General features: G+C 39.2%; 50 protein-coding genes (1 of these 50 running past the window's edge). 42 read left to right on the forward strand and 8 right to left on the reverse strand.

Annotation, left to right across the window (positions count from 1 at the left end):
• Positions 1–557 precede the first annotated feature (557 nt).
• Positions 558–1676 carry an anhydro-N-acetylmuramic acid kinase gene (locus WSC_RS0100620; RefSeq protein WP_016953975.1) on the reverse strand — a complete coding sequence of 373 codons (1119 nt, stop codon included), beginning with the start codon at positions 1674–1676 and terminating at the stop codon, positions 558–560.
• Positions 1677–1686: 10 nt separating this feature from the next.
• Positions 1687–3087 carry a peptidoglycan DD-metalloendopeptidase family protein gene (locus tag WSC_RS0100625; RefSeq protein ID WP_016953976.1) on the reverse strand — a complete coding sequence of 467 codons (1401 nt, stop codon included), beginning with the start codon at positions 3085–3087 and terminating at the stop codon, positions 1687–1689.
• A 174-nt stretch (positions 3088–3261) separates the two neighbouring features.
• Between WSC_RS0100625 and tyrS the strand changes: the two genes are divergently transcribed.
• From tyrS to WSC_RS0100645, 4 genes are all read left to right on the forward strand, one after another.
• Positions 3262–4458 (forward strand): tyrosine--tRNA ligase, encoded by a 1197-nt coding sequence (gene tyrS, locus WSC_RS0100630; RefSeq protein ID WP_016953977.1) that lies wholly within the window; start codon positions 3262–3264, stop codon positions 4456–4458.
• 661 nt (positions 4459–5119) lie between these two features.
• A complete protein-coding gene (locus tag WSC_RS21500) occupies positions 5120–5890 on the forward strand; it encodes a divergent polysaccharide deacetylase family protein (protein WP_016953978.1) in 771 nt (256 codons plus the stop codon).
• A gap of 60 nt (positions 5891–5950) precedes the next feature.
• The gene (locus WSC_RS0100640) at positions 5951–8761 is read left to right on the forward strand and encodes an insulinase family protein (RefSeq protein WP_016953979.1); all 2811 of its coding nucleotides are present in this window, start codon (positions 5951–5953) and stop codon (positions 8759–8761) included.
• 169 nt (positions 8762–8930) lie between these two features.
• Positions 8931–10427, forward strand: coding sequence for an MFS transporter (locus WSC_RS0100645; RefSeq protein WP_016953980.1), 1497 nt, complete (start codon positions 8931–8933; stop codon positions 10425–10427).
• A gap of 41 nt (positions 10428–10468) precedes the next feature.
• Here WSC_RS0100645 and WSC_RS0100650 read toward each other — a convergent pair whose 3' ends face one another.
• Both WSC_RS0100650 and WSC_RS0100655 read right to left on the reverse strand, forming a co-directional pair.
• Positions 10469–11416 carry a diguanylate cyclase gene (locus WSC_RS0100650; RefSeq protein ID WP_016953981.1) on the reverse strand — a complete coding sequence of 316 codons (948 nt, stop codon included), beginning with the start codon at positions 11414–11416 and terminating at the stop codon, positions 10469–10471.
• A gap of 3 nt (positions 11417–11419) precedes the next feature.
• A complete protein-coding gene (locus tag WSC_RS0100655) occupies positions 11420–11743 on the reverse strand; it encodes an Hpt domain-containing protein (RefSeq protein WP_016953982.1) in 324 nt (107 codons plus the stop codon).
• A 98-nt stretch (positions 11744–11841) separates the two neighbouring features.
• Between WSC_RS0100655 and WSC_RS0100660 the strand changes: the two genes are divergently transcribed.
• A complete protein-coding gene (locus WSC_RS0100660) occupies positions 11842–12045 on the forward strand; it encodes a DUF1289 domain-containing protein (protein WP_016953983.1) in 204 nt (67 codons plus the stop codon).
• A 539-nt stretch (positions 12046–12584) separates the two neighbouring features.
• Here the strand turns inward: WSC_RS0100660 and WSC_RS0100665 are convergent.
• Positions 12585–13976 (reverse strand): PhoH family protein, encoded by a 1392-nt coding sequence (locus tag WSC_RS0100665; RefSeq protein WP_016953984.1) that lies wholly within the window; start codon positions 13974–13976, stop codon positions 12585–12587.
• 832 nt (positions 13977–14808) lie between these two features.
• On the opposite strand from WSC_RS0100665, the gene nadC reads away from it, so the two are divergent.
• From nadC to WSC_RS0100705, 7 genes are all read left to right on the forward strand, one after another.
• Positions 14809–15678 (forward strand): carboxylating nicotinate-nucleotide diphosphorylase, encoded by an 870-nt coding sequence (gene nadC / locus WSC_RS0100675; RefSeq protein ID WP_016953986.1) that lies wholly within the window; start codon positions 14809–14811, stop codon positions 15676–15678.
• A gap of 105 nt (positions 15679–15783) precedes the next feature.
• Positions 15784–17217, forward strand: coding sequence for a tRNA (N6-isopentenyl adenosine(37)-C2)-methylthiotransferase MiaB (gene miaB / locus WSC_RS0100680; protein ID WP_016953987.1), 1434 nt, complete (start codon positions 15784–15786; stop codon positions 17215–17217).
• A 27-nt stretch (positions 17218–17244) separates the two neighbouring features.
• A complete protein-coding gene (locus WSC_RS0100685; protein ID WP_016953988.1) occupies positions 17245–18267 on the forward strand; it encodes a PhoH family protein in 1023 nt (340 codons plus the stop codon).
• Positions 18257–18748: an rRNA maturation RNase YbeY gene (ybeY, locus tag WSC_RS0100690; RefSeq protein WP_016953989.1), complete on the forward strand. Its 492-nt coding sequence runs from the start codon at positions 18257–18259 to the stop codon at positions 18746–18748. Before WSC_RS0100685 ends, ybeY begins: the two co-directional genes overlap by 11 nt.
• Positions 18749–18769: 21 nt before the next feature.
• Entirely contained in the window at positions 18770–19648 is an 879-nt protein-coding gene (corC, locus tag WSC_RS0100695; protein WP_016953990.1) for a CNNM family magnesium/cobalt transport protein CorC, read from the forward strand.
• Positions 19648–21240, forward strand: coding sequence for an apolipoprotein N-acyltransferase (gene lnt / locus WSC_RS0100700; protein WP_016953991.1), 1593 nt, complete (start codon positions 19648–19650; stop codon positions 21238–21240). The genes corC and lnt overlap by 1 nt, the downstream gene beginning before the upstream one ends.
• 3 nt (positions 21241–21243) lie before the next feature.
• Positions 21244–22218: a Gfo/Idh/MocA family protein gene (locus WSC_RS0100705; protein WP_016953992.1), complete on the forward strand. Its 975-nt coding sequence runs from the start codon at positions 21244–21246 to the stop codon at positions 22216–22218.
• Positions 22219–22230: 12 nt separating this feature from the next.
• Here WSC_RS0100705 and WSC_RS0100710 read toward each other — a convergent pair whose 3' ends face one another.
• On the reverse strand, positions 22231–22830 hold the full coding sequence (locus WSC_RS0100710) for a Uma2 family endonuclease (RefSeq protein ID WP_016953993.1): 600 nt from the start codon (positions 22828–22830) through the stop codon (positions 22231–22233).
• 357 nt (positions 22831–23187) lie between these two features.
• Here WSC_RS0100710 and WSC_RS23790 point away from each other — a divergent pair, with 357 nt between their 5' ends.
• From WSC_RS23790 to WSC_RS0100835, 25 genes are all read left to right on the forward strand, one after another.
• A complete protein-coding gene (locus tag WSC_RS23790) occupies positions 23188–26286 on the forward strand; it encodes an SLBB domain-containing protein (protein ID WP_016953994.1) in 3099 nt (1032 codons plus the stop codon).
• A 61-nt stretch (positions 26287–26347) separates the two neighbouring features.
• A complete protein-coding gene (locus WSC_RS21510) occupies positions 26348–27328 on the forward strand; it encodes a Wzz/FepE/Etk N-terminal domain-containing protein (RefSeq protein ID WP_016953995.1) in 981 nt (326 codons plus the stop codon).
• Positions 27329–27352: 24 nt separating this feature from the next.
• Complete coding sequence (locus WSC_RS23795) at positions 27353–28075, forward strand: acylneuraminate cytidylyltransferase family protein (protein WP_016953996.1); 723 nt, start codon at positions 27353–27355, stop codon at positions 28073–28075.
• Positions 28068–29045: a phosphoglycerate dehydrogenase gene (locus tag WSC_RS0100730; protein WP_016953997.1), complete on the forward strand. Its 978-nt coding sequence runs from the start codon at positions 28068–28070 to the stop codon at positions 29043–29045. Before WSC_RS23795 ends, WSC_RS0100730 begins: the two co-directional genes overlap by 8 nt.
• 3 nt (positions 29046–29048) lie before the next feature.
• A complete protein-coding gene (locus WSC_RS0100735) occupies positions 29049–29708 on the forward strand; it encodes an HAD family hydrolase (protein ID WP_016953998.1) in 660 nt (219 codons plus the stop codon).
• Between the two features lie 76 nt (positions 29709–29784).
• Complete coding sequence (locus WSC_RS0100740) at positions 29785–30696, forward strand: alpha-2,8-polysialyltransferase family protein (RefSeq protein ID WP_237716257.1); 912 nt, start codon at positions 29785–29787, stop codon at positions 30694–30696.
• A gap of 59 nt (positions 30697–30755) precedes the next feature.
• Positions 30756–31970, forward strand: coding sequence for a lipopolysaccharide biosynthesis protein (locus tag WSC_RS0100745; protein ID WP_157447144.1), 1215 nt, complete (start codon positions 30756–30758; stop codon positions 31968–31970).
• Positions 31948–32274, forward strand: a complete 327-nt coding sequence (locus tag WSC_RS0100750; protein ID WP_157447145.1) for a hypothetical protein — start codon at positions 31948–31950, stop codon at positions 32272–32274. The genes WSC_RS0100745 and WSC_RS0100750 overlap by 23 nt, the downstream gene beginning before the upstream one ends.
• Positions 32267–33691, forward strand: a complete 1425-nt coding sequence (locus WSC_RS0100755; protein WP_016954002.1) for a GMC oxidoreductase — start codon at positions 32267–32269, stop codon at positions 33689–33691. Before WSC_RS0100750 ends, WSC_RS0100755 begins: the two co-directional genes overlap by 8 nt.
• Before the next feature lie 73 nt (positions 33692–33764).
• The gene (locus tag WSC_RS25555) at positions 33765–34037 is read left to right on the forward strand and encodes a c-type cytochrome (RefSeq protein WP_420170083.1); all 273 of its coding nucleotides are present in this window, start codon (positions 33765–33767) and stop codon (positions 34035–34037) included.
• Complete coding sequence (locus WSC_RS21525; protein ID WP_016954004.1) at positions 34027–34563, forward strand: acyltransferase; 537 nt, start codon at positions 34027–34029, stop codon at positions 34561–34563. Before WSC_RS25555 ends, WSC_RS21525 begins: the two co-directional genes overlap by 11 nt.
• Positions 34560–35558 (forward strand): glycosyltransferase family protein, encoded by a 999-nt coding sequence (locus WSC_RS0100770; RefSeq protein WP_016954005.1) that lies wholly within the window; start codon positions 34560–34562, stop codon positions 35556–35558. The genes WSC_RS21525 and WSC_RS0100770 overlap by 4 nt, the downstream gene beginning before the upstream one ends.
• Before the next feature lie 7 nt (positions 35559–35565).
• Entirely contained in the window at positions 35566–36870 is a 1305-nt protein-coding gene (locus tag WSC_RS0100775; protein WP_016954006.1) for a hypothetical protein, read from the forward strand.
• Positions 36861–37970 carry a glycosyltransferase gene (locus WSC_RS0100780; protein ID WP_016954007.1) on the forward strand — a complete coding sequence of 370 codons (1110 nt, stop codon included), beginning with the start codon at positions 36861–36863 and terminating at the stop codon, positions 37968–37970. The genes WSC_RS0100775 and WSC_RS0100780 overlap by 10 nt, the downstream gene beginning before the upstream one ends.
• Positions 37967–39142 carry a glycosyltransferase gene (locus WSC_RS0100785; protein WP_016954008.1) on the forward strand — a complete coding sequence of 392 codons (1176 nt, stop codon included), beginning with the start codon at positions 37967–37969 and terminating at the stop codon, positions 39140–39142. Before WSC_RS0100780 ends, WSC_RS0100785 begins: the two co-directional genes overlap by 4 nt.
• Complete coding sequence (locus tag WSC_RS0100790; RefSeq protein WP_016954009.1) at positions 39136–40044, forward strand: glycosyltransferase family 2 protein; 909 nt, start codon at positions 39136–39138, stop codon at positions 40042–40044. Before WSC_RS0100785 ends, WSC_RS0100790 begins: the two co-directional genes overlap by 7 nt.
• The gene (locus tag WSC_RS0100795) at positions 40037–40579 is read left to right on the forward strand and encodes a WcaF family extracellular polysaccharide biosynthesis acetyltransferase (protein ID WP_016954010.1); all 543 of its coding nucleotides are present in this window, start codon (positions 40037–40039) and stop codon (positions 40577–40579) included. The genes WSC_RS0100790 and WSC_RS0100795 overlap by 8 nt, the downstream gene beginning before the upstream one ends.
• Positions 40580–40597: 18 nt before the next feature.
• The gene (gene gmd, locus WSC_RS0100800; RefSeq protein ID WP_016954011.1) at positions 40598–41716 is read left to right on the forward strand and encodes a GDP-mannose 4,6-dehydratase; all 1119 of its coding nucleotides are present in this window, start codon (positions 40598–40600) and stop codon (positions 41714–41716) included.
• Between the two features lie 98 nt (positions 41717–41814).
• Positions 41815–42567, forward strand: a complete 753-nt coding sequence (locus WSC_RS0100805; protein ID WP_016954012.1) for a glycosyltransferase family 2 protein — start codon at positions 41815–41817, stop codon at positions 42565–42567.
• A 24-nt stretch (positions 42568–42591) separates the two neighbouring features.
• Entirely contained in the window at positions 42592–43551 is a 960-nt protein-coding gene (fcl, locus tag WSC_RS0100810) for a GDP-L-fucose synthase (RefSeq protein ID WP_016954013.1), read from the forward strand.
• Between the two features lie 18 nt (positions 43552–43569).
• On the forward strand, positions 43570–44556 hold the full coding sequence (locus tag WSC_RS0100815) for an acyltransferase family protein (RefSeq protein ID WP_016954014.1): 987 nt from the start codon (positions 43570–43572) through the stop codon (positions 44554–44556).
• A gap of 6 nt (positions 44557–44562) precedes the next feature.
• Positions 44563–46005 (forward strand): mannose-1-phosphate guanylyltransferase/mannose-6-phosphate isomerase, encoded by a 1443-nt coding sequence (locus tag WSC_RS0100820; RefSeq protein ID WP_016954015.1) that lies wholly within the window; start codon positions 44563–44565, stop codon positions 46003–46005.
• 189 nt (positions 46006–46194) lie between these two features.
• On the forward strand, positions 46195–47292 hold the full coding sequence (gene wecA, locus WSC_RS0100825) for a UDP-N-acetylglucosamine--undecaprenyl-phosphate N-acetylglucosaminephosphotransferase (RefSeq protein ID WP_016954016.1): 1098 nt from the start codon (positions 46195–46197) through the stop codon (positions 47290–47292).
• Between the two features lie 63 nt (positions 47293–47355).
• Positions 47356–49500 carry a YjbH domain-containing protein gene (locus WSC_RS0100830; protein WP_016954017.1) on the forward strand — a complete coding sequence of 715 codons (2145 nt, stop codon included), beginning with the start codon at positions 47356–47358 and terminating at the stop codon, positions 49498–49500.
• Positions 49501–49537: 37 nt separating this feature from the next.
• Complete coding sequence (locus tag WSC_RS0100835) at positions 49538–50944, forward strand: phosphomannomutase (RefSeq protein WP_016954018.1); 1407 nt, start codon at positions 49538–49540, stop codon at positions 50942–50944.
• A 16-nt stretch (positions 50945–50960) separates the two neighbouring features.
• Here WSC_RS0100835 and WSC_RS0100840 read toward each other — a convergent pair whose 3' ends face one another.
• Positions 50961–51554 carry a Uma2 family endonuclease gene (locus WSC_RS0100840; protein ID WP_026016591.1) on the reverse strand — a complete coding sequence of 198 codons (594 nt, stop codon included), beginning with the start codon at positions 51552–51554 and terminating at the stop codon, positions 50961–50963.
• 132 nt (positions 51555–51686) lie between these two features.
• Between WSC_RS0100840 and WSC_RS0100845 the strand changes: the two genes are divergently transcribed.
• Together WSC_RS0100845 and ptsP are read left to right on the forward strand one after the other, a co-directional pair.
• Complete coding sequence (locus WSC_RS0100845) at positions 51687–52559, forward strand: transglutaminase family protein (RefSeq protein WP_016954020.1); 873 nt, start codon at positions 51687–51689, stop codon at positions 52557–52559.
• A gap of 48 nt (positions 52560–52607) precedes the next feature.
• A complete protein-coding gene (ptsP, locus tag WSC_RS0100850) occupies positions 52608–54272 on the forward strand; it encodes a phosphoenolpyruvate--protein phosphotransferase (RefSeq protein WP_016954021.1) in 1665 nt (554 codons plus the stop codon).
• Between the two features lie 20 nt (positions 54273–54292).
• Here ptsP and WSC_RS0100855 read toward each other — a convergent pair whose 3' ends face one another.
• Positions 54293–55150 (reverse strand): GGDEF domain-containing protein, encoded by an 858-nt coding sequence (locus WSC_RS0100855; protein WP_157447146.1) that lies wholly within the window; start codon positions 55148–55150, stop codon positions 54293–54295.
• A gap of 309 nt (positions 55151–55459) precedes the next feature.
• Here WSC_RS0100855 and WSC_RS0100865 point away from each other — a divergent pair, with 309 nt between their 5' ends.
• The 3 genes in view from WSC_RS0100865 to WSC_RS0100875 are tightly spaced (at most 49 nt apart) and all read left to right on the forward strand, a layout consistent with a single transcriptional unit that may run on beyond the window.
• On the forward strand, positions 55460–56878 hold the full coding sequence (locus WSC_RS0100865) for an MBL fold metallo-hydrolase RNA specificity domain-containing protein (protein WP_016954024.1): 1419 nt from the start codon (positions 55460–55462) through the stop codon (positions 56876–56878).
• Positions 56879–56927: 49 nt separating this feature from the next.
• Complete coding sequence (locus WSC_RS0100870) at positions 56928–57377, forward strand: hypothetical protein (protein WP_016954025.1); 450 nt, start codon at positions 56928–56930, stop codon at positions 57375–57377.
• A 4-nt stretch (positions 57378–57381) separates the two neighbouring features.
• On the forward strand, positions 57382–57671 hold the 5' portion of the coding sequence (locus WSC_RS0100875) for a type II toxin-antitoxin system YafO family toxin (protein ID WP_016954026.1). It continues 82 nt past the right edge of the window; the window shows 290 of its 372 coding nt (coding positions 1–290); its start codon is at positions 57382–57384; its stop codon lies beyond the right edge, outside the window.

The raw sequence follows: 57671 nt of genomic DNA on the forward strand, positions 1-57671 counted from the left end.
TTCCATTATCCATGGCCCGCTCTCAAACGGTATCCCTACCGATTGGAAGTTTTGCAAAAAACACTCTCAACCATCTTTCCTTGGCAATTTTTTCGCTGAGATGTTGCTGTTATGCGCAGTAGAGCTAAATCAATATAAATAGCTTTTAGCCCAGCCTTTCAGGAGCCTCACAGACAGCCCACTTTTTTGAAAGGTGCCTACATTCCTGCAGTGATACGACTTGAATTGAACTGTCTGTGATGGCTCTGATACTCGCAATTTATATTGATTTAGCTCTAAAACGCTTTAATTACCTAAGAAAAGATAGTTAACCTGAGATTTGGTTAGTTAGGGTGAAAGAAGCGATAAAGGTGCTAAGAAGGTGGATAGGGTGTTGCGAACAAAACTTCACAAAATAGGGATATTTTGTGAGAGCGCTTCAGGGATGAACTCGCAGCGTTTTTGGTCGGAATATCCTATTTACCTTCGGTGTTTGCCACCACATCCCTAGCGCTGCAACTAAGGCTTTTTGAACACTCGTACTTTTGTTTGGTTATAGAGCTTAGCTAAGTAATGTATTAAGCTGGATACAAACACCCAAGCACTTTAGGTTTTTTTGCACCGGTTAAAGTTGGAATATTCGCCGCTAAACGCTCAACAAAACAAAATGCTAACCAAGCAAAACACTGTGACTCAACCCAATCAGGATCAACCCCTTTGGCAGCTGAGCTCGCTACAGTAAAATCTTTACCAGCATAAAAACTCAAACGCTGCATCAATAAACTATTGTGCGCACCGCCACCGCATATCCAAATATCCGCTTGGTCAAAATAATTTTTGACCGCCTTGATAATAGTCACAGCAGTTAAATCAACCAAAGTGGCTTGCACATCTTGTGCAGAAATATCTGTGGCAAATTGCGCTAATTTTGCTTGTAGCCAAGCTAAATGAAAATACTCACGGCCAGTGCTTTTAGGGGCTGGGCGGCTAAAATAATCATCATTTAATAATAAAGTCAGTAAGTGATTATTTACCACGCCTGAATTGGCCCATAAACCATCTTTATCGAAATTGACTTTCTGATGTTTAAAAATCCAATCATTCAATAAAGCGTTGCCAGGGCCAGTATCAAAACCAGCAAGCACATCGCCACTTTGAGCAATCGCGGTAATATTCGCAATGCCACCAATATTAACTATCGCTTGATTGTTTTGGCCGCTGGAAAAAATACGCTGGTGAAATGCTGGCACTAAAGGTGCACCTTGGCCGCCAGCGGCAATATCTGCACTGCGAAAATCGCCAATAACATCAATACCAGTTAATTCAGCTAGTAATGCATGGTTACCAATTTGCACGCTAAAAGCAGGAGCAAAATCAACACAATGACGAATAGTTTGTCCATGATTGCCAATAGCGGCAATTTGTTCTGCTTTAATATTTTGTTGATCGAGTAATTCGTTTACTGCTTGAGCATATAAGTGGCTCAGTTGCTGGCTAACAACACCAACTTTTTCTACTTCATTGTCGCCACTTTGATACAAACGACGAATAGAATTAGCGAAGTTATCAGGGAAGGGTAAGTAATAATGACAGATAGAATTGATTAGATGTTGGCCATTGTTTTGGCTAATGTCTACTAAGCTGGCATCAACACCATCAGCGCTGGTGCCAGACATTAAGCCAATAAACAAAGGCATAAATCATCCATTAATTTGCGGCTAACAAAACATTTTTATTGGTTTGCAATAACGACATCATGTTAGTTGCTATTGCCATAAACTCTTGTTTCTCGCTCGATTCAATTGGTAGAGCTTTAGGTAACTGAACTGTTTTAGGGTTTCTATGCACCCCATTTACCAAAAATTCATAATGTAAATGAGCGCCCGTTACTCGGCCTGTTGCACCTACAGTACCAATTTTTTGGTTTTGTTTAACTTTAGCACCAGTGCGAACATATCTTTTATGTAAATGTAGGTATTTAGTCACGTACTCTTTGCCGTGCTGAATAAATACATAATTACCATTTAAGCTGTTGTAGCCAGATTTAATTACTTTACCGTCACCAGCAGCCACCACTGGGGTACCGGTACGAGCTGCGTAGTCAATACCACGATGAGGTGCTACTCGGCCAGTTACAGGATGTAAGCGGCGTGGATTAAAGCTAGAGCTAATATATTTAAAGTTAACGGGTGCGCGCAAAAATGCTTTGCGCATACTGTTACCTTCAGGTGTGTAATAGTTGCCGTCATTATGACGAATGGCGGTAAAAGCATCACCTTGGTTAACAAACTCGGCGGCTAAAATATTGCCATAACCCGCGTGTTCACCTTCAACTAACAACTCTTCGTAGACAACGGTAAAACTGTCGCCTTCACGAATATCTAAGGCAAAATCGACATCCCAGCCAAAAATGTTGGCAAGGTTCATAATTTGAGTGTCGTTTAAACCGGCTTGAACCCCAGCATTCCAAAAGTTACTTTTGATTACTGCTGCGGCAAAAGCGTGTTTTGTATCTACCGCTCGCGTGACTTGTTGGGCGTAGTAGCCATTTTCCGATGTGGTGATCTCAATAAATTCGAACTTAGACAAAGGATACATTAAGCGATCAAACTGGTTGTCTAAAAAGCCTAATTCGATGGTTTGGCCTGGGCGCATTTTATTGATAAGTGTATTAGCCGCTGGACCACTTTGGCTGACTTGTAACAAGGTTTTAGCTGATATTTTATTGCGCTCGAAAATTTTCGCTAAATTATCGTTTTTTTCAATTTTGACACTGCGCCATTCAATTTGAGCGTTGTTTTCGATATCTTGCTCGGTTAAATCGACGGCTTGGGTACTTTCAATTGTGTTTTCTAATGCATCACTAACTTCGTTTGCATCAGTTGCAGAACCTTTGTTGTTTTCAACTGTGGAGGGGACAACTTCAAGTGTGGATAAATCATATCTAACACCAGGTTTTAAACTGGTAGTGCTGGAGTCGTTTTGTTTGGAGGCGCTGGCGTCTTCTAGTGGCAACCATAACGCTATCACCATAACTAAAGTAATAAAGCCGATATAAACTTTATGTAATGTCGGAAAGTCGCTCCAAAAACGTGTCAAGCCACGCATTACTTCTTAACCTCTGTCACCTAAACAAGCGAAGAATATAATGAATTTGCTCTATTTACCAGCATACAAGCTTTAAATTCATTGAATTGACGGATAAAATGTCGGACTTTTATGCTGGATTGTCAACTTATCGGCACAGCACTGTTAACAGAATTCTAAGATAGTAGGTAAATCATGGCTGACATTCAGGCAGCACTAGCAGAAATTAAGCGCGGTGCAGAAGAGATTTTGGTAGAAGAAGAGCTAATTGAAAAGCTTAAATCAGGTAAACCATTAAAAATTAAAGCGGGTTTTGATCCAACAGCACCTGATTTGCATTTAGGTCACACTGTACTTATTAACAAAATGCGTGCTTTCCAACAATTAGGCCATGAGGTTATTTTCTTAATTGGTGATTTCACTGGTTTAATTGGTGATCCTACTGGCAAAAACGTTACACGTAAGCCGTTAACCAAAGAGCAAGTACTTGCTAACGCTGAAACTTATAAAGAGCAAGTGTTTAAGATTTTAGATCCGGCAAAAACGCGTGTTGAGTTTAACTCTAAATGGATGAATGAGTTAGGTGCTGCAGGTATGATTAAACTTGCTGCGCGTCAAACCGTTGCGCGTATGTTAGAGCGTGACGATTTTAAAAAGCGTTACACTGGCGGCCAGCCAATTGCGATTCATGAATTTTTATATCCATTGGTACAAGGTTGGGACTCAGTTGCATTAGAGTCTGATGTTGAGTTAGGTGGAACTGACCAAAAATTCAATTTGTTGATGGGTCGTGAGTTACAAAAAGAAGAAGGCCAAAAACCACAAACTGTATTGATGATGCCTTTATTAGAAGGTTTAGACGGTGTGCAAAAAATGTCTAAATCATTGAATAACTATATTGGTATTACCGATGCACCAAACGATATGTTTGGTAAAGTTATGTCTATTTCTGATGATTTGATGTGGCGTTATTTCGATTTATTAAGCTTCCGTCCAATTGAAGAAATTGCCCAGTTGAAAGTTGATGTTGAAAACGGCAAAAACCCGCGTGACGTTAAAATTGAATTAGCGAAAGAGTTAATTGCTCGTTTCCACGATGACGCTGCGGCGCAAGGTGCAGAGCAAGATTTTATTCAGCGTTTCCAAAAAAATGCCATTCCGGATGATATCGACGAAGTAACTGTAACTGCTGGTGAAGCTCAAGGTATTGCGAATTTGCTTAAAGAAGCTGGTTTAGTTGCAAGTACTAGTGAAGCTATGCGTATGATTAAGCAAGGCGCTGTGAAGATTGATGGCGAGAAAGTTGCTGATAATAAGTTGCAAATTGAGGTTGGTAGCGAAGCTGTTTACCAAGTTGGTAAACGTAAATTTGCTAAAATTTCATTAGCTTAGTTATTATTGCTGCAAGTATAGTGGTATGGGAGGTCAAGCTGGTTACGAGATGTTTCTCAAAACCGCTGAAATTCTGTGCCATAAATGCGAAGCTTAATGGAATATTGTTCGCAAAAACGCTTCGAGCCCATCCCTGGGTCGCTCGCAAAAGATATCCTTATCTTTTGAAGTTTTGCTCACAACATTTCCATCAACCTTCTCGGCAATTTTATTGCTGGTTGTTTCGTGTAATATATCTATGCTTGATGGAATGGAGTTTGTCAAAGCGCTGCAAGTATCGTGGCATGGAAGGTCAAGCTGGTTGCGAGATGTTTCTCAAAACCGCTGCAAGGCCATCCATGGCCCGCTCTCAAACGGTATCCCTACCGATTGGAAGTTTTGAGAAACACACTCCCAACCATCTTTCCTGACTTGCTTCAATGCAACTACATAGCTGAGGACTGTGATTAGATTTACCTAAGCAGAACGTCGTTTTCAGGGATGAAAAGGAGAGCGTACATCGAAGTATTTACAGCGATTCTGCGTGGTAAATGTAATTGCAGGCCGATTATATTGCAGGAACGAAAAGCGATTATAGAAAATATTAATTTACGGCATTTAAGTTGCCATTCGTGGCCGAAATATCTAAACTGCGTCGGTCATTTTTTAGAAGAACTGCGCTGTGAATTTATATAAAAAAATAAAAAATAAAAGCTTACAACTAGCCAGCTTATTGGCACTACAATGGGTTGTATCAACCTCATATGCGCATGCAGAAATAGCGATTATCATTGACGATGTCGGCTATCGTGCAACAGACCGCGCGCTGTTAACACTACCACCCGAAATTACCTTATCAATGTTGCCCCACACACCGCATGGCAAAGAGCTTGCTGATTTAGCCAGTGCACGTGGCCACGAAATTATGTTGCACATTCCAATGGAATCACTCAGCGGACAAACGCTAGAGCCGGGAACAATTTATAGCAGCATGTCAGAGCAACAAATAACCCAAACACTTGAAACAGCGATAGCTCAGTACCCACAAGTTATTGGCGTGAACAATCATATGGGTAGCAAACTAACTCAAATGGAAAAGCCGCTGGCGGCGATTATGCGAGTGCTGAAAAAACATAATTTATATTTTGTTGATAGCCGCACCAGCAGTGCATCGCAGGCGTTAATTGTGGCACAGCAAAATGGCGTGACAGCATATCGTCGGCATGTATTTTTAGACAACGAAATAGACGAAGTGGCTATTCAACGCCAGTTAAATAAAGTTCTGCATTTAGCCACCAAAAAACAAACTGTTATTGCAATTGGTCATCCGCATCCACAAACAATAGCGGTTTTGCAAAGGTTTTTTGCTCAGTACACGGCCAATGCAATTGCTTTGCAACGAGTGTCTGATTTAGCGCCCGCGCAAACCCAGATAGCACAATTAAATTACTAAACTAAACAATAAAATTAGAGTCATAACACTCATTAAAAATATAAGCACGAGGACTTTTGCGTGACACTGCACAACAAACTAATCATCACAATTACCTGTTTATGCAGCTTAATTGTCGGCTGTAACAGCACTAACAAAGTAGCTGAGATAAAACCTGTTATAAATAACAAACCAGTAGAAATAGTTAAAAGCCCAAGAGACGACAGGGAATATCAATATTTAGTCCTGAATAACCAACTAAAAGTATTGTTAATATCCGATCCTCAAACTGAACAATCTGTCGCATCACTTGCTGTAGGAGTAGGTAGTTATCACAATCCTAAAAGTCAGCCGGGTTTAGCGCATTTTGTTGAACATATGCTGTTTTTAGGCTCTGAAAAATATCCAGAGCCGTCTGGTTATTTTAACTTTATCGAAACTAAAGGTGGGTCGAGCAACGCATACACAGCCAAAGATCATACTAACTATTATTTCTCTATTCCGAATGAACATTATCAAGGTGCGTTAGATAGATTTGCAGATTATTTTATCAGTCCACTGTTTGACCCAGTTTATGTCGATAAAGAACGTACAGCGGTAGATAACGAATGGACTCGACGCAAATCGCACGATGGCGTGATTATTCAACGTGTGCGTGGTCATACCGGTAACCCCGAACATCCGCTAAGCCAAATTAGCGTTGGTAATTTACAAACACTGACCGACAAAGCGGATAGCAAACTGTTAGATGAAGCAGTCGGGTTTTATAAAAAACATTATTCAGCTAATCAGATGAATTTAGTGTTGGCAGGCCCACAAAACTTAGCTGAACTTGCTCGACTAGCAAATGAGTATTTTGCTGCAATAAAAAATACTCAGGTGAAAACCGATAAAATATCCGTACCCGGTATTACTGCAGATACGTTAAACCAACATATTTATTATCAGCCGCAGCAAACGCATAAATTGCTTTTTATTGAGTTTGCGTTAAAAGACAATAGTGCTGACTGGCAGTATCAAGCGAATCGGTATTTAAGTTATATCTTAAGCTCAGAAGAGCCGGGCACTTTAGGTGAATATTTACGTAAACAAAACTTAGCCATTTCAAGCTCAGTGCAATTCGCGCCAGACTACTATGGCAAAGATGGTTTTGTGCAAATTCATGTGTCGTTAACCGATGAAGGAATCAATAAAACAGATCAAATTATTGCGGCCACTTTGTCCTACATTAATCTGATTAAACAGCAAGGTGTTAGCGAGCAATATTACCAAGAGCTTGCGGCCATGGCGGTGGATGAATTTAACAATGGCGCTAAAGGTAATTTAATGCACTCAGCCACTAATCTGAGCGCAGCGTTATTTGATACTCCTGCTGAAAACCTATTAAACCGCGCTGCCGTATTCGCTGATTTTAATGCAGATAAAATTAACCAAGTACTGGCGCAAATGTCAGTTAAAAATATGCGTGTATGGCATGTTTACCCGCAAGTTGAAGTAAACCAACCAATTGACCACTACAACGGCCAATACGCAGTAAAAGCTATTACTGCTGATGAACAAAACAAATGGCAAAATGCGAGCCAAAACATTGCCATGCAATTGCCAAAAACTAACGAGTTATTTGATACACAAAAAGACTTAGGCATAACAGTAGAATTAACCAAACCGACCCAAGTTTATCATCAAGATGGTATTGAAGCTTGGTTAAGCCACAGCCCAAATTATCAACATAACCAAGGTTGGTTAGAACTCATTATTAATACAGATGTGGGTGACTGGGATGGTCAATATAAAGTGGCATCTCGGGTATTTCTCAACATGTTTGAGCAAGACTTAATTGCGCTGCGTGACAAAGCCGCCCGCGCCGGCATTAATATTTATATTGAGCCTTATTGGGGTGGCAGCATGCGCTTTAAAATTCAAGGAAAAAGCGCTAAACATTTATTGTTGGCGCAGCAGTTGTTGCAAGCTTTAGTTGACTTTAAGCCAACAAAACAAGAGTTTGAACAAGCGCTAACTAAATACCAAGAAGAGCTCGCTAATAAAGCCTTAGATACACCAGCAGAGCAGGCACAAAGATTATTAACTCAGCTAATGTACACAGCGCTAACGGACGACCAATTATTGCAAGCAAGCAAATATGTAAACTTAGCTGTGGTCAATAAATTTAAGCAGCAATTGTTAAATCGCAACAAAGTGCTAATTTTTGCTTATGGTGCTTACCGTCAGCATGAACTACTCAGTGCAATTAATACTTACGCGAGCATTTTACCTGCAGAGCGTAAACGTATAGATAGATATAAAAAGCCACTTATGGACATTCATGCCGGTGAGCAACTTAACTTTGCGCATAAAGTTAAACATACAGATCATGCTGTGTTGGATGCATTTATTGCCCCACGTGAGAGCTTAAAAGATAGTTTATCGCTAAAAGTATTAAACAACTTTTATCACAGTGAATTTTTTGCGCAGTTACGCACCGAAGAGCAATTAGGTTATCAAGTATCGAGCATGGCATTTGATTACCAGCTAAAACCTATTTTCGCTATGTTGGTACAGAGCAATAACACTGATTATAAAGCGTTGAAAAAGCGCATGGACACATTTAGAAAAGACTTTGCTGTGAAAGTTAGCCAACTGACGCAAGCTGAATTTGAACAAGCGCGTGATGGTTTGTTGAGTTATTACCAACAAGCACCGAATAATCTATATGATGAAGCGGGCAGCTATATTTACGACTTTTTTGACAATCAAACTCAGTTTGACAGTAAAGAGCGTAGCATCGAATTGTTGCAGCAACTGACCTTGCAAGATATTCAACAGCAATATCAAAATATGATAGTTGGCAAAAAACATATGGAATTGTTAATTCAATTACGTGGTAGCCAGTAACTTTTTCTCTTCATCAAAATAGCGGGTTAATTAAACCCGCTAACCCCCTTATTTTCAATTACTTCACTGCATACGTATGCATATAAAAACCTGATTACAAAAAAAAGTCGGGTGATAGAATGTTAAAAATTCGTATTAATTTTTTAACATTATGAGTAGTGGAATAACTATGAAACAGCCTAAGTTATCTTTTTGGCAAATATGGAATGTCAGTTTTGGCTTTTTTGGTGTGCAAATCGGTTTTGCACTGCAAAATGCCAACATGAGTCGCGTTTTCTCTGATTTAGGAGCAAACCTTTATTCATTGTCGTTTATGTGGTTGTTAGCACCGCTTATGGGCGTGATTATTCAACCTATTGTGGGTGCCAGTTCTGACAGAACTTGGACACGTTTAGGCCGCCGTAGCCCATTTATTTTAGGTGGTGCACTAACGGCTGGTATCGCAATGATATTAATGCCACAAGCGCCAGTGTTCGTAAGTTTTATTATGCCTATGCTCTTTGGTTTGATAATGCTTGCGGTAATGGATGCGGCTTTTAACGTTGCATTCCAACCATTTAGAGCTTTAGTGTCTGACATGGTGCCGGGCGAGCAGCGTAACCAAGGTTATTCAATTCAATCTTTATTGATTAACATGGGCGCAATTATTGGCTCAATTTTACCTTTTGTTTTAACTAATGTTTTATTGCTGAGTAACGAAGCTGAATTAGGTGAAGTTGCAGAAACAGTCGCTTGGTCTTTTTATCTTGGTGCTTTTATCATGATAGCGTCAGTTGTTTGGACTGTAGTGAAAACTAAAGAATATGCACCAGCTGAATATCGCGAATACAAAGGTTTAGCTGAAGAGCCAGCAGAGCTTGAGAAAAAAAGTCTAACAGAAAAAGCGCAAGGTATGTGGCAACTGATGACTTCTATGCCAACAACCATGAAACAGCTGGCTTTTGTACAATTTTTCTCTTGGTTCCCAATGTTTCTAATGTGGGTTTATATTTTGGCGGCAATTACCCAAACATCTTGGGGAATTGATGCTAAATGGTTTAATGCTGACTACATTCAATCTGTAGAGTCTGTACCAGCAGATATCAGTGCCGCTAAAGGTGCGGCCGGAGACTGGCTGGGTATTTTATATGCGATGATGTATATAGCCGCTGCGCTATTTTCAACTGTAATGGGCAAACTTGCCAATACACTTGGTCGCAAATTTACTTACGCAGTTGGTTTATTAGCAGGTGCTGTAGGTTTCTTGTCTATGGGGTTATTTACGCAAGCAGAAGTTGTTGAAGTTAATTTATTGATAGCACAAGTGGAAATATCGGCAGGTGCACTAGGTTTGTTAGTACCTATGATAGGTGTAGGCATTGCTTGGGCCGTTATTATTGCTATGCCATATTCTATATTAGCCGGTGCGTTACCAGCGGATAAAACTGGGGTATATATGGGTATATTCAACTTTACCGTTGCTGGCCCTCAAATTGTTTGTGGTATTATTGCTGGTCCTATTTTGTTATATCTATTTGATAACAATGCAATTGGTATGATGTGGTTAGCAGGTGCGTCATTAGTCTTGGGCGCCATTTCAGTCTGTTTTGTTAATGACAGTAAAGAAATCGCCAAATCTGAAATCAACAAAGCGCAGGGTAGCGCTACGGAAAACTCGCCCGCTTAAATCTGCATTAATGAGTGTGACAATTGAGTAAGTTGCCACACTCAGTTTCTCGGCATCTCCTCGGCAACGAGCCTGTTTCTGCCAGCCTGTTTCGCTTTGTATAGCTGTTGATCTGCATATTCTTGTAGCACTGTATAGGCATCTGAAATGGTTGGAATGGTGGATGAAACACCTAAACTTACCGTAACAAAGTCTGATACTTTGCTAAACTCGTGTGGGATAGCCAGTTGTAAAATGGCGTTGCGGATTTTTTCGGCAACACTAGCTGCAGCTCGCAATTCAGTATTCGGCAAGATAATCGCAAATTCCTCACCGCCATAGCGTGCTACATGATCACCACTGCGCATCACTTGGTCTGACAAGCATTTAGCGACAGCTTTCAATGTTTCGTCACCTAAGCTGTGGCCATAATTGTCGTTATATTGCTTGAAATAATCTATATCCAACATGATTAATGAAATTGGACTATTTGACCTAGCAGCTCGTCGCCATTCTTGAATAAAGGTCTCATCGTAATTGCGCCGGTTAGGAATTTCAGTTAAGCCATCAAGCAAAGCGAGCTTTTCTAACAAATCCGATTTTTTCTTGAGCGCTATTTGGTTGCGAATTCGCGCGTGCACAACCGACATATTGAAGGGTTTCGGAATATAATCCATTGCGCCAAGCTCTAAACCTTTTGCTTCGTCCTCTGCCGAATCTTTACCGGTAATAAATATCACGGGAATATTTTTGAAACGATCCGTCTGACGAATTTTTAATAATACTTGATAACCATCTATATTAGGCATTTGAATATCAAGTAGTACTAGGTCTATGAGCTGGTGATACTTATTGAGTACCTCTAAGGCTTGGGAACCATCTGAGGCAGTGTATACCTCATACAGTTGTGAAAGCGCTGATTGTAACATAACTGAGTTAATTTCTTGGTCATCTACAACCAGTATACAAGGGCGGTTTTTATTTGTTGTTATACTGTCGTCTGCGCGCATAATTTACCAAGAAGATGTTTCTTCTATTACTTTTTGCAGAGCGTCGTTAAACTCTTTAACTAAAGCTTCTGTTGCTAAATTATCAGCTCTTAACTCCGTTTCAAGAACCTTGGCATTATCGTAAAGTTCGACCATGCTTAAATTACCCGCTGCGCCCTTAATGGAATGGACTAATACTGCTGCGTCTTTTAATTTTCCAGAGGAAACGAGCGTTGTTACTTCTTCAGCTGAGTTTTTATATTGGTCGGTAAATTTATTCACCAACATCACAAACAGTTGTTCATTTCCTGCTAATCTTTCTAGCGCATCTGCTTTGTCGATTACCATGTATGTTTCCTTTAGAATAAACCTATAGTGTAAGTATAGGTATATTTTTTCTAACTTAAAGTTAATCTATTAATTTTAATCAGGTTGTTGCTAAATTTATGAGTCAGTTCGATTTTTCTAACATTAATACTGTTAAAAACCCGTGTATTGGTTATTGCCAATTGAATGAAGATGATGTGTGTAAAGGTTGTGGCCGAACTAAAGATGAGCGCACTGATTGGATTTTTTTATCTGAAGATGAAAAGCGTAAAATAGCAGATGATGCAAAAGTTCGGCTAGCGGCAATTAAAGAAGCAGAATAGGGCTTATTCGCTGGAAAAGCGGGGCATAGAAGGTCAAGGTGCTCGCAATATTTTTTGTAAAATCGCTTCGAGGCCATCCATGGCCCGCTCTCAAACGGTATCCCTACCGATTGGACGTTTTGCAAAAAACATTTACGATCACCTTTCCTAAACATATTTGTTGCTATTAGCTGCATCAAAGCAATGCCAATGCTTAATAAAATCGGGCACAAAAGCGACTTATTGGTTGAGGGCTGTGATTAAATTTACCAAAGCAGAACGTCCTTTTCGGGGGCGAAGCAGAAAAAGAAATTTTGCTCTAAGTTAATGCCCTAGCACTTTCCTAAATATGGTATTGCCTGTTATTTAGTCTATGACCTGCTTTTTCACGTAGCGATAAATGAGCTAAATAAAAGTGTACGCGAATGCTGGTTTTCTAAAACTTCACAAGATATGGATATCTTGTGCGAGCGGCCCATGGATGGGTTTAAAGCGTTTTTAGAAAACCATGCTTCGCGTGCGCTTGTTTGCACTGAGCGCAACGCAATCTATTCCAAGCGCTACAAATTTTTCTCAGCAAACGAGGCTAACCTAGAACGCATAACACCTGCAATATGCACAGTCGCGCTGCCTTCAAAGTCTTTAAATCGCTCAACTATATAAGTTAAGCCGGAGGTTAGTGGTGACAAATAGTTACTGTCAATTTGTGCCAAGTTACCACAGCAAATTAACTTAGTGCCTTCACCCGCTCGAGTAATAATGGTTTTTAACTGAGACGATGTCATATTTTGGCACTCATCCAAAATAACAATCGACTTTTGAATGCTGCGGCCACGCATAAAGTTAACTGATTTAAACTGAATGTTGGCCTTCTCAATAATATAACGTGTGCTACTTTCACGGCATTCGTCATGTCGATGTAAAAAGTCCAAAGAATCGCTAATCGCTCCCAACCAAGGTGCCATTTTTTCTTCTTCGGTGCCGGGTAAAAAACCAATAGACTCGGCGATTTCTGGGGTATTACGTGTAACGATTATTTTTTCGTAAATACCTTTTTCAACCACCATTTCCAAGGCTGCGGCCAAAGCTAATAAAGTTTTACCACTGCCAGCTGGGCCAGTTAATAAACATAAATCAATGTTGGTATCCAACAAAGCGTCCATCGCCATAGCTTGATGGAAATTTTTTGGCGAAATGCCCCAAGCATGTCGACCCATCATGCGGTCATAGCCTAAATCTTTCAGTTTTACCGTTTCTGCATTGTGTTCAATAACTTTGCCAGCAAAGGTTTTTGCTTGATCAAATAAGTATTGATTGATAAACAAAGTTGGTGGCAGGGCTGAGCGCTCTACCGTGTGTACCGTTTCACGGCCTTCGGTTTCACTATCGCAACTTTTTACTTTTGACCAAAATTCACCTTCAATTTCAGCATAACCTGTACTTAAGTATTTAAGATCCGAAATTAATTGGTCGGTGCGGTAATCTTCAACTCGCTCCATACCCGCACCTTTGGCTTTCAGGCGCATGTTGATATCTTTTGTAACTAAGATAACGGGTTGTGGGAATTTATCTTTCTGCAAATGCAAAGCAGCGTTGATAATTGTATTGTCATTTTCAGGGCCGGGCAGGGTAACTCGTTCGTTGGTGAGCAAGTGGTCTGGGTAAATGGCCAAGCGTCCGGTTGAACCATGTTCACTTTGATATCGTTTCATCGGCACACCTTCGGCTATTTCCTCTGGTGTGGCGTCTTTCAAAGCTTCTTCCAACGCGCGAATTGCTATACGAGCGTCGCGACTAACATCTTTTTTCCGATCTTTAATTGCGTCGAGTTCTTCGAGCACAATCATTGGGATATAGACGTCATGTTCTTGAAAATTGAGAAAGGCGAAAGGTTCGTGTAGCAGTATGTTGGTGTCGAGTACGTATATCTTGGTCATTTGGTCGTTGCTCATCAGACCCCCTTGATGCTTTTTATGAACCGTATTCAGCTTTTTCAGACTTAGCTGAAATATGGCAGGTTGGTTTTATGTCGCGTCATTGCGTTGTTAATTTTACTATCGGTTTAAATTTGCATAAGAGCAAGTATTTTTTGCAAAAAGTTGCTGGCGGAGAATTCGTGTGGGTTTGTTAGTCTTGGAGTTGAGGCGCTGCTAGATTGAGGGCATAAAAAAATCGAGTTAGTTGCGAGATGTTTCTCAAAACAGCCGGAAGTTTCGTGCCATATATCGAAGCTTGATGGAATATTGTTCGCAAAAACGCTTCGAGCCCATCCTTGGGTCGCTCGCAAAAGATATCCCTATCTTTTGAAGTTTTGCTCACAACATTTCCATCAACCTTCTCGGCAATTTTATTGCTGGTAGAATTGAGCCCTCTATCTGTTTTGTCACATCATTGCAAATGGTTGCAGCAAAACAATTGTTAAGGAAAGGTGGTTGGGAGTGTTTTTTGCAAAACGTCCAATCGGTAGGGATACCGTTTGAGAGCGGGCCATGGATGGCCTTGCAGCGATTTTGCAAAAAATTTCGCAACCAGCTTGACCTTCTATGGCACCATTGTAAAGGCGCTAAAAAGGAACACTCATTAAACTGCCGAGCACTGAATATAGAAAACCATGCTTCGAGTGGGCTTGCAGGCACGGTATTTATGGCTTAATGATTTTGAGCATATTGCACTAGCCTTGCAGTGACTTTCAAACACTACCATGTTCGTTATATGGTGGCTTGATTGCACATTACACACCACAACAGATATAATCCCCGCATTTCCAGCAAACAAAGAACATCCATGACTTCACAGTTACCGCAAAACTTGCAAAAAAACATAGAACAAATGGTTGCATTAGCACTATTTGAAGATCTAAATGGTACAGATGCCAGTAACGATATTACCGCGCAATTAATCCCAGCTGAGCAACAAGCAAAAGCTCAGGTTATAAGCCGTGAAGATGCAATATTTTGTGGAAAAGCATGGGTGCTTGAAACTTTTAAACAACTCAATCAACCAGTTGAAATAGAGTTTTTAGTAGAAGATGGCGACAAAGTTAGCAAAAATCAGCCACTTTTCATTCTAACCGGTTCAGCTCGTGCCATTTTAACTGGCGAGAGAACGGCACTAAACTTTGTGCAAACCTTGTCGTCAACAGCAACGATTACCCACGAATATGTGAGTAAAATTGCACATACCCAAACAAACTTGCTGGATACACGCAAAACCATTCCTGGTTTAAGGCTTGCGCAAAAATACGCAACAACTTGCGGTGGTGGTAAAAACCATAGAGTTGGTTTGTATGATGCATTTTTAATAAAAGAGAATCATATAGCGGCAGCTGGTTCAATTGAAAATGCAGTTAAACAAGCAAAAATAATAGCACCGGGCAAACCAGTTGAAGTGGAAGTTGAAAACAACAACGAGCTGCTACAAGCGTTAAATGCAGGCGCGGATATTATTATGTTGGATAACTACGCACCTGCAGATATTCCAGCGGCAGTAGAAATAAACAAAAATCACCAAACACCGGCGAAAATTGAGGTTTCTGGCGATATTACGTTAGAAACTATCGCAAGTTACGCGCAGCCAGGGGTCGATTTTATCTCAAGTGGTGCACTGTCAAAACACATCAAAGCACTCGATTTATCCTTACGAATCATAGGATAGGCATTAATCGAGCAATTTTCAGGCTTAAACTATGGTTTAAGCCAAGCAAACTGGGTACAATACGCGGTCATTTTTCCCGTTGGTTAAATTTTGGGCGATATTTAAATGGGCAAAAAGCTATTTATTAAAACTTGGGGTTGTCAGATGAACGAATACGATTCGCAAAAAATGGCGGATCTATTAGACTCAACCCACGGATACACACTTGCTGAAGAAGCAGAAGACGCAGATGTTATCCTCCTAAACACATGTTCAATCCGTGAAAAAGCACAAGAAAAAGTGTTCCACCAATTAGGTCGTTGGAAAGAACTAAAAGACAAAAATCCTGAGTTAGTTATAGGTGTTGGTGGCTGTGTTGCTTCGCAAGAAGGTAAAGCAATTCGTCAGCGTGCACCATATGTAGACATGGTATTTGGTCCACAAACTTTACACCGCTTGCCAGAAATGATTAACCAAATCAAAGCGGGTGATAAATCAGTTGTCGACGTAAGCTTTCCAGAAATTGAGAAGTTCGACCGTTTGCCAGAGCCGCGTGCTGAAGGGCCAACTGCTTTTGTATCTATAATGGAAGGTTGTTCTAAATACTGCACATTCTGCGTAGTGCCTTACACTCGTGGTGATGAAGTATCACGACCAGTGGATGACGTATTATACGAAATTGCACAATTAGCTGAACAAGGTGTACGTGAAGTAAACCTATTAGGTCAAAACGTAAATGCATTCCGAGGTGAAAACTTCGATGGCAGTATTTGCCACTTTTCAGAGTTATTGCGTTTAGTTGCATCTATCGATGGTATCGACCGAATTCGTTATACCACATCACATCCAGTAGAATTTACCGACGACATTATAGAAGTTTATAAAGACTTACCAGAATTGGTAGATCACTTGCACTTGCCAGTGCAGTCAGGCTCTGATCACATCTTAAACTTAATGAAACGTGGTCATACTGCAATTGAATATAAGTCAAAAATTCGCAAGCTTAAGAAAATTCGCCCTAACTTAAGCATGTCGTCAGACTTTATTATCGGTTTCCCAGGTGAAAGCAAAGAAGACTTCAAAGCGACAATGGACTTAATTGCCAGCATAGGCTTTGATATGAGCTTTAGCTTTATCTACAGTGCACGCCCAGGTACACCAGCCGCTGATTTACCTGATGATGTAACCGAAGAAGAAAAGAAAGAACGTCTATACTTATTACAGCAACGTATTAATCAGCAATCATTACAAATTGCGCGTGGCATGTTAAATACCGAACAAAGAATTTTAGTAGAAGGCCCATCGAAAAAGAATCCAATGGAGCTTTGTGGCCGTACTGAAAATAACCGAGTAGTAAACTTTGAAGGTCCACACACTTGTATCGGTAAATTTGTTGATGTGAAAATTGTTGACGTATGGTCAAACTCATTACGCGGCGAATTTATTCGCTCAGAAGAAGAAATGGGTTTACGTGTAGCAACTGCACCAGCTGAAATTTTAGCGAAAAAACAAGTTGCAGTAGACGAAACAGGTGTGGGTGTATTTAACCCAAGCTTGTAATTGAACAAACAAATAAAAGGATAACTCTTGAGTAGCCAGTTAGAATCGATCGAAGTATTTTTAGAACCAGCCGACAGCTTTCGTTTAGCAAGTTTGTGTGGCCCGTTTGACGATAACATCAAACAAATTGAACGTCGTTTAGGAGTAGAAATTACCTATCGCGACAACCAATTTAAAATAACTGGTAAAAAAGATGTGGTAGTGCCTGTCGCAGGTTTATTACGTGACTTATACGTAGAAACACAAATTGTAAAAGGCAAAGCCAGTGAACTTGACTCAGAACAAGTTCACCTAGCTATTCAGTCACTTAAAGTACTTGAGCAATCAAGTGACGACGACGAAATTGGCAAAGAAAGTTTTATCAAAACTAAGCGTGGGGTAATCAAACCGCGTAACCCAAACCAAAGTAAATACGTACACAATGTACTGACTAACGATATTTGTTTTGGTATTGGCCCAGCTGGTACAGGTAAAACCTACTTAGCCGTTGCCTGTGCGGTAGATGCGCTAGAGCGCCAAGAAGTGCGCCGCATATTATTAACCCGCCCAGCGGTTGAAGCCGGTGAAAAACTCGGTTTTTTACCAGGTGATTTAAGCCAAAAAGTCGATCCATATTTAAGGCCACTTTACGACGCCTTGTTTGAAATGCTTGGTTTTGAAAAAGTGGAGCGCCTAATTGAACGCAGCGTTATCGAAATAGCTCCACTTGCTTATATGCGTGGCCGTACCTTAAATGATGCTTTTATTATTTTGGACGAAAGCCAAAACACCACAGTAGAACAAATGAAAATGTTCTTAACCCGTATTGGTTTTAACTCAAAAGCTGTGATCACAGGCGACATCACCCAAGTTGATTTACCGCGTGGGCAAAAGTCTGGTTTGCGTCATGCAATAGAAGTTTTAGAAGGGGTTGAAGACATCAGCTTTAACTTTTTCCGATCACACGATGTAGTGCGTCATCCAGTTGTGCAGCGAGTGGTAGATGCATATGAGCGTTGGGATGAAATAAAACAGCGTGAACAAAAAGCGAAAAAAGACAATGACGCTTGATGTCTCACACATTATGTTAGATCTTGATTTACAAATTGCTTGCGAAGGTGAGACACCGACTGAAAGCGAATTTGTAAAATGGGCCCAGGCGGCATTAATTGAGCGTGGAGATGCGCTTACTGAAATGTCTATTCGTTTAGTCAACGAAGACGAAAGCCAAGATCTAAACAATACCTACAGACACAAAAACAAACCAACCAATGTATTGTCGTTTCCATTCGAAAATCCACCGGGAATTGAATTACCGTTAATTGGTGATTTAGTGATTTGTGCTCAAGTAGTTAGGCGCGAAGCCGAAGAACAAAATAAACCACTAACAGCCCATTGGGCGCATATGGTGGTACATGGCTGCTTGCATTTATTAGGTTACGACCATATAGAAGACGAAGAAGCCGAAACAATGGAAAATTTAGAAAGACGAATTTTGTCGCAATTAGGGTTTGACGACCCATACAAAAGTGACGAAACTATTGATCCCTAACAGAATGAGAAAAAAGCTAACATGAGCGAAGACAATCCTCACTCTAGCAACGGTTCTTCTGGTAAGTCTTGGTTAGATAAACTAGGACAAATGTTTGCAGGAGAACCGCGAAGCCGTGAAGAATTACAGGAAGTTTTTGAAGAAGCCGCCGAGCGCGCTTTAATAGATAACGACACCAAGGAAATGATTGAAGGTGTAATGGACATTGCAGAAATGCGTGTTCGTGATGTGATGATCCCAAGATCGCACATGGTTACCATAGAAAGATCACAACCAGTCGAAGAATTCCTGCCTATCATGATTGAATCTGCGCATAGCCGTTTTCCGGTTATATGCGAAGACAAAGATCATGTTGAAGGCATATTACTCGCCAAAGACTTACTCGCTTACGTTTACCACAATGGCTTTGAAAACTTCAGCTTTAACGAATTATTGCGTCCAGCTGTGGTTATTCCAGAAAGTAAACGCTTAGACATATTGTTAAAAGACTTTCGTAAAGAAAGATACCATATGGCAATGGTTGTAGATGAATTTGGCAGCGTGTCGGGATTAGTCACCATAGAAGATATTTTAGAGCTTATTGTTGGTGAAATTGAAGACGAACACGACATTCAAGAGCCAGAAGACATTCGTAAAGTCACAAGTTACGTATACGCGGTAAATGCCTTAACTGAAATTGAAGAATTTAACGACTTTTTCAAAACTCAGTGGCAAGCGGAAGACGTAGATACAATAGGTGGTTTGGTTATTCAAGCGTTTGGCCACTTACCGACTAAAGGTGAAGCGATAGAAGTAAACGGCTATAACTTTAAAGTTGTCAGCTGTGACGGACGTCGAATTAACCAACTACAAATGACCATTCCACGTGACAACGAGGCAAATAAGGAAGTAACCGCTTAATGCAATTAAATGCTAAATGGCAAAGTTTACTGCTATTTGTAGCTGGAGGCTTCGGCACTTTAGCATTTGCGCCTTTTTCACAAGCTTGGCTGATTTTTTTATTGTTACCTGGCTTGTTTTGTTTATGTTTTAACGCATCAACTAAACTTGCAGCAGCGTATGCATTTAGTTTTTCACTCGGCTGGTTTGGATTTGGTTTAAGCTGGATTTATGTCAGCTTAGACGAGCATGGTGGTGTGCCTGTTGTTGGCTCAATTGCAATGATTTTATTGCTTGCAGCCTACCTATCTATTTTTTTTACTGCCGCAATTAGCTCAACTCGTTACCTAATGCGCTACAATGCTTGGGCCATTTTATTGTTACCCGCTTTGTGGTGTGTGTGTGAATGGTTACGCAGTTTTATTCTGACAGGCTTCCCTTGGTTGTCGGTTGGATATAGCCAAATTGATACTATGTGGGGGCAACTAGCACCGATAATTGGTGAAACAGGTATTAGTTTAGTTGTGGTTACCCTGAGTTTGTTGCCCGCTGTATTAAGAACTCTTAAAAAGGTCAGCCGCACACAAACAATTGCTGTTGCACTATTACTGACAACCATTACAGCTACAAGTCAGCACTTTCTAAAAATTGCTAATTCTTCGGTATTACAAACTTCGGTTAGTCAAACAATGACCACTAAAACGGTAAACTTAACTTTAGTTCAAGGTAATATCGCGCAAGAAAACCGTTGGCAACCAGAGTATTTATGGCCGACTATGCTTAAATATCAAGACATTAGCCGACCCTATTATTCGCAAAGCGATATCGTTATATGGCCTGAAGCTGCCGTACCAGCCATAGAGCCAAACGCGCAAGAGTTTCTCGTTAATTTAGACAAAGCGGCAAATTACAATAATACAGCTATAGTTACAGGTATTATTGACTACAGGCCATATTCAGGCGCCTTTTTTAACAGTTTAATTGTATTGGGACAAAAGCAAGCCGAAGCTGGTAATGCTAGTTATTTTCATGGCCACGATAACAGATACAATAAACACCATTTACTGCCAATAGGCGAATTCGTCCCTTTTGAAGATTGGCTGCGCCAACTTGCGCCAATATTTGATTTACCATTTTCATCTTTTACCCGAGGTGATTATATTCAGCATGATTTAGTCGCCAATGGTTTTCACATCACGCCAGCAATTTGTTATGAAATTCTCTTTCCGACTCAAGTTAGAGACAACCTAACAGAGCAAACCGATTTTATTTTAACCGTGAGTAACGATGCATGGTTTGGTAAATCGCACGGGCCACATCAGCATTTAGAAATTGCGCGAATGCGTGCGCTTGAACTGGGTATTCCGGTAGTACGTGCAACCAATACCGGCATTACCGCTATAATTAATGCCAAAGGTAAAATAATTGCACAAGCCCCACAATTTGAGCAACACGTGCTCACGCACAAATTGCCGATAATTCAATACCCAACTATTTATAAACAATTTGGCGACTGGCTCGTTTACTTGTGTTATCTACTGAGTATTATTGCTGTTTTGGGGTATTTATTGCGCAAAAAAAGTTGCCAGCAACAGGCTACAGAGCAAGGGTAAAATATGACAAACTTTAATTGGGGCATAATCGGCCCAGGACAAATAGCTAATCGATTTGCGGGTGCACTAGCAGCAGATTTTGTCGGAAACCTATATGCAGTTGGCTGCCGCAGCAAGCAACGTGGTGAAGCGTTCTCTCAAAAATACGGTGGGCAAAAGGTTTATACCAACTATCAAGACTTAATAAACGACAAGCAAGTAGATGCAGTATATATAGCCACCCCACATAATTTTCACTTCGAGCTAGTAAAAAGCTGCCTTAAAGCCAAAAAGCCCGTGTTGTGTGAAAAACCGCTCACAGTTACAGCAGCACAAACAGCTGAACTAATTGAGTTAGCCAAGGCCAACAACACCTTTTTAATGGAGGCCATGTGGTCGTTATATTTACCTGTTTACCAACAAGCGAACAAATGGATAGCTGAAGGCAAAATTGGCGACATTGAACTTATCCGCTCAACTTTTGGTTTTAATATACCCAAAGACGACCCAGAAGATAGAAACCTAAACCCAAACCTAGCTGGCGGCGCACTACTAGATCGCGGCGTATATTGTGTGGCAACCGCCCAATGGTTTATGCAAGAAAAAGCACAAAACATACAAGCAATGGGGACAATAGGTGAAACTGGTGTCGATTTAACCAGCATGGCAAACTTAGCCTACTCGAACAACAAATTTGCCCAATTTAACACCAATCTAGTGTGTAAAACCGAAAACAACCTACATATCTACGGCAGCAAAGGCCGCATAGAAATTAGCAGCATGTTTTGGGAAAGCGAAGAAATAACCCTATACACAAATGAAGACAACAGCAAACAAACGCTAAAACTACCATTTTCGGTAAACGGTTTTGAATACGAAATAGCAGAAGCGGAAAAGTGCATTAAAGCGGGTAAAATACAAAGCGACGTGGTAACCCATGAGTTTACCTTAAATTCAATGCAAACCATGGACGAAATATTAAGGCAGTTGCGCTCATAGCAGGGATAGTTATCATTCAAGTTCTTCCTGCTTTTGCTGCAAATACTCAATTACGTCTAAATTGTCAACGCGATGATAAATCTCCTCAACTGATAAAGTTAAGTTAATAGATTCAAAGTGAATTTCATCACCTAAAAAATAATTGGTATGTCGCCAATCGTCACTTTTACGAAATACAGCAACATCTACATAATCTTGTTCAATAATCACGTACTCTTGCAGAGTAGGGATATTGATATATTCCATTCGTTTAATTTGTTCGTCCGTTTTACGTGTAGACTTAGATATAACTTCAACTAGAATAGTAGGTGTTTCAGTTGCATAACTATCATTTATGTAATTGTTGTCACACACAACCAAAACATCAGGGTAACGATAATTCCCTAAAGGCGTTTTCACCTTCATATCAGACATATGCGCTTCACACTTTGAATTGTAAAGGTGGTTGCCAAAATTTCTTAAAACATTGCCACAAATCCTATTGTGATTAGCACTCGCCCCAGCCATTGCATAAACTTGGCCATCTACAAATTCGTGTTTAATGTCACTAACCAATTCACCTTGCAAATATTCATCTACAGTTAAAGTACTTGGTTTGCTAACAACAGACATAAATTACCCCTTAAATTCTTCAGACTTTGCTCAACAAAGGCTGTCATGTGCTCATTTTGCACGCGATAATAAATTTCCTCAACCGCTACTATTAAAATTTAGCTAATACCAGTAAGCAAAATTTGCGATACTTGTACATACATAAGTTAAAACCATCACAATATACCGCTTACCGCGAAAAATTAATTCGCAACCATTCATAGTTTTGTTATATTAGCGCGCTATAAACAACGCCTACAAAAGAACATACAATTATAAGTGTAAAAAAGCACACATAGGCGTTAAACGAGTTTACAGTTATTAAAAAACAATTTAGCAAAATGTTAAATTGAAGTTTCGGATAGGGAAAAAGAAAACATGAAGCAGTTCATGCTTGCCAAAATTTTCGCTTTAGCAGCTGGTATTACCTTGGTACAAACCACCTACGCAGCAGCGCCATCACAAGAACAAATCGCACAATTCAAACAACTGCCAAAAGCACAACAACAAGCTTTAGCCGCGCAATATGGTATAAACCTAAACGAAATAAACCAAAGCGTAAATAGCGAAAAAGTAACGAATCCAAATGTAGTTGACGCCCGTTCAGTAGACGACGCAGTAGTAACTGAAATAGACAAAGGCGTATCTAGCAGCACAGGTTTAGCATCTGAGGGCGATGCTAAACAGCAAGGCAAAAAAGCTCGCGTATTAAAACCATTTGGTTACGAATTATTTGCCGGCAGCCCATCCACCTTCGCTCCTGCAACCGATGTACCTGTGCCATCAGAATACGTAATAGGCCCAGGCGATACAGTAAAAGTACAATTGTTTGGTAAAGAATTTAAAAACTACGAACTAGCAGTAGACAGAAACGGCAGCATAACCATGCCAGAAACTGGCCCAATGCAAGTAGTAGGCATGAGCTTTACCGAATTTAAAAACTTTATAAACCAACAAATAGAACAAAAAGTAATAGGTGCAAAAGCCAATGTAACTATGGGCGCATTACGCTCAATACGTGTATTTGTATTAGGTGAAGCATACAAACCAGGTGCTTACACAGTAAGCAGTTTATCTAGCATTACCCATGCGTTATTTGTGTCGGGCGGGGTAACTGAAGTAGGCTCATTACGTAATGTACAACTTAAACGTAAAGGCAAAGTAGTTACCACATTCGATTTATACGACTTATTACTAAAAGGTGACACAGCCAACGACACCAACTTATTACCGGGCGACGTAGTATTTGTGCCACCAGTAGGTGCAACAGTTGGGATAGATGGTGAAGTAAAACGCCCAGCAATATACGAATTAAAAGGTGAAGAAACGGCAGACGAACTAATCAACCTTGCCGGTGGATATTTAGCAACCGCATATCCAAAAGCATCAAAAATTGAGCGTATCTCTAAGCAAGGCGAACGCACAGTAATAGACCTAGACCTCACCCAAAATAACCGCAAACAGCAAAAGCTCACCAATGGTGACGTAGTCCGAGTATATTCAATACTCGATTCTCGCGAAAATGTCGTCTCAGTTAATGGCCACGTACAACGCCCAGGTGCATTTTCATGGCGCAAAGGTTTACGGGTAAGCGACTTAATCAACAATATTAAAGACCTAAAAGCAGAACCCGACTTAATGTACTCAATAGTGGTGCGCGAACATCAACCACTGCGTACCATAAGCGCAATGCAATTTTCGATAGGTAAAGTATTAGAAAACAGTAATAGCGCCGACAATATCAAACTACAACCGCGTGATCGCGTATATATATTTGGTGCGAACCAGTCACGTGAATTAGCTGGGGTATTAGCACAATTACGCTCGCAAGCTCGTGCAACCGAACCAGCAAAAATAGTTTCAATTACAGGTAATGTTGAATTTTCTGGTAGTTATCCGCTTACCAATAACATGACGGTAGAACAGCTACTGCAAGCCGCATACGACTATAAAATTGATACCGACTTAAAATTTGCCTTATTACAACGCCGCAACCGCAACCCTAAACGTACTTGGTTCGAGCAAATAGATTTAACCAGCGGCAGTACCAAAAACATTCAGCTAAAAGCAGAAGACAGATTATTTGTATTTTCAAGTAACAATACACGCAGCGAACAAATTGGTGATTTAGCCGGTGCATTATTAGAGCTACAACAACAAACACGTAATGGCGAACCTGCCAATATTGTACAAGTAACAGGTAATGTAAAATTTCCGGCGTACTTTCCATTAGCAACAGATATGACAGTAGGCGACCTATTATTAGCCGCACACGACATTAAACTAGAAACCGACCTAGATTACATGTTGCTAAAACGCCGCAACTACCAGCTAGACAGATTTGAGTTTGAAACCTTGAGCATGCGCAATGCACAAGACTTAAGCTTAAAACTACAGCCACAAGACAAACTATATGTCTTTGCCCAAAACGCATCGCGCGCTGCAGCAATAGGCGACTTAGTTGCACAAATAAAAGCGCAAAATAATAAACAAAACCGTGAGTTATTGGTAAATATAAATGGTGAAGTACGTTTTCCAGGTACTTACCCGCTTTCATCAAACATGACAATTGCCGAGCTAATAGATGCTGCAGGTGGCTATACAGAAGCCAGTTATTTAAATGAAATGAATATCAGCCGCTTTGACTCAAACTTAATTGACTCATCTGAATTTATATTAGAAACCATAGACCTAACCACAACCAGTATTGAAGAATATCAACTACAACCACGCGATACAGTACTAGTTAAAAAAATACCAGAATGGCGTGACCACGAAACAGTTACCTTAATGGGCGAATTTAAGTTCCCAGGTAATTACACTATCAATAAAGGTGAAACCTTAGCTCAGTTAATACAGCGCGCTGGCGGCTTTACTGATGATGCATTTTTAGATGCCTCAATATTTACCCGCAGTTACTTAAAAGCGAAAGAACAAAAACTATTAGATGAAGCTGAGAAAAAACTACGCCGTGAATTAGTTTCAACGCAAATTAATTCTGGCGAAGCCGGTAATGCAGACACCATTCTAGCCTTGTTAGACCAACTGCAAGCTGCTCAAGCGACCGGCCGTATGATAATAAACCGCGACCAGTTATTAGATATTGAAGAATCGGTACAATTACGTGATGGTGACGTATTAATAATACCTACGATAAACCAAGCTGTATCAGTAATTGGTGAAGTGTACGCACCAACTGCACAAATTTATAAATCTAGCTGGAATTTAGAAGATTATGTTGCAGCCGCAGGGGGTTATAACCAACTGGCTGAGCGTTCAGATGCTTACATAATAAAAGCGAATGGCAGAGTAGTTTCAAACATTGGCTGGTTTAGTTTTGATGACGCAGTAGAGCCAGGCGATACCATAGTTGTGCCAACAAATGTAGACCCAGTACCTGCGCTTACAATATGGAAAGAAGTCACTGGTATTATATACCAGTCTACTGTTGCAATCGCAGCTGTAGCAGCGTTGTAAAGCCTCTTGGGGAAAGAATCGATACTTATTAGTCTGTTGCGGCTCGTAGAAAGGCAATTAAATGAAAGATAATGAACATAAATTAAATGAAATGGAAGCGCGGTTGAAATTGTCCACAGAAACTGAAAAAAAAATGGAAAAACAAGAGAAAGAGGTCGATCTTTTTGCCCTGCTCGAGTTCGTTTGGACAGGGAAGTTGTTTATCATTGTGGTTACAGGCCTTTTCTTTTTCTTTGCAGTAATCTACTCTCTATCTTTGCCAAATTACTACAAATCAGAAATGATACTAGCTTCCTCTCAGGTTGAAAGTGGAGGAGGACTTGCAAGTATGTCGAATAAACTTGGTGGGCTGGCATCTATAGCTGGGATAAGTATGGGAAGTGGGGACTCAGCTCGTATTTCTCACGCTGTCGAACTACTCAAGAGTCGCCCTTTTCTTGAGAACATGATTATTCAACAAAAGCTTAAACATTTGCTGTTAGCAATAGAAGAGTGGGATAATGAAACAGGGGGGGTAGTATATCACTCAGAACTGTATGACAAAGACAATGAAAAGTGGGTTGAAGGTAAAGAGCCTAGTGATTGGGAAGCTTACTTAGCTTTAAATCAACTTTTAATCGTGGATATGAACGGTAAAACAGGGATGATAAAAGTTTCCGTTGAGCATCAATCTCCGAAAGTGGCTGAGCAAATTTGTAGAATTCTATTGCGAGAGGTCAATTTATACTTTCAGAACAAAGATATATCAAATGCGCAGAAGAACATTGATTATTTGAAAGATAAAATTACTGAGACAGAGGTAGTAGACATGCAGTCTGTTTTTTATAGTCTCATAGAAAGTCAACTAAAAACACTAATGTTGGCAGAAGTAAGTAATGAATATTTATTGCAAGCAGTAGTTGCACCAATGGTTGCCGCTCAAAAGAGCGGACCAAACCGAACAAGTATTGTAATGGTTGGCACTTTTCTTGGTGGATGTCTTTCAATATTGGTGCTTTTCGGTCGCAAGTTTTATGAAATTAAGGCTTTAAAAAAATCATAGAGTGACAAGTGTAAGGGGAATGATATGGCAACGTTAGCAATTATGACTGCTCGAGGGGGCAGTAAATCTGTAAAGAACAAAAATACTATGAAATTTCATGGTAAACCTCTTTATGCTTACAATTTAGAGGCTGCTCTCAAGTGTGAGAAGATCGATAAAGTGGCTGTCACTACGGATATCGGAGAAATATTAGAACATGATGGAAGTCAGTACTTGCCTATCCCAAGACCAAATGAACTCTGTGGCGATAACGCATCTCACCACGAAACTATGGTACATGCGTTAAACTTTTGTGAGAAAAAATTATCAAAAACTTTTGATACCGTGATCGTGCTTTTAGGTAATAGCGTTGGGGCTTGTGAGAAGTCGTTAGCTGAAGCCATTGATATACTTGAACAGTCTGAGTATTTGGATTCTGTAATAAGCGTTTCAGAGTTCAATATGTTTAATCCGTTTAGAGCTTATAAAATATCAGCAGATGATCGCTTGGATACAATTGTCCCACAGGACTTTATTAAAAGCTCTTTGCTCCATAAGAACAGTAATGATAAAAAATCTGCGGGCGATGTGTATTTTTTTAATGGTGCGTTTTGGGTTATTAGACGCTCGGCTTTATTAAGTAATGAAGGATTACTACCTTTCCCTTGGTTAGGTAAAAATATTCACGCTTACAAGCAGGATGTTTTTATGGAAGTAGATGCACCCTGGCAAATAAAATGTGTAGAGGAGGCTATCAAAAATGCCTAAAGTACTTGTATCAACAGTTCCGTTTGGTAGTGACACCAAGCTCCCTTTGGAAATGCTTGAAGCAGCGGGAATCGATTACGAAATTAATAAATATGATCGTAAACTTACTAAAGAAGAAATGGAAGAGTACTTAGCTGAATTTGATGGTTTAATTGCGGGTACTGAAATAATTAGTGAGTTGGCAATAAGAAACGCTAAACGGCTTAAAATTATTTCTAGAGTTGGAATTGGACTTGATGGAGTTGACTTGCTTGCGGCTAGAGCTAATGATGTGAAAGTTACTTATACTCCAGATGCACCAGCCCCCGCGGTTGCAGAATTAACTATTGGGTTGATTTTGGGGTTGATTCGAAATATTCATGTAAGTAATCATGAATTGCATTCGAAAGGTTGGTTTCGACATTTTGGCCACAGGGTTCCTGATTTGACGTTTGGTATCATCGGTGCTGGTCGGATTGGTGAGCGAGTGTTACGTCGATTGAGTGCTTTTGGTACCCCTCGATTTTTGGTAAACGATTCGGAACACAAGCCTCATTTAGATCGAGAGTTTAAAATAGAGTGGGTTTCTAAGGACAAGCTTTTAGCAGAATCTGACGTAGTAACAATCCACGTCCCCCTTACCAAAAACTCTAAGGGGATGATTGGGTTGAACGAATTGAAGAAGATGAAGGAAAGCGCATATTTGATAAATACAGCGCGAGGCGGTATTGTCCAAGAGGATGCTTTGTATGAAGCTCTTTCTAACAATGTAATAAAAGGGGCTGCAGTAGATGTTTTTGAACAAGAGCCATATTCAGGTCCATTGTGTGACTTAGAAAATGTGATACTTACAGCTCACATGGGCTCTATGTCTCGAGATTGTAGAAATCGTATGGAAATTGAAGCTACACAGGAAATTATCAACTTTTTCAACGGGGAAAAACTGAACCAACCTGTTCCGACTCAGGAATATGCATTGAGAGAAGACTAGTAGATGAAATTTACGGATGTAATTTTTGATTTTGATGGAGTTTTGTCAGATACAGTTCCTCTTAAAGAAGAAGCTTTTGTTCAAGCTTTAAAGGACTTGCTGACTACCGCGGAATCTATCGAGAAAGTGAGGCAGCTTCACAGGGAAAATGGTGGTGTCCCTCGGTTTAATAAGCTAAAAATAATGCTCAAAGAACTTGATGCTGGGCATTCGGAAGAAAGCGTGGATTTACGTGTTTCCATGTACAGTGCAGCCCTAAAAAATATGCTTAGTGGGGCGGTAATTGAGGAAGAGTGTTGTAGTGTCATTGCTAAGTTAGCAGAGAACAACGTCAGGTTGCACATTAATAGTGCGGGAGACAAAAGTGAAATAGAAGCGTTTTTGGCTCGATTTGACTTATTACCGTATTTTACTCGTATTTTGGGAAACGAAAATTCAAAAAAATCTAATATACGCAGTATTATGGAAGAATTTGAACTAGATAATAGTTCAGCGTTGTTCATCGGAGATTCTAACGAAGACTTATTAACTGCGGAACACTTTGATGTGGCTTTTGTTAAGTTTGAACGGTATGGAAGTAACATAACGTCCACTAAATATCCAAGTCTCAAAACTTTTTCAGCGCTCTATAGCTTTATACTTCCGAATTCTAACGAACACTAAGGTTATTTGAATCTATATGAAAATTGTTATGTTTTCTAGTCCGTTGCATTTTTTGGTGGCCAATTTAGTAAATCAATTGACAGATGAAGAAGTTATCGGGATTTATATTTTATATCAAGAGGATAAAACGGATTCTTTTCATAGAATTTCCAAATGTTTTGAAAAAAAACTCTCTTATGTGGTTAGCCTTAATGACATCAGAACGCAGCTTGATTTAAATAACTTGGAATTAGTGTTTAGTAATCGCTTTGATAAACACCAGATTTCTATTTATAGAACCCTCAAAAAATTAGGGAAAGTGCGCGTATCTTTTATGGAAGAAGGTATGTCTATATATCTTAAAAAAGTGCATTTTTTACGGGGGAGTGTTTTAAGTGAATCTCTGGATGTTGCTAAAAAGCTGGTGAAGATAGCTTTAGGTAGAGACGAAAGAGTTATTGCGATGAAGCGCTTTATACGGGGATATACTTTCAACGTTGCGGAAATTCCCGGGCTTTCGAGCACATGCGAAATAATTGATTTAAAAAGCGCTTTCTTGTCTAAGTGCCGGTGTGACTTAAAATACCCTGAAAAGTCAATTGTGATTCTCTCCCAGTGGTTTGTGGCTAAACGAATTTTAACTATTGAGGAAATGGTTGAATATTACAAAGTCGTTTCTAAATCCTTTCTTGATAAGGACGCCACAGTGTATTTTAAGCCTCACCCATGGGATCCCCCTGAGCTAACAGAATCGGTAATTAAGGAGTGCGGTTTTGTTAGGTCTTTGGACGACTATCTGCCAATAGAAATACATTTACTGAACAATCCTCAAATCCAACTTTATGGCTTTTGGACGTCTGCTCTATTTTATACTTCAGCAATGTTGAGTAATAATGTTTATTCATTGTTTGGACATCTTAGCACCCACTTTGATCTACCTGAGCTGACATACCAATATGAGTTAGTTAAAGATATAGTCAGTGCGTCAGGTGTAAAGGAGTTGTCTTGAATTGCTGTGTTGGGTAATTCAGAGAAGGCCAATATGGTAAATAGTCTGTGATATATCTATTGTCTGCAAGAGCAATTACGTTCTTTTTAAATGCAATTACATTAGTCATCTTAACGAATTTTCTTGCTCCAGATGTTTTGGGCGGCTTTTTATTTTTGGTGGGTGTTTTACTACCTCTATCCGCTTTGGCTAGATTAGGTTCCAACAACTTAGTGATAAAAGATTTGGCTTCAAAGCATTGCACTGTGAATGATTGCAAATGGGCCTTTGAACACTATAATTTTTTTGTATTTGTTCTCAGCCTATTTATTTGTTTAGTTTTACCATTCTTAAATTATTCCTATTCATTTATTGAAATAGTATCTTTAGCGCTAGGTGTATTATTTCGGCCATTTTATGTGCTAGAAGCAATCTTTATTGGTACTCAAAGAAACATGAGCCTAGCACACCTTATTGTTTTGAATGCTACTAGTACTTCAGTAGTAAGAGCTGCAATTTGTTACTTTTCCCCTAGTCTAATTTGGTATTCTTTGTTAATTGAAGCTGTAATTATTGTGTTTGGAGTCTCCTTACTATACCGCGTCGAATTTGTTATGTATTTGAAGTCGTTTAAATTTCGGTTTTCGCTAGACAAAGATAAGCTATTTCTGGGGTTGCCATTTGGAGGTTCTGCCATTTTAATGTTGGCTAACAATAGGATTGACCAGGCAATGGGAAGTTCTTTTTTAACTAGTCTCGAATTCTCTAACTATATGCTTTTCACTAACTTGTGTGGGGTTTTGGGCGTTGGCGTTTTCACACTATCTCAATATTACACTCCAAAAATTATTCAGCAGAATAATGACGCTGGTATAGCCAAACTAGTCAAGCAGCTCTGTTTACTAACTTTCTGTCTTGCTTTTCTAGTTTGGGGGATTTTGGCTGTAGGAGGTTCTAAAATTGTAGATGCAGTTTTTCCACCATCATATCAAGCTGTTTCCAGCTGGGGTGAATATTTCAGCCTGTATTTGGTTTTGCTAGTATGGAGTCAGCTCAATGGTATACTTTTATTGAAGATGGGATTGCAAAAATCTTTGGTGCAAAGGACTCTTTCCGCAATCGCAATAGGAATTCCATTTGGCTTATATTTAAATGCCCATATGGGCCTTGATGGGGCGATAGTGTACACTCTTCTATGTTTGTTTTTCAATGGAGTGTTAATGTATCTCGTTTTTCCTCAACTGAGGGTAATATTGACAGCAGGATGTAGGTATGCTTTTTGTAGATCACTCTAAACGGCGAAGTTTAAAAGCATTAAGTTGCTTATGTTGCGTAACTACTATAGCTTCTAGTGTAATGTCTCTTGATGGAGCAGCTCAGACGTTGTTCATTGAGCATGGTATTTTGGATATGGTGGAAGAATTTGCTCCAAAATTGATTTCTAACCTCACTAATGAAGATATAGATAAACTTAAAATAAAGTTAGATAAGGTAGGCTGTAGCGATTTTCCAGTCCAGTATCATAATTGGCTAATTTCATCTGATTTAAAAGAAAAATTAGAGATAGTGTTTACTTATGGGACCAAGTACTATGGATAATTATTATGACTTTATTATTGTCGGTGGTGGATTGTCCACTATTGCATTGTTGGATAGTTTAAAGAGTAACAAAAACTTTAGAATATGCGTAGTAGAAAGTGGATTAGAGTACCTATCTATCCCCCATCAAGAATTAAACCTTGAGGGAGACACAAATGCCAACTATTTCCCTTTGGCGTCAACTCGAATTCGCCAATTTGGAGGAACTTTAAACCATTGGTCAGGGGTTTGTGCAAGAATACCAAATCGCGAGTTGAGCCTATGGGGAGACACTGGTTTTACTGCGTACTATTCTAAAGCAGAAAACTTAATGGGAATAAGTAGTCTTGAATATAAAACACAGAAAATTGATAGTTTAGGTTATGTTGCTGAATGGATGTTAGCAAATCCAATGAAGCCAATTGAGATTGGTAAAGAATTGAAACAGAGTTTACCAAATGTTACATGGTATTTCGGTAAGACCGTAACCAAAATCGTACACGATAACATTTCAGTAAAAGGCGTTGAAGTTTCTGACCTAAACGGAAATGTGCAATCTTTGCAGGCAGCAAAAATAATCTTGGCTGCCGGAGGTATAGAAAACCCTAGATTGTTGATGCAAAGCAATTTTGACAATATAGAGGAAACTCCTGTGGGGCAATTTTTTTGCGAACATCCCCATGGGGAACTTGGTTTTATTACGCCTAGTAAAAAGGGTAAAGACTTTATTGGTAAATACTTTAAATCTAACGCTAAGGGCTTTTCTGGTATTGAAGTCCCCAACGGAGATGGTAGCTTTTCTGTCGGTTTTTTTCTTACCCCGCATGAACATCAAATGAAGTATGACAAAATATCGGTACAATTTTCTCGACTTAAGCAGTTAATAAGTACAACTGGCATAGACAAAACTGCATTGTTACAAGCTGGGGAAATACTTAAGGCTCCATTAGAAACTGTTAAATTTTTATCTGAACGTTTTAGGTTGAGAGATGTTTATACTGTCAAGTTTATGTCCGCTCAAAGCTTATCTCTCGGCAATAAATTATCCCCGTCACAACGAGTTGATAGGTTATCAAAAGAAAGAATAAATTTAGAATGGAGTGTTGACGAGTTGGATAAACGTTTTATAACCGAAGCATGTACTAATTTTGCGAATTTTATCGTGGAACATGGTTATGGTTCTGTCAGATTACATGATTGGCTGATCGGAAGGGACGTAGAGCCGCACACATTTGTTGGCGGGTTTCATCATATGTGTACGACGAGGAAAGGTAAGCTTAACGGGGTGGTTAATAGTAATAATGAAACGAATTTTGTTAGAAATTTATTTGTCTTAGGAAGCTCGTGTTTTGAACGACCTAGTTATGTTAACCCATCTTTAACGATCGCAGCGATGTCTTATGAGTTTGGCCAAAAAATTATTGATAATACTATTTAGTGGAATAATTGCTCTTGCTGTTTTTATTCTGTGTATTCAGGAAGATACTCAATTTTCAAACGTTGAAAATTGCATGTCTCGTTTGGAAAGTACTCCTTTGTTTAGCGAGTATAACTTATACTGTGGTAGCTGTCATACTCGAGGGGCTATGGGGGCGCCTCGCCTCGGTAGGTATAAAGATTGGAACGACAGAACGGAACATTCAAAGCTAGTGCCTAGTTATAGGGCTTTAGCTGGAATTGGGCGAATGCCAGCAAAGGGGGGGAACCATCATTTATCTGACGAAGAATTTTTGGCAATCTCTAATTTTCTAGTATCAAGCGTTGAAATGTGTAATGAATATTAAATGTTTAATTGGCACAATTATTGAATTTTGTTGGAATAATGTTATTACGTTTGTTCCTAGCAGAAAGGTTAGGTGTTTTTTTGCACATGTTTGTTTTGCTAAATTCGGTAAAAACTGCTTCCTGGGTATTGGCTTTAAGGTTAAGGCTCCATGGAAAGTTCACCTTGGCGATAGAGTTGCTTTGAATTCGGGGGTATTTATTGATGGCCGTGGTGGTTTAACTATCTGTAGTGACACTGATATCGCGACCGGAACATTAATATGGACTATGGGGCATGATCCTCATAGTGCTGGAAATCCTTCATACACGTCTCAAAAAATGATTGGAAAAAATTGCTGGATTGGTGCTTGTTCACAAATACTAGTCGGTGCTGATGTTGAAGATTTTGCGGTCGTTGGGGCTGGAGCTATAGTTACGAAGACTGTCGGGCATGGCGAGATTTGGGTGGGGAATCCGGCCAAAAAAATTGCAAACAGAAGGTGTACTGAGCATTATCAGCTAGACTATAGGCCGTTTTTAAAATGACATCAAAGCTTTTTTATTACCCACATAACCAGAATTATAATAGTTATTCAACGTCATTGAAAAGTTGTATTGAACACGTTGAAAAAAATACTTCAGAAAGTTTGACTGACTTTTTTAGTTTTAAGTATTTTTTAAAGCCAAAGAAAATCGTCTTGAATTGGTTTGAAGATTACCCTTTTGATGGTAATAGGCTGAAATTTAAAAGGCTACTTGTGTTTGTTATTTTTGTATTATGCTTTTTAGCACCATATAACCAAATTATATGGGTTAGGCATAATTATTCACGGCATAATGGAAAGGGCTTCATTCGTTTAATTTCGTTGATCTTAGGGAAATTATTGTCCATCGTTGCAAGTAGACGAGTAGTTCTTAGTAAGAAATTTGCTCAAAAAAACAAATCTTATTCGTATTTACCACATATCAAATATGGCTCCTTCAAAAGCACTGAAAGTTGCTCTAACGATTTATATAATTTTGCGTTGGTCGGAAAACTAGAGCCTAGAAAAAAAATTGCCACATTATTGGAGTTTTGGCCAAGTCATTTACCTTTGTATATTGCTGGAGAATGTGACTACCAATATAGAGAAAAGCTTGAGTCCATTATAGAGTCCAGAAGGCTTACTAAAGTAAACTTAGATATTCGCTGTTTGTCGATTGAAGAATATGAATGCGTCCTTGAGCAAGCCCAATGTATTTTGAATATGCATGGAAATTCCACAAATATTGTATCGGGTTCGCTCATTCACGCACTGTCTCGCCGTAAACACGTAATTTGCATGGCTACTGAATACAGCAAAGAATTAAGTATGTTTCTTCCTAGCGCCATAACCAATATCCATAAGATGGAGGAACTAAAAACACTAGACTTTAAAGATAAGTTATTTTCTGACCTAGACTGGCAGGTTTTTCAGGAACATTTTGGCCGAGTAAATCAACTTAAACACCTAGAGGTAATTTTGTCTAGCAAAAAACGTAGTGTTTTAGAAGGATTATAAAATTTCTATGGCTTTTTCTGATGGTTTTGAAGTTTGGTACTTTGTTTTTGTATTTACCCAAGTTCTTTTGGTTTTCTATATATCTTACTTTTTTAAGAGAGTATCTAACTTATTTTCGGTCATGACCATTTTATTTTGGATTAGCTATCAATATCCTATTTTGTTCTACCTAGATATTATTGAATTCCAAGCCAATATTACGCTTGTAGCTGAAAAGTACGTTGAGTCTGCTTTTTATTATTCAATGTTGTTTAAGTTGTCTTTTGACTTTGCATATGTTGGTTGGATGAAGCTCAGAAAATCTAAGCCATCATTTAATAACGGGCACGGTCTTAATATTAATTTTAGTCGGAAGTTTAAAATATCGTCGTCATGGATTTTCTTTGTGTTAGTTGTTGCGGGTACCTGCTTAATTCTTGGTCTTAAAGGAAACCTATTGGCTCTTTTTGCTCCACCGAGTCGCTTTTTTGGTGAAGAAACATTACTAAATATATACAAAATTTTTAGTCTACTGGCTTTACTCATGGTGTTGTACAGACACTACAATTATCGAAAAAATCATATATTATTATTTGTTGCTTTGATTTTAGCTCTCGCATATTCAATGGCTATTTTCAGTAGAGCTGTTGTAATTCCGTTCGCTCTGTATTTCGTTATGAGATTTATATACTCTTCTAGTGGTTGGAAACAGTTTTTAACTATAGTAGTAACTGGTATTGTCTATTTTAACGCGATTTATGGAAGAGGTGCTGAGCTTGGTATAATTAACTTTTTTGCTAGTATAATTGAGCTAATACCAGTAATCCCAGATCTTACCTCGTTTGTCATGGCTACCGTTTCTGGACAAGCAACATTAACACTAACACTGTCTGGTGTAGAGGAAGGGCAAATTCGACTGCCAACAAATGTCACTCAATTTTTGCTCTATATATCACCAATCCCTTCATTCCTTCTGGATACTTCAAAATTTTACGCTTACCAGTCTTTAACCCCCCACTTTGGTTTTCCCATTGGTATCAATACTGATCTGGTAGGCGAATCAATACTATGGTTTGGCTCCGGATATTTTTGTTTTGGTGCTGCGCTTGGTTTGTTATTCAGTTTTGTTGATGGTCGGCTTGATAAAGCGAAGGTTTATCATTTGTTATTTTTCGCATGCTGTGTTTTTTCTGGCTTGTCCTCGGTCGCGTCAATTCGAGCTGCGAGTCGATTTATTATCTATGCGTTTGTTTTTATGTGGGGATGGAAATTTGCAGCGTTTTTAACCTCTATTGCTCGGAAAAATGGAGAAAGTCGTAAAATATGTTCCTAATTTTGCAACCTTGTATTCCCAAATATCGGCTACCTTTTTATCAAAAAGTAGCGGAGTTGGCACCCAAGTTAATCAAAATATTGTCATCTGACTTTGATGCCGATGGGCTTAAATCCGTCGCTACTAATAGTAGTGGAATCGAATTTGAGTACTGCTTGAAAGAGCACAGGCTATTTTTTGGAAAATTGTTATGGCAGCAAGGCATTCCTTTCAAGTCATTGAATAATTATCAAGGTATAGTCATAACTGGTAACCCAAGGTATTTATCAAATTATTTGGTTTTGCTCATTTGCAAACTCAAAGGAAAACCGGTGTATTGGTACGGGCAAGGGTGGTCAGCAAAAACTTCAAACCTGTCGTTTAAAATTCGACTGTCAATTATGAAATTGTTTGACGGAGTTATCTTGTATACAGAATCCGACTTTGAAAAGGTTAGAGAGCATTTTTCGGATTTGAGTAGGTTAACCTATTTGAATAATGGGCTTGACTACAATAGCATTCAGAAAAATTTAAAAATTGCATTGGAAGAACCCACACCTTTGAAAGTTGCCAGGGAAGACCAACTAAACTTGGTATTTATCGGGCGTATCAATGAAAAATCAAATTTATTGTTTGTATTGAAGGCCCTACAAAAAACGGATTTGCCTATACACTTTACTATTATTGGAGACGGTGAACTTTTAGGTGCTTGTGAAAATCTCACGTTTCCAAGTTCTGTTAGTGTTGAATTTACAGGGGCTTTGTATGAAGAATCTCACATTGCGAAGCATTTAGCCCATTGTGATTTTTTTGTTTATGGTGGGGCTGTAGGACTAAGTTTGATACACGCGTTTAGTTATAATGTTCCGGCTATAGTTCATTCAAACAAGAAAGAACACATGCCTGAAATTGCCGCATTAACAGAAGGTGAAAACGGATTGTGCTTTGAAAAATTAGATATGCAAAGCTTTTTAAATACCCTTTCTAAAGCATTTAGTGTGAAGACAGCAGGCGAGCTATCACGTTATAAAGCTAACTCGGGGAGAGTGGCCAAGGAAAAATTCAACGTGAACTTTATGGCATCACAATTAGTCGATTTTTTAGAGAGGTCACCTAGATGAAGTGTTTAAGAGTATGTGGATCCTACTACCCGGCAAAAAAAATGGGGGGGGCTGTAACAGCCGATTTTGGGTTGGATGCAGAGCTTGTAAAACGAGGTCACGAAGTTGAGGTGTTGACCACAAATGCGGGACTAGCGTCGTGCTACAAAAACAAAACCTTTGCCAGCGTACGCGTAAGCTACTTCAGCTATATGGGGCCTGTCAACTTCTCGATCTCTCCCGGAGTTGTTTTTAAGCTTTTGAAAAAATTGTGGGATATTAGGCGAAGTGCCACTGATTACAGGGTGTTTTACTCTGGTATTTGGAACCTCCCTTGTTTAATTGGACCTTCGCTCTGTCGATTCTTTGGTGTCCAATATGTGATAACTCCGCACGGCACCTTGTACCCAGAATTACTTAACGAGAAAAAGCAAAGGCTCAAAAGTTTTCTTATAAAGCACATTGTTCGCCGGAATCTTGCTGGTGCTAATTTTGTACATTGTACAGTTCTTAGTGAGAAAGTAGCCGTTGATAAGTTATGCGGCAGTAACGTTTGTACAGAAATTATCCCCTTAGGCCTTGAAATTGGCAAAGATAGTGCGAGTGAAATCTCTCATTTCAATATAAATAAATTTGAAAGAACAGTTGAAAATATTCTTTTTGTTGGGAGGGTTAATTGGAAAAAAGGACTACCTGTTTTGTTGGAGGCTTTGGCTTTAATGAAACGTGACGAAAAGAAAGTTAAACTTTCAATAGTTGGCCCAATTGATGAAGGGTATGACGATACTTTACGAAAGGTGGCACAGTCTTTCGGATTGATTGAGGGCGGCGATTTCGAGTTTCTCGGTGAAAAATATGGAGCCGAGCTGACTTCTCTATATAAGCAAGCAGATATCTTTGCATTAACTAGTATTTCGGAAAATTTTGGGATGACCATTTTAGAAGCTGCTTATAATGGTACTCCAATTGTAATGACTGAAGGAGTTGGTGCGAGCCAGTTTTTTTCTAATTTGGAATCCGCTGTCATAGTCCCGTACTGCGCTAAAGCAGTTTTTGAGGGATTAACTAGACTTTCTGAAGATCAAACTCTCCGTGAGAAAGTAGCAACAAAAGCTGCTTTAATTGCAAATAATATGACTGTAGAAAAAATGACGAGTGATTTTTGTTCAGTATTGGAGAAATCTACATGCTAACAGTTGTTATATTGACTTACAACGAATCTATACATATCGAAAGGTGCATTCGCTCGGTGCAAGCACCTAACGTCAGGGTGGTTATTGTTGATTCATTTTCTACCGACGATACATGTAATTTGGCTTGTACACTAGGTGCTGATGTTTACAAGAATAAATGGGTAAACCACGCTGTTCAGTTCAATTGGGCTCTAGATAATTGCAACATCGATACTCCTTGGATAATGCGCTTGGACGCTGATGAAACGGTTTCTCATGAATTAATGGAAGAGTTACAAAGTAGACTTAACTCTTTTGACACTGCAGTTACGGGGTTACAGGTTAAAAGAAAAGTTAAATTTATGGGACAATGGATAAAGTACGGTGATTATTATCCTATTTGGTTACTGAGAGTGTTTCGACGAGGTTATGGGAAAAGCGAGTTACGTTGGATGGATGAACATATTAAGGTTTCATCTGGTGATGTAGTAAATCTTGATAATGATATTACTGACGAAAACTTAAACTCACTCACTTGGTGGACTGAAAAACATAATAATTATGCAACAAGGGAAGCTGTCGATTTACTCAACAATATTTATAATTTTTTTGATTACGATGATATAAAACCTAAATTTTTTGGTAGGCAATTAGAAAGGAAAAGGTGGCTAAAGAAAAAATATGCACAATTGCCATTATTTTTTAGACCTGTGATTTATTTTAACTACAGATATTTTATCAAGGTGGGTTTTTTGGATGGCAGGAAAGGGTTTATATGGCACTTTCTGCAAGGCTTTTGGTACCGTTTTTTAGTGGACGCTAAAATTTATGATATCTATAGAATGGCTGGAAAAGACAAAAATGAAATCAAAAACGTCTTAAAAGAAATTTATAAAATAGATGTCGGTGGCTCAAATGGTTAATTTGTCACTTTATGATAACAGCGAGTACAAACCTGGTAGTAAAATTAAAATTTTATTCTGGATAGTAATTAGTCGTATATTTTTTGAAACGCGTTTTCCTGTACCTAATACCCTTAAGATAAAATTATTATTGATGTTTGGTGCTAGAGTAAAAAACACCATTGTATTGAAGCCATCTATTAAAATTAAGTATCCTTGGTTTTTAACTATTGGCGACCATGCATGGGTTGGCGAAAATGTTTGGATTGATAATTTAGCAAATATTACAATTGGCGACCATAGCTGCATCTCACAAGGTGCTTATTTGCTTACAGGTAACCATGATTATACTAAAGAAACGTTTGATTTGTTGCTAGGTACTATAGATATATGTAACGGTGCATGGGTAGGAGCAAAAGCTATTGTGTGTCCAAATGTGACTATCGGAACGAATGCAATATTAGCCGCCGGATCTGTGGCGAACAAATCACTTGAAAATGATTGTATATACCAAGGCAACCCTGCGGTGTTTAAACGGAAACGAACTTTTAAGTAATTTAAATTTGGAATTGAAATGAAAAAAGCATTAATTACTGGCGTTACAGGCCAGGATGGTTCTTATTTAGCGGAATTTTTGTTGGACAAAGGTTACGAGGTTCACGGTATAAAACGTCGTGCATCTTTGTTTAACACTGAACGTGTAGATCACATATACCAAGATCGCCATGAAGAAAATCCAAAATTTTTTCTCCATTATGGTGATTTAACAGATTCTTCCAACTTGACGCGAATTTTGAAAGAAGTTCAGCCAGACGAAGTATACAATTTAGGTGCACAATCGCACGTTGCGGTATCGTTTGAGTCGCCAGAATATACAGCTGATGTGGATGCAATGGGCACTCTGCGTTTATTAGAAGCAATTCGTTTTTTAGGATTAGAAAAGAAAACTAAGTTTTATCAAGCTTCAACTTCTGAATTGTACGGTTTGGTGCAAGAAATACCGCAAAAAGAAACTACGCCGTTTCACCCTCGCTCGCCTTATGCGGTTGCAAAAATGTACGCGTATTGGATTACTGTAAATTACCGCGAAGCTTACGGTATGTATGCCTGTAATGGTATTTTATTTAATCATGAATCACCGCGTCGTGGTGAGACGTTTGTAACTCGAAAAATTACGCGTGGCATTGCAAACATTGCTCAAGGTTTAGAAAAATGCTTATACCTAGGCAATATGGATGCATTACGCGACTGGGGCCATGCCAAAGACTATGTTCGTATGCAATGGATGATGTTACAGCAAGACACCGCTGAAGATTTTGTTATTGCTACAGGAAAACAAATTTCTGTACGCGAATTTGTTCGTTTATCTGCCAAAGAAGCTGGCATAGAGGTTGAATTCAGCGGTGAAGGCGTAAACGAAATTGCAACTGTTACCGCAATTACCGATGCTAATAAAGCACCGGCTTTAAGTGTTGGTGATGTAATTGTAAAAGTTGACCCTAAATACTTCCGCCCTGCAGAAGTAGAAACTTTATTGGGAGACCCATCAAAAGCAAAAGCTAAATTAGGTTGGGTACCAGAAATCACGGTAGAAGAAATGTGTGCCGAAATGGTTGCAAGTGACTTGGATAAAGCCAAACAACACGCGTTACTAAAATCACATGGGCACAATGTAAGCGTGTCAGTGGAATAAATGCTTGCCTTTATACATTGCTGAGCTGCGAGGCTCAGCCTAATCATTCAATAAATTTTAGCTTGTATGAACTGCATAAGTTAATCAATGGAACTTCAATGCCCATAAAAATATCAATTATAACAGCAACCTATAACAGTGCCAAGACAGTTGTAGATGCAATTAAGTCTGTTAACGCTCAAACCTATCAAAATATCGAACACATTATTATTGATGGTGGCTCAAAAGATGACACTGTTGATGTGGTAAAACGTTCAGGTGAGCGTATTGGTATTTTAATTAGTGAACCAGATAAAGGAATTTATGACGCGTTAAATAAGGGAATAAACGCTGCAACAGGCGATGTAATTGGATTTATGCATTCTGACGACATTTTTGCTGATGAGCATGCCGTTGCGCAAATAGTAAAAGCGTTTGAAGATAGTCAAGCGGACTCCGTTTACGCAGATTTAGACTATGTACAAAAAAATGACACTACCAAAGTTGTACGTAAATGGATCAGTGGCGATTTTAAATTTGAGAAGCTAAAAAGCGGCTGGATGCCACCACATCCAACCTTTTATATGAAGCGAGAAAAATATCAACTGTTAGGCGGGTTTGACTTAAGCTATAGAATAGCCGCTGACTACGATTCGATACTTCGTTATTTGTGGAAAGGCAAAGTTTCAACGCATTATATACCAGAGGTCTTGGTGAAAATGCGTGTGGGTGGGGCAAGTAACCGAAGTTTAAAAAATATTATTCAAAAATCCAAAGAAGACAAACTAGCGTTAAAAACAAATGGTCTTCCTTGGCTTAGAGCTCTAACATTTAAAAATTTGTCGAAAATTCCACAGTTTTTGAAAAAATAGCCAGTTGAATTTTAGGTACCAATTATGAAAAAAATATTTGTAGCAGGCCACAAAGGTATGGTCGGTTCTGCAATTGTCCGCCAGCTTGATGTTAAAGCTAATGTGGAAATTGTAGTAAGAGATAGAAAACAACTTAATTTGCTTGACCAAACTGCTGTCGCTGAATTCTTTAAAAATGAATCTATTGATCAAGTTTATTTAGCCGCAGCTAAAGTGGGTGGCATTATTGCTAACAACACCTACCCAGCGGAGTTTATTTATGAAAACTTGATGATGGAATGTAATATTATTCATTCAGCTCATCAAGCTGGCGTAAATGATTTACTCTTTTTGGGATCTTCGTGTATTTACCCTAAATTTGCAGAACAACCGATGAAAGAAGAGGCTTTGTTAACTGGTGTGTTAGAGCCTACAAACGAGCCTTATGCTGTAGCAAAAATTGCTGGTATTAAGCTGTGCGAATCATACAACCGCCAATATAGTAGAAATTATCGCAGCGCAATGCCAACTAATTTGTATGGCGAAAATGATAATTTTCACCCTGAAAACTCGCATGTTATTCCAGCTTTAATTCGCCGTTTTCACGAGGCAAAATTAAACAATGCTTCTGAAGTCGTTGCATGGGGCTCTGGTAAACCAATGCGCGAATTTTTACACGTAGATGATATGGCCGCTGCCTGTATCCATATTATGAATTTGGATGACAAAACCTATCAAGCCAATACTCAGCCTATGTTAAGTCACATTAATGTGGGTACAGGTGTAGACTGCACTATTCGTGAGTTAGTTGAAACTGTGGCCAAAGTAGTTGGGTTTTCAGGTGAAATTAAATTTGATACAAGTAAGCCTGACGGTACACCTCGCAAATTAATGGACTCGTCGCGTTTAGAAGCGCTAGGGTGGAAATATTCAATTTCATTAGAAGATGGCTTAGCTTCAACCTATCACTGGTTTTTAGATAACCAAGATCAGTTTAGAGCTTAATAAAGGAACTTTCGTAGTATGCATCGAATATCTGAATTGGACGCATTAAGAGGGATAGCTGCACTATGTGTGGTTATCTATCACTTTTTTTACAATTACCACACAATATATGGTCACGCAACATTACCTGTTGAATGGAGTTATCTAGGGCGTTATGGGGTTCAACTATTCTTTATTTTAAGTGGGTATGTCATATTTTTAACACTGTCCAAGGTTAAAAAGCCAATGGACTTTATAATTTCTAGGTTTTCTCGGTTGTACCCTGCATTTTGGGTTTCCGTAGCCATAACTTTTGTTGCTGTTTCAACTTTTGGTTTACCAGGGAGAGAGGTGTCATTGATTGCTGCGGTTGCTAACCTGACTATGTTGCATGAGTATATGAGACTTCCACATGTAGACACTGTTTATTGGACTTTGACTGTAGAGTTAACATTTTATTTTTGGATGTTTCTTTTATTTTGTATTAACAGGTTACATAGCTGTTTGAATTTCTTTGCTATGCTCGTCATTTTGGGAATAGGCGATTCAGTTGGCCTCTTTAACATACCAAATGCAATTAAAAAAATCTTTATTATCGATCATATTTCTTTTTTTATGGCTGGTATTTGTTTTTATTTAATTACATCTAATTTGCAAAAGAAAGCAGCACTTACGTGTCTTCTGCTTTCGATTATTTCAACCTTTGTATCTTATAGTGTAGATCACGTAGTTCTTTTTCTTTTATTCTTTGTAACTTTCTTCTTAGCAGTGTCGGGAAGGTTGTTGATTTTAAACAATAAAGTCCTCATCTATTTTGGTGGCATTTCATATACTTTGTATCTAATCCACCAAAATGTTGGCTACATGATCATCTACCATTTAACGCCTATATTCGATAATGCTTATTTAGCAATTTTCCTAGCTATTTGTACTTCAATTCTACTTGCGCATGTTCTCTCATCATATTTTGAAAGACCAGGACTAAAATTGTTACGAGAATGGTACTCTAGAAGGCGAGAAGCGTAAGTACTGATGAATATTAATATACTGAATTCAGGACACAATGTGCTTCAAGTAGTAATTATGGCGGGCGGTTCTGGCTCGCGTTTATGGCCCCTTTCTCGCTCAGCTTACCCAAAACAATATTTACCGCTTGCAAGCGATAACTCTATGTTACAAGAAACTGTATTGCGCTTAAAAGGCAGTGATCATTTAGCACCTCTGGTAATTTGTAACGAAGACAACCGCTTTATGGTGGCTGAGCAACTTAGAGCGATTAAAGCGCTGCAAAGCCCAGTAATTTTAGAACCAGTTGGCCGCAACACAGCCCCAGCTATTGCACTTGCCGCTTTGCAAGCAACTGCAAATGGTGACGACCCTCTACTATTAGTTTTAGCCGCTGACCATGTTATTCAAAACAATGATGCGTTTTTAGCTGCCATTGATAAAGCCCAAGCTCTTGCCAAACAAGATAAGATGGTGACTTTTGGCATTGTGCCAACCCATGCTGAAACTGGTTATGGTTATATCAAACGTGGCAACGCAGTAGCCACAGCTTACGCAGTAGATAGTTTTGTTGAAAAGCCGGATTTAGCCACAGCAACCGAATATTTAAATAGCGGTGAGTACTACTGGAATAGTGGTATGTTTATGTTTAAAGCGAACCGTTACTTAGCTGAACTAGCTAAATACCAACCTGCTATCTTAGAAGCCTGTAAAAAAGCCATTGGTAATACAGCAGCTGATTTAGATTTTGTTCGTGTAGATAAAGAGGCTTTTGAAGCTTGCCCAGATGATTCAATTGACTATGCGGTTATGGAAAAAACTGACGCTGCTGTGGTGGTTCCATTAGATGCTGGTTGGAATGATGTTGGCTCATGGTCAGCATTGTGGGAAGTGAATAATAAAGATGATAACGGCAATGCCGTGCGTGGCGACTTTATCGGCGAAAATACCAAAAACTGTTTAGTTTATGGTTCGGTTGAAGGCCGTATGGTAGCAACTGTTGGTGTTGAAGACTTAGTGATAGTCGATACTAAAGATGCGGTTATGGTTGCAGCTAAAGATAAGGTGCAAGATGTTAAAAACATCGTAAACCAATTAAAAGCTGAAGGTCGCAGCGAATTCCAGTTCCACCGTGAAGTATATCGCCCTTGGGGTAAATACGATTCAATTGATAATGGTGCACGTTATCAAGTTAAACGTATCACAGTAAAACCTGGTGCGAAATTATCTGTGCAAATGCATCACCACAGAGCTGAGCACTGGATTGTAGTATCTGGCACTGCCAAAGTAACCAATGGTGATAAAGAGTTATTATTAACAGAAAATCAATCGACTTATATTCCAGTTGGTGTAATTCACGCATTAGAAAATCCAGGTAAAGTACCATTAGAACTGATTGAAGTTCAGTCAGGTTCATACCTTGGTGAAGACGATATTGTACGTTTTGAAGATAGATACGGTCGCGTATAAGATTGGGTTTTAATATTTAAATCTTGTTGTTTATTTGTTGTGGTTAATCTGTTCAATAGATTAAAAATGTTAAATTATTTGGCGCAACGCGAATTAATCCACATTTTTTTTCTATTGTCATATTCAAGCCATGTTGCTTGATGTATTATTGCGCGTGTTTGAAATAGCCTCTCTAAAAACGGAGTTTATATGGAAATAATAGCCGCCATTGCTATTAGTTTTGCATCAGTCTTTATTTTAAAACCTTTCGCTGAAAAAGTCGGTTTGGTTGACAAACCAAATGCGCGTAAAGTGCACAAAGGGTCTATCCCTTTAGTCGGTGGTATTGCGTTTTACATAGCAACTATGTTTGCTTGTATGTTGGCTTTCCCTGGCGAAAAGTTAATTACCTTATTTTTAATATCATCTGCATTTGTTGTTTTTTTAGGTGTGTTAGACGATTATCACAACCTTAGTGTGCGCTCACGTATTGTTGCACAAGTGCTTATTGCCAGTATTATGGTGTTTGGCGCCGATATTTATATTCACGACCTTGGTAATTTAGTTGGCTTAGGGTCAATTGATATTGGTGTGTTGGGTGCTTTACTTACTTTTGTTGCTGTTATTGGTGCAATTAACGCATTTAATATGACCGACGGTATCGACGGCCTTGCAGGTTCATTAGCGCTAAACACATTTGCCAGTGTTGGTATTATGTTTTATTTGGCTAACCAGCAAGACTTTATTGCCCTGCCAATAATTTTAGTTTGTGCGATATTGCCGTATTTAGCTTTTAACTTAAGTTTAGTACCAGGACCTGTTAAAAAAATATTTATGGGTGATGCTGGCTCTATGTTTATTGGCTTAAGTGTTATTTGGTTATTAACCTTAGGTACACAAGGTGATGCATCTGCTAGCGGTGAAGCTGCTTTTAGAACTGTAACTGCATTGTGGATTATTGGTATTCCATTAATGGATATGGCGGCCATTATTTACCGCCGCGTGCGTAAAGGTCAATCAGCCTTTTTGCCAGACAGAGACCATTTACACCATATATTCTTGCGTGCTGGCTTTAGTTCACGTCAGTCGCTGTTTATTATTTTTAGCTTGTCGTGTTTATATTCAGGTTTTGGTATTGCAGGTGAGGTGTATCAAATACCAGAGTGGATTATGTTTGTTAGCTTTTTAGCTGTATTTGCCGTGTACTGTTATGCATTAATTCGTGTATGGAAGCTAGTACGTTTTGTGCGCCGCAGTACTGTTAAGCGTATACGTAAAAGACAAGCTCGGCTTGCAAAAACTATTTAATAATTAATTTTGTTGTAAAAGGCCGGCTTTGTTCGGCCTTTTTGCTTTCAGGAACTATAAATAATGCGCACATTTAAACTTTCTTTATTAGCAACAGCTGGTTTGTTGGTTAGCGGAACTTGTGTTAGTAATTTTGCTATGGCCGATACGCCAGTAAAAAGGCCGGATACCACCACCTCTTTTCAAGGGTTTTCTGGCTATTTTAATGTGCCTTCAGCTTATAACTTTGGTGATGGCGAAATTGTATTTATGCATGGTAACCAATCAGAACTAATCAACCATTATCAATCTACGCCTAACTTTCATTTTGCAGCAGCTTTTTCTGATTATCTTGAGGTTACAGGTCGAAATATGGCTCATCACAACACAACCACAAAAGGTTCCGATCTGTCAGCGAACATTAAGTTTACCTTACCATATATTCCTGGAAACTGGTTTAAGTTAGCTGTTGGTATTCAAGATTTAGGTGGGGCGTCAAATTTCCTAGACTCAAAATATGCTGTTTTGTCGCGCTATTTTGTTGATTTTAATTTAGATGCTTCAATAGGTGTAGGCCAAAGTGAATCGAGTTTTGGCCGTATGGATGGTGTATTCGGTGCGGTCAAATGGCAACCCTATGAGTGGGGTGCGGTATTAGCAGAATACGATGCTGTAAGTGCAAATTATGGTGTTGAGCTTTCAACCCCAAAAGATTGGTTAGGTGGTAATACGCGCATTTTTGCCAAAGCTATGTTGGGTGCCAGTGAAGATAATTTAACTAATCATACCTATTGGGGCATTGGTATTAGTACAAATATGTACCAAACCCGTGCTGAAATTACGCCTGCTTTAGCTGAGAATGTTATTCAAACCGGTATTAATGAGGTGCAGGCATCTGCTGCTCAAAATCAGGCAAAGCAAGCAGAACCTTTGTTATTAATTCGCCAAGCTTTGCGTAAACGTAAATTTACCGATTTTAAATTAGGTTTAAACCCGTCGGGCGAGCATTTAACTGTTCGGGTTGAAAATAATAGATATAGCGGCAATCATATTGATACCTTTTCTGTGGTTATGGCGATAGTTGCTCAGTATGCACCTGAATCGGTAGCAGCCTTTACTGTAGAAATTACGCAAGCCGGTATTGTGGTTGACTCTGTGGCAACTTCGGTAGTGGCGTATCGTAACTTTTTACAGGGGGGGGAGTTGCAAATTACCTCTGGTAATTCTGCTCAAAGCGTTAATTGGTTAGAGGAAGATTCAAGCTTTTTTGTTAAACCTAGTTTAACTTTGTATCCGCATATTAAATCGACCGTGGGTACTGAGTTTGGTATGTTGGATTATTCGTTAGCCTTAGCGACACATTTAGAGTTACCCATTCCGGTTTGGCCGGGGTTAACCGCTACTGCTTTTCATTTAACTCAGTTAACTGAAAGCCAAGATGTTGACCGTGGTCGCATCCCAAACTTTACTAAACACGATAATGGTCTTCAAACCTTAACTTTAAATCAGGCGATTAATTTGCCTTTTAATACTAAAGCTTTAGTTAGTTTTGGTAAGTTTGCGCGCGATTATAAAATGCTTGGTGGCGAGTTAGGTTGGCGCAGTGATAATGGCCAACATCAATTTTTTGTTTACTCAGGCAAATATGAGTATTCAGGTGAGAAAAGCTATTATTATTACAGACCTTGTGTGGCCAACCCAAATAATAGTTTGTCTTCGTGTTTGCGACCATTGCCAGAGCACAGTGACAAGCAGGTTTCTGCAATTAAGTATAGATATTATTCGCCTTGGTTAAATACCAGTATATTTACTAAGTATGGTAAGTTTTGGGCGGGTGATAAAGGGATAGATATTTTAGTCAGCCGTTATTTTGACGACTTTGAGGTAAACTTGTCGTTTAAAGCGACCAAAGATGCTGATGAAGGGTTAAGTACTGCTTATGTATATGAAGATGAATACCAAAAAACCATAGGTTTAGGTTTTACTTATAACTTTGGGGTACGTAAAGATATTAATAATCGCTTTATTAACGTAACAACACGTGCCGATTGGAGTTATGTGTTAAATACTTTAGTAGGCGAAGAGCACAATGGTTTAACTTATGGTTTAGCTGACGAGGCGCGTACTTATTACCATTTAGATAACCACTTTAATAACTTTGGCCGCTCTGGTACCAGTTATTTACAGCGCCATCAAGACAGGTTGCGTGCCGCGTATTTTGAGCTTTAATTTTGCTTTAAACAGTTTTTAGGATAAAGGTTTAACAATGTTAGTTACTTCAAGTGTTATTAAAAATTCGGGTGTTCAGTTTGGCACTAGTGGCGCCCGTGGTTTAGTGGTTGATTTTACCCCAAGTGTTTGCGCAGCTTTTGCTATTGCTTTTGCTAAGGTGGCGCAACAAAACTTTAGTTTTTCAACTATTGCCATTGCTATTGATAACCGCCCAAGTAGTTATGCTATGGCGCAAGCTTGTGCGCAGGGTTTGCAGCAGTTGGGTATAAATTCTGTTTATTATGGTGTGGTGCCTACACCTGCTTTGGCTTATAAAGCGATGCAAGATAATGTGCCGGCTATTATGGTTACTGGTAGCCATATTCCGTTTGATCGTAATGGCTTAAAATTTTATCGCCCTGATGGCGAGATTTCTAAAGCGGATGAGTTGGCTATTTTAGCTGAACAAGCTGAATTTACAGCGTTGTCATCTTTACCTGAATTAGTTACAGATGATGCCGCTAAAACTGCTTATATTGAGCGTTATACATCTTTATACCCTGCTGATGCGCTGGCTGGTAAGAGCATTGGTATTTACGAGCACTCAAGTGCTGGTCGTGATATTTATCGACAAATTTTTGAGGCTTTGGGCGCACAGGTAACTAGTTTAGAGCGCAGTAATGAGTTTGTGGCGATTGATACTGAGGCGGTTTCGGCTGAAGACCAAGCAAAAGCGCAAGCGTGGAGCAAAGAGTATGGTTTTGATGCGATATTTTCTACCGATGGTGATGGTGATCGCCCGTTAATTGCTGATGAATACGGTAATTGGTTACGTGGTGATATTTTAGGTTTGTTGTGTAGTAAAGCGCTTAATATTGAAGCTTTAGCTGTGCCGGTAAGTTGTAATACGGCTATTGAGCAGTCTGCTTTATTTACTAAGGTTGTACGCACTAAAATTGGTTCGCCGTATGTTATTGCTGAGTTTTCGGCGCTGTCGGGTGATTTTAAGGCGATTGCCGGTTTTGAGGCCAACGGTGGTTATTTGTTAGGTAGCGATGTTTTGGTTGAAGGCAAAAGTTTAAAAGCTTTGCCAACACGTGATGCGTTATTGCCTGCGTTTGCTTTGTTAACTCAAAAGGCTACGTTAGCTGAGCAGTTAAAAACTTTACCGCCACGTTTTACTGTAAGTGACAGGCTGAAAGATTTTGCGACCGAAAAGAGTAAAGCTTTAATTGCTGAGTTAACCACTCAACCTGAAAAAGTAGCTGCTCAGCTGGGTTTTGCGTCTGTGAATAATGTGAATACCACTGATGGTTTACGTATTACTATGAATAATGGTGATGTTGTGCATTTTAGACCATCTGGTAATGCTCCAGAGCTGCGTTGTTATGTTGAATCAGCATCAAACCAAGCAGCGCAGCAGTTGTTAACTAAAGCGTTAGCGTTTTTGTTAGAGCTTTAGTTTTTTTGCCTAAAGCTCATTTGCTATTGCCCTGTTTTTGGGCGATAAATTCATTCATGTCTTCGTTATTTACTCGTGAGTATATTTCTTCTACTGCGAGTGTTAGGTCTATCGATTCAAAGTGAATTTCATCGCCTAAAAAGTAATGGGTTGGCCGCCATTGGTCGCTTTTACGAAATACCGCTACATCTACATAGTCTTGTTCAATTATTACGTATTCGACTAGTGTTGGAATGTTTATGTATTCCATGCGTTTTATTTGTTCGTCTATTTTTCGGGTTGATTTTGAAATTACTTCAACCGCAATAACTGGGGTTGTTGTGAAGTACGGGGTTGTTTCATCAACGCTACAATCTACCAAGGCATCTGGGTAGTAAAAGTTATCCCGTACTCTTATTTTCATGTCTGAACCAAAGGGTTCGCATGGTGAGTTTTTGAGATGGTATCTAAGTTCTGACAAGATATTAAGTGATATACGTTCGTGGTTTTTACTTGCCCCCGCCATTGCATATACTTGGCCGTTAACCAGTTCGTGTTTGGTGTCGCTTATTAGCTCACCATTTAAGTATTCTTCTACTGTTATGTTTTGTTGTTTTGTGGCGGTAGACATTGTTGAATCCTTAATTGCTTGTGCTGGCTTTAGTTTACTATTAATTGCTGTAAATATCTTTATGCTGTTTAAGTTTGTTCTCATTAGTGAGTATTGCTTGCTATTGCGTGGTAAGGGTTCATACTGATAGGTATGAAACGTTATAAGGTTCGGCATTATACCCAATACACTTACCCAGAGCCTGTGCTGCTGTTTCCTCATTTGTTGCGTGTAAGACCTCGTGAAGGTGTTGATTTACGCATTATTTCTTCTGAGTTAACCGTGTTTCCCAAGGCCAATTTATTTTGGTTTAGGGATGTTGAAAGTAATTCGGTTGCATCTGCTTCATTTTTTTGTAAAACCAATGTATTGAGTGTTAATAGTGAAGTGTTGGTTGAAAAATATGATGCTCAGCCGTTTGATTTTTTGGTTGAGGATTATGCTGTTGACTTTCCATTTATTTACCAAACGGATGAGCTAGTGTGTTTGCGCCCGTATATGAGCGGGTATAAGTTGGCAAAGTCTGATCTTGTTCAAGCTTTTGTTGATGAGTTTTGGGTGTACGGCGACCATATTCAAACATTTACTTTGTTGTTTGAAATTAATCAGTATATTCATCAAAATTTCGTTTATATAAAGCGAGATGAAGAGGGCGTGCAAAGCCCTGAACAAACGCTTTATTTTCGTTCTGGTTCGTGTCGTGATTTCGCTTATTTGTATATGACTGTGGTTAAACAGCTTGGTTTTGCTTCAAGGTTTGTTTCTGGTTATATATGCTCTGATTATTTAAATGGTGCCGCTGGCGCAACACATGCTTGGGTTGAGGTTTTTATCCCTGGTGTCGGTTGGAAAGGGTTTGACCCTACGCAGGGTACTCTTACAGGCTTTGAACATATTCCTGTCGCTGTTGCGAGGTGCCCTAGATTGGTTCCTCCTGTGTCTGGTCAATTTTATGGCGCTGGTATATCCGCTATGGCCGTGAGCGTTTTTGTGTCTGAAGTTTTACCAACAGTAAGGCTTGATTAATAAAATTTTGTTGTTATTGGCGACTTTGTAATAACGAGTAAATATAGAATGAAAACGTCCTCTGATATTCGATCCACTGCTGAAGATAGCCTGATTCCTATTGTTACTCGTGGGGCGTGTATTTCGGTGGGTTTTGCTCATGGCTCTGTTTGTGTGTTAGATAGTTTAACTGGCTTACCTGATGCTCAGCCTGATAACAGTAGCATTATCAGTGTAGAGGTTGAAGTTAATCGTTTAGCTATTGCGATTAAGTTTGTTTCGCAAGAGTTGGTTGTTTTGGCCACGCGTGTAGCAAAAGAAATAGATGCGAACTTGGCTGTGGTTTTTAATTCGCATATTGAGATATTGAACGACAAAGTTGTTACAGATGAGCTACAAAAAGAAATTGTTGCAAATTTGCTCCCTGCTAATATTGCTGTTCTTCGCGTTTTTTTGCGCTGGGAGAAAAGATTTTTATTAATGGAGTCAATTTTTTCTAGAGAAAAAGCTGAGGATTTTCGGGATATTTCTGTTCGACTGCGTAAAGCTTTAGCTGGCGTTACAACTCATCCATTAAGTTCTATTCCGGAGCATTGTGTACTTGTTGTGCCTAGATTATTACCCTCGGATACTGTTCATTTGGCAAACAGGGCTGTTGCAGCCATTTTGTTGGAGTATGGCTCGTTTGGGTCTCACTCTGCACTGTTTACTCGTCAGTTAGGTATTCCTTGTGTTTCTGATATATCTAAAGCCACAGGATTTTTTAAAAGTGGCGATGTGGTTGTGATTGATGCCGCTCAAGGGATTGTGACGTTAAACCCTAATCGTAAAATTTTGGAGGATTTTCAGGTTAGGGTGAATCGTGACACTTTGTTGAAAGCTAAGTTTAAAGAGCGAGCATTTGAGCTTGCTGTTACCGAAAGCGGGGATATCATCAAGGTAAATGCGAATATAGGTTGCGCGGAAGACGCTGTTAAAGCGGCTGAAGATGGTGCCGATGGCGTCGGACTTTATCGGCTTGAGCATTTGTATATTGGTAAAACTCAACCTCCAACTTTTGAGCAACTTGTCCGTGAAGTCAACCATACTCTCGCTCCTTTTAACGGCAAGTCTGTTTGCGTTAGGTTGCTGGATGTTGGCTCGGATAAAGTTGTGCCGTACCTTGGATTGCCCGAGGAAGGCAACCCTGCTTTAGGTCGACGAGGGATTCGTTTAATGCGCGAGTTTCCTGAGTTACTGGAAATTCAGTTAAAAGCTTTGCTGAGTTTGATGGAAGATTTTGACTTACAAATTTTGATTCCTATGGTAACTGTAGCAAGTGACGTTGCGTTTGTTGCTAATGTGCTGTCTAAATGTTGTGCTGAGCTATCGGTTAAAAAACCTTTGTTGGGTGCAATGATTGAAACTCCTGCCGCTGTTTTGTCGGTGGTTCAAATTGCGCCATATGTAGATTTTTTTAGTTTTGGAACGAATGATTTAATCCAATATATATTTGCCGCTGATAGGGAAAGCGCATTGGCGGACGTCTATTTTAATGAGGCTCCTGAGGTGATATTTCGGTTAATTGAAAAGGTGCATAATGATGTTCCTGCAATGCCTTTGTCTGTTTGTGGTGAGTTGGCTGGTAATCAGTTGTATACAGAGAGGTTGTTAAACTGTGGGGTTACGTCTTTAAGCGTGATTTCTCCTTTAGTTTCAACAATTAAACACAATATTAGAAATATAGGTTTGTAAGTAAACATTTTATCAATGTGTTAAGGGGGGGGCTGATTGTTATTGCGCCATATTTGATACGATATGTTGTTTTTTTTATAGTTTTTTACACTATACATTAGTTTATCTGCCACTTTCATGGCTTCTTTGATGTCGTCGGGCGTTGATTCAAAAGTGACTACGCCTACACTAAAAGTAACTGGCCAGTTTGCTTTGAGCATACTGTTTTTAAGTTGTAAGTTTGCATTGGAAAAAGCTGATTTTGCTGAGGTTTGACTGGTTTCTGGCAATAGGCACGCAAATTCATCTCCTCCAATTCGGGCTACTGTGTCGGTTTTTCTTAGGGCTCCTTTTAAGCATTTTGCAACTTCAATAAGCAGCCGGTCTCCTTCAATATGTCCATGCGAGTCGTTTATTTTTTTAAAGTCATCAATGTCTAGAAACGCAAGTGAAAATGTATGGTGGTATCTTGACGAGCGCACAAGTTCATTCGCTAGTTCAATGTAAAATCCTCGTGAGTTGTTTATTTTTGTTAATTCATCTGTATCCGCTGCTATGCATTCTATACGATGTAAGTTTCTAAAGTTGGTTATTAGCATTGCAAGTAATATGAGACAAAGGGCGCTAAGTGTTTCGTTAACAAGTGATGTGTCTGGCGGTCTATATTTCATTATTTGTAGAAGGTACAGTAAGCTTGTGCAGAATAATGCTATTGCAATACCTGATTTTTTGGAGCCGTACCAACTAGCTATTATTATTGGGAATATATATAGCAGTTCTATGGCAATGCCTGTTCTGACTAATGCGGAAGTAACCGTAAATAAGAGTGAAATGACTACTGAAAGGCAGAAGATGTATTTGGCTGGCTTTTTATTTAGTATTGACAGGAGTGGCTTCACTTTATCACCCGCTTTTCATGATTAGCGCTTTTAGTGTAACACATCGCCTCTTCTTTAATGGATATTAGTCTACTATTAATTGGTAATTTGAGTTGATACTAATGGTGATGTAAATTGCATCAATTTTTTGTGGGTGCTACACTTTTAAAAGATTTGAATGGTTGTGAGGTTGACTAAAATTACCCAAAAAGTTATGGGGTAACCAGAAGTCTGATTTGGACAAGGCTGTTAGAGCTAATTGCGTTAGGTTCGCATGAAAACTTTTATAGAGATTTAAAACGCTAATTTATTAACTTAACAAGGATTGTTATGAACATTTCTAAAAATATTTCTGCAGTTGTTTCTTTGCCGGTTATTTCCCACCACGGTGCGGTAGACGGTGTTACTGGTTCTTGCCATAGGTTAACAATAAACCCAAATTTTAGTTTACTAATTGATTGCGGCTCGTTTCAAGGTGCTGAAACGTCTGGTAAGGCGGATGCCAATTCGCCGCACATCGACTTTGAAATTGATTCGGTAGCCGCGCTTATTGTGACTCATTGCCATATTGATCATGTTGGGCGTATTCCTTGGTTGGTGGCTGCGGGTTTTCGTAAACCTATTTATTGCACGCCTGCAACCGCGCATTTATTACCTTTGGTGTTAGAAGATGCGATTAAGCTGGGTATTACTAAAGATAAGCGTTTGGTTGAGTCGTTTTTAAAAGTGATTAATTCGCTTATTGCGCCGGTTGAGTATAAAACTTGGTTTAGTTTACCGCTTGGTGAAAACGCCAAAAATGGCGAAAAAGTTAAGTTTAAATTTCAGCCCGCGGGGCATATTTTAGGCTCTGCTTATGTAGAGATTGATTGCCATAAACATAGGTTTGTTTTTTCTGGTGATTTAGGCGCCCCCTATACACCTTTGTTACCTTCACCCAAAGCGCCATACAAAGCGGATACTTTGGTGATAGAAAGTACTTATGGTGATAAAAATCATATTGGCCGTAAGCAGCGGCGCGCACAGTTAAAAAGTGTGGTTGAGCGTTGTTTAGAAAATAACGGCGCTGTGTTAATTCCTGCTTTTAGTATTGGCCGTACGCAGGAGTTGTTGTATGAAATTGAGGATATTATTTATCGCTCGGCTAATAACTCTACTTGGCAAGATTTAACTATTATTTTAGACAGCCCCATGGCGGCAGATTTTACTGCGCATTATAAAAAGTTGTCGGCCTTGTGGGATAAAGAGGCTAAGCGTAAGTTAAAGCAGGGTAGACATCCACTCGATTTTGATAATTTGTATACCATTGATGATCACCAACAGCATTTAGATGCTATTGAGTATATTCGCCGTAAAGGTTCGCCTTGTATTGTTATTGCCGCTAGCGGTATGTGCTCGGGCGGACGCATTATGAATTATTTGCAGGCGTTGTTGCCGGACTCGCGCACTGATGTTGTGTTTGTGGGTTATCAGGCTAAGGGGACGCCGGGGCGGGATATTCAAAAATATGGCCCGCGTGGTGGTTATGTTGTGTTGGATGGTCAGCGGGTTGATATTAAAGCTGGTGTGTATACTTTGTCGGGTTATAGCGCTCATGCTGATCAGTCTGATTTAATCAATTTTGTGAAACGTATGCGTTATAAACCTGGGCATATTAAAATTGTTCATGGCGATGATGAGGCTAAAGTGGCGTTGCAGGCAAAATATCAGGCTTTGTTGCCTGAGTGTTTTGTGGAAATAGCGGGTTAGTTTTGTGCTATACTACAAAGGTACTTATACGATTTACCGGTAGGAAAGTATGCGTAAGCAAATCGAATTACAGTTACAGCATGTGCTGAATGTTGCTACCATTGTTGACAAGCAACTAACTAAAGAACAAGCGAAAAGCTTGCTTTGTGTTATTGTGTCTAGTGTTCGCTCTATGAGAAACGAAATATTAAAGTTAAATAATGATGACTTTAATGAGTCGGAATTAAGCGAAACCATCAATACTATGGAAGTTTTGGCAGCTGCCTATGAGGTAATAGAATACAACACCCCGCATGCTGACGCTGACTTTGTTGATGCGTGCCGTTACGTTATAAATGATGCAAAAACTGCAGCTCAATGGTTAAAGCATATTGAAAACCCTAACGAGCCAGCTATTTACCATTCAGATATTAATATTAGTGAAGTTTCTGAGGTGTTTGGTGAATTTTGGGGTGGTTACGATAAATCTCAAGATCCTGAATTTATTGAAGTAGCGTAAGTAAGTGACGAACACGGAAGTTAAAGCTTTCAAAAGCACTCTAATTAAAAACAACCCATTTGTAGATCGCTTTATCACTGAGTTAAAGCGGATAAAGCTAAACCCTGAATATAAATCATCAATATTGGGTGCCGATCGAGATTTTTGGCAACCGCAAAGTGCTAAAGATGAGAGTTTGATGCACTTCCATATTATTGAACTTGAACCTAATCAACAAACAAGTGATGCATTTTTGATATATTGCCAGGGGTTTACGAATCCAAACTACTATCTGGTTATTGATGTTATTTTGAA

The sequence above is a fragment of the Catenovulum agarivorans YM01 genome, from assembly GCF_000281085.1.
In the GTDB taxonomy this organism is placed as follows: Bacteria; Pseudomonadota; Gammaproteobacteria; order Enterobacterales; family Alteromonadaceae; genus Catenovulum; species Catenovulum agarivorans.

Excerpts from the sequence above, each read along its gene's own strand:
- WSC_RS0100730 (WP_016953997.1), top strand. The coding sequence starts at position 28,068 with ATGCCTAAAGTACTTGTATCAACAGTTCCGTTTGGTAGTGACACCAAG.
- ybeY (WP_016953989.1), top strand. The coding sequence starts at position 18,257 with ATGACGCTTGATGTCTCACACATTATGTTAGATCTTGATTTACAAATT.
- lnt (WP_016953991.1), top strand. The coding sequence starts at position 19,648 with ATGCAATTAAATGCTAAATGGCAAAGTTTACTGCTATTTGTAGCTGGA.
- tyrS (WP_016953977.1), top strand. The coding sequence starts at position 3,262 with ATGGCTGACATTCAGGCAGCACTAGCAGAAATTAAGCGCGGTGCAGAA.
- WSC_RS0100795 (WP_016954010.1), top strand. The coding sequence starts at position 40,037 with ATGGTTAATTTGTCACTTTATGATAACAGCGAGTACAAACCTGGTAGT.
- WSC_RS0100870 (WP_016954025.1), top strand. The coding sequence starts at position 56,928 with ATGCGTAAGCAAATCGAATTACAGTTACAGCATGTGCTGAATGTTGCT.
- WSC_RS0100645 (WP_016953980.1), top strand. The coding sequence starts at position 8,931 with ATGAAACAGCCTAAGTTATCTTTTTGGCAAATATGGAATGTCAGTTTT.
- WSC_RS0100620 (WP_016953975.1), bottom strand. The coding sequence starts at position 1,676 with ATGCCTTTGTTTATTGGCTTAATGTCTGGCACCAGCGCTGATGGTGTT.
- WSC_RS0100655 (WP_016953982.1), bottom strand. The coding sequence starts at position 11,743 with ATGGTAATCGACAAAGCAGATGCGCTAGAAAGATTAGCAGGAAATGAA.
- WSC_RS0100650 (WP_016953981.1), bottom strand. The coding sequence starts at position 11,416 with ATGCGCGCAGACGACAGTATAACAACAAATAAAAACCGCCCTTGTATA.
- WSC_RS0100735 (WP_016953998.1), top strand. The coding sequence starts at position 29,049 with ATGAAATTTACGGATGTAATTTTTGATTTTGATGGAGTTTTGTCAGAT.
- ptsP (WP_016954021.1), top strand. The coding sequence starts at position 52,608 with ATGAAAACGTCCTCTGATATTCGATCCACTGCTGAAGATAGCCTGATT.
- WSC_RS0100625 (WP_016953976.1), bottom strand. The coding sequence starts at position 3,087 with ATGCGTGGCTTGACACGTTTTTGGAGCGACTTTCCGACATTACATAAA.
- WSC_RS23790 (WP_016953994.1), top strand. The coding sequence starts at position 23,188 with ATGAAGCAGTTCATGCTTGCCAAAATTTTCGCTTTAGCAGCTGGTATT.
- WSC_RS0100840 (WP_026016591.1), bottom strand. The coding sequence starts at position 51,554 with ATGTCTACCGCCACAAAACAACAAAACATAACAGTAGAAGAATACTTA.
- WSC_RS0100755 (WP_016954002.1), top strand. The coding sequence starts at position 32,267 with ATGGATAATTATTATGACTTTATTATTGTCGGTGGTGGATTGTCCACT.
- WSC_RS0100785 (WP_016954008.1), top strand. The coding sequence starts at position 37,967 with ATGAAGTGTTTAAGAGTATGTGGATCCTACTACCCGGCAAAAAAAATG.
- WSC_RS0100660 (WP_016953983.1), top strand. The coding sequence starts at position 11,842 with ATGAGTCAGTTCGATTTTTCTAACATTAATACTGTTAAAAACCCGTGT.
- WSC_RS0100705 (WP_016953992.1), top strand. The coding sequence starts at position 21,244 with ATGACAAACTTTAATTGGGGCATAATCGGCCCAGGACAAATAGCTAAT.
- WSC_RS0100775 (WP_016954006.1), top strand. The coding sequence starts at position 35,566 with ATGGCTTTTTCTGATGGTTTTGAAGTTTGGTACTTTGTTTTTGTATTT.
- WSC_RS0100830 (WP_016954017.1), top strand. The coding sequence starts at position 47,356 with ATGCGCACATTTAAACTTTCTTTATTAGCAACAGCTGGTTTGTTGGTT.
- WSC_RS0100865 (WP_016954024.1), top strand. The coding sequence starts at position 55,460 with ATGAACATTTCTAAAAATATTTCTGCAGTTGTTTCTTTGCCGGTTATT.
- corC (WP_016953990.1), top strand. The coding sequence starts at position 18,770 with ATGAGCGAAGACAATCCTCACTCTAGCAACGGTTCTTCTGGTAAGTCT.
- WSC_RS0100845 (WP_016954020.1), top strand. The coding sequence starts at position 51,687 with ATGAAACGTTATAAGGTTCGGCATTATACCCAATACACTTACCCAGAG.
- WSC_RS21510 (WP_016953995.1), top strand. The coding sequence starts at position 26,348 with ATGAAAGATAATGAACATAAATTAAATGAAATGGAAGCGCGGTTGAAA.
- WSC_RS25555 (WP_420170083.1), top strand. The coding sequence starts at position 33,765 with ATGTCTCGTTTGGAAAGTACTCCTTTGTTTAGCGAGTATAACTTATAC.
- WSC_RS0100750 (WP_157447145.1), top strand. The coding sequence starts at position 31,948 with ATGCTTTTTGTAGATCACTCTAAACGGCGAAGTTTAAAAGCATTAAGT.
- WSC_RS0100710 (WP_016953993.1), bottom strand. The coding sequence starts at position 22,830 with ATGTCTGTTGTTAGCAAACCAAGTACTTTAACTGTAGATGAATATTTG.
- WSC_RS0100805 (WP_016954012.1), top strand. The coding sequence starts at position 41,815 with ATGCCCATAAAAATATCAATTATAACAGCAACCTATAACAGTGCCAAG.
- WSC_RS0100815 (WP_016954014.1), top strand. The coding sequence starts at position 43,570 with ATGCATCGAATATCTGAATTGGACGCATTAAGAGGGATAGCTGCACTA.
- WSC_RS21525 (WP_016954004.1), top strand. The coding sequence starts at position 34,027 with ATGAATATTAAATGTTTAATTGGCACAATTATTGAATTTTGTTGGAAT.
- wecA (WP_016954016.1), top strand. The coding sequence starts at position 46,195 with ATGGAAATAATAGCCGCCATTGCTATTAGTTTTGCATCAGTCTTTATT.
- gmd (WP_016954011.1), top strand. The coding sequence starts at position 40,598 with ATGAAAAAAGCATTAATTACTGGCGTTACAGGCCAGGATGGTTCTTAT.
- WSC_RS0100820 (WP_016954015.1), top strand. The coding sequence starts at position 44,563 with ATGAATATTAATATACTGAATTCAGGACACAATGTGCTTCAAGTAGTA.
- WSC_RS0100780 (WP_016954007.1), top strand. The coding sequence starts at position 36,861 with ATGTTCCTAATTTTGCAACCTTGTATTCCCAAATATCGGCTACCTTTT.
- nadC (WP_016953986.1), top strand. The coding sequence starts at position 14,809 with ATGACTTCACAGTTACCGCAAAACTTGCAAAAAAACATAGAACAAATG.
- fcl (WP_016954013.1), top strand. The coding sequence starts at position 42,592 with ATGAAAAAAATATTTGTAGCAGGCCACAAAGGTATGGTCGGTTCTGCA.
- WSC_RS0100770 (WP_016954005.1), top strand. The coding sequence starts at position 34,560 with ATGACATCAAAGCTTTTTTATTACCCACATAACCAGAATTATAATAGT.
- WSC_RS0100790 (WP_016954009.1), top strand. The coding sequence starts at position 39,136 with ATGCTAACAGTTGTTATATTGACTTACAACGAATCTATACATATCGAA.
- WSC_RS0100665 (WP_016953984.1), bottom strand. The coding sequence starts at position 13,976 with ATGAGCAACGACCAAATGACCAAGATATACGTACTCGACACCAACATA.
- miaB (WP_016953987.1), top strand. The coding sequence starts at position 15,784 with ATGGGCAAAAAGCTATTTATTAAAACTTGGGGTTGTCAGATGAACGAA.
- WSC_RS23795 (WP_016953996.1), top strand. The coding sequence starts at position 27,353 with ATGGCAACGTTAGCAATTATGACTGCTCGAGGGGGCAGTAAATCTGTA.
- WSC_RS0100835 (WP_016954018.1), top strand. The coding sequence starts at position 49,538 with ATGTTAGTTACTTCAAGTGTTATTAAAAATTCGGGTGTTCAGTTTGGC.